We start from the raw sequence: 41,959 nt of genomic DNA on the forward strand, positions 1-41,959 counted from the left end.
CGGCGCTGAAAGCGGAGTGCTTCTATGTCGGCGCCCTCGGCTCGCGGAAGACGCATGCTGCCCGCGTCGAGCGCCTGGCGCAGGCCGGCCTGTCGCCTCAGCAGATCGGCAGGATCGCGGCGCCGATCGGCCTCGATATCGGCGCCGTCAGCCCGGCCGAAATCGCGGTCTCGATCCTGGCCGAGATCGTCGCCCGCCAGCGCAAGAGCGCCCCGTGAAGTTCGGCCGCGTGCCGACGGCCCAGGCCGCCGGGGTGATCTCCGCCCACACGATCCGCGCCGGGTCGCTGATCGTCAAGAAGGGTCACCGGATCGGGCCTGAGGAACTGCGCCTGCTCGATGAAGCGGGCCTTCCCGACCTCGTTGCGGCGAGGCTGGAGCCTGGCGATATCGGCGAGGACGAAGCTGCGGCGCGCCTCGCCGAACGTATTGCCGGCGCTGGCCTGCGCCGCGAGGCCCCCTTCACCGGCCGCTGCAATCTCGTCGCCGAGACCACCGGCCTCCTCATGGTCGACCGGCGTTGCGTCGATGCGATCAACGCCGTCGACGAGGCGATCACCCTCGCGACCCTTGCGCCGTTCCGGCCGGTGGCCGCGGGCGAGATGGTGGCGACGGTCAAGATCATTCCCTACGCCGTACCGGGCGAAGCTATTGCCCGCGCCTGCGCCTCGGCGCCCGAGCCGGCCATTCGAATCGCCCCCTATGCGCGGCAGCGCGTCGGCGTGATCTCGACCATGCTTCCGGGGCTCAAGCCCAGGACCATCGAGAAGACGTTGCGCAACCTGCAGCATCGGCTCGATCCGGCCGGCGCAGCGATCGTCTCCGAGCTTCGGGTCGCCCACGAATCGGATGCCGTTTCAACGGCCCTGGCGAGGCTCACCGGGACGGATGGCGCCGACCTCGTGGTGATCTTCGGCGCATCGGCCATTGCTGACCGGCGCGACGTCATCCCGGCCGGGATCGAGGCGGCTGGCGGCCATGTCGAGCATCTCGGCATGCCGGTGGACCCCGGCAACCTGCTCCTCGTCGGCTCCTTAAGAGACGTACCGGTGATCGGCGCTCCGGGCTGCGCCCGCTCGCCCAAGGAGAACGGATTCGACTGGGTGCTTCAGCGCGAACTCGCCGGCCTCGCCGTGCGGCGCGCCGACATCGTGGCCCTCGGGGTCGGCGGCCTCCTTACCGAGATCGTCTCCCGGCCCCAGCCCCGGGAAGGCGGGACGAGCGCCGACGACGATGACTGACAATGTCGGCATCGTCCTCCTCGCCGCAGGGCGCGGCAGCCGTTTCGGGGCCGAACCGAAGCTTCTCTCGCTCCTGGACGGCAAGCCGCTCGTGCGGCATGCCGCCGAAGCGGCGCTGGCGAGCGGCCTACAGCCCGTCGTCGTGGTTCTCGGCGCCCATGCGGGGCGCGTCCGAAAAGCCCTCGACGACCTCGGCGTGACCTTCATGCAGAATGCCGACCATGCCGCCGGCCTCTCCACCTCGCTGAAGGCCGGACTCGAGGCGCTGCCCTCGGCCTGCATCGGTGCCGTCGTGATGCTCGGGGACATGCCGCGCATCAGCGCCGACCATCTCGTCGCCCTCGCGGCGGCCTTCGTGGCGTCGGAACGCCGGGCTTCGGCCGTCGTGCCGATCCACGATGGCCAGCGCGGTAACCCGGTGCTCCTGAACCGCAACGCACTCGAGGAAGGCTTGGCGCGACTGACAGGCGATCGCGGCGCGGGGCCGTTGCTGGCAGGGCGCACGGACGTCATCGAAATCGCGATGGACGATGCCGTCCTTCAGGACGTGGACACGCCGGATGCTCTCGCCGCTCTCGACTTGGCCCATCAGGGCCCGAGGAGCGTCTAGGGTCTGAACTTGACAAGCTCGATCGTGGGAAGGGCTGGTGAGGGTGGCAACCGGGCATTGGCCGTTCGCCCGGAAGCGGACGCCCCGCCCCCAACCCACCTTCATCCTAGAAGCCAGTCTAAGCCTCGCCTGAAGCGCCCATGCTCATAGTCCGGATTACGTCGAGCGGCGGACGTACGCTATGATACGGCTGCGAGGGGTGGTGCGTGGCGCAGGTCGGGCGGCGTCTTGAAATCTCGAGCTGCACCGCGGGATGCTTGGACACCACGCGGGAAGCCGCTGCGGTCCCGATACGATCGTCTCCGACCCACGCCGCGGCTGTGCCGCATCGTGGTGGCTTGGGCATCAATCAGGTCGATGGCCGTGATGCCGAGCAGCAGGGCCAGAGCGATCACGACATTGTCGCGCTTCGGGTTGTTCGGGCGCAGGGCCGTCATCACGGTCGCGATGTCGAGGCCATCTCCAGCGACCCGGCTCCAGAGCCCGAGCTTTTTGTCGATCGACAGCGAGAGAATACCGCTGCCGATCTCACGGGCTCCGTAGGCACGCACCAAGGCCTCCTTGCCCTCCATCCCGAGTGCGCTGGTGATGCGCCTGGGCGCCAGGAGCTCAGTGAGACCGAGGCCGAGGCTGAACCAGCCGAGCCCTTTGGCGATGCTGTCCGGTATGCCGCGCGAACTCGGCCCGGAGCGAAGAACCTTCGGATCGCCCTCAGATCGCGCGATGTTCGAGAGGCCCGGAATGAGTGAGATGTTCGTCATGGTCCCTCCACACAGTGTCAGGGTTTGAGAACGACCTTGATGCAGCTGTCCTGCTTGTCCCGGAACGTCCGGTACATCTCGGGGCCCATGTCGAGCGGGGCCTCGTGCGTGATGACGAAGGAGGGGTCGATCTGCTCCTCCTCGATCCGGCGAAGGAGATCGCCGGTCCAGCGCTGAACGTGGGTCTGCCCCATCCGGAAGGTCAGGCCCTTGTTCATCGCCGCGCCCATCGGGATCTTGTCGGACAAACCGCCATAGACTCCTGGGATCGAGATCAGGCCGCCAGGCCGGCAGACGTAGATCATCTCACGCAGCACGTGCGGGCGATCGCTCTCGGCCATGAAGATCTGCTTGGCCCGGTCATAAACCGTATCCGGCATGGAGAGGCTGACATGGCTTTCCATGCCGATGCAGTCGATGCACTTCTCGGGACCCTCGCCCCCGGTCAGCTCGTTCAGCCGTTCGACCACATTCTCTTCCTCGAAATTGATGGTGATGGCGCCTGCTGCCTCGGCCATCTCCAGCCGCTCCGGCAGATGGTCGATGGCGACGACCTGCTCGGCACCAAGCAGGATGGCCGAGCGGATCGTCATCTGGCCGACCGGCCCGCAGCCCCAGACCGCCACGGTGTCGGTCGGCTGGATGTCGGCCTGGACCGCCGCCTGCCACCCGGTCGGGAAGATGTCCGAGAGGAAGAGCAGCTTCTCGTCGGGAATGCCGTCAGGCACCTTCTGGACGGTGGAATCGGCGAACGGAACGCGCAGATACTCGGCCTGACCGCCAGGGTATCCACCGGTGAGATGCGAGTACCCGAACAGGCCGGCGGTGCCGTGGCCGAAGACCTTGTCGGCGAGGTACTTCTTGCGGTTGCTCTTCTGGCAGACAGAAAAGTAGCCACGCTTGCACTGGTCGCACTCACCGCAGACGATCGTGAAGGGGACGACAACCCGGTCGCCCTTCTTGAGCTTGCCGTTGAGCCCGCGCCCTGTCTCGACGACCTCGCCCATGGTCTCATGACCCATGACGTCGCCGGGAAGCATGGCGGGGATCAGGTTGTGAAACAGGTGCAGGTCCGAGCCGCAGATCGCACAGCTTGTGACTTTGACAATGACGTCGCGCCCGTCTTCGATCTCCGGATCGGTAACGGTATCGCAGCGGATGTCTTCTTTCCCGTGCCAGACTAAAGCGCGCATCGATTTCTCCCACCATCTAAGTGCGGAGGCCAATCAATAAGCTTCAAATCTAATTTGCTTAGAAACTCCGCGACCTTAAAGGCTAAGCTTGCATCTAGGATGCTTCACGCTTCCACACGGGTGCGTCAAATAAGCAGAGGCATGCATCCTGAAGCCTCAACCTCATCATGGCCTGATTGTTTCTTATCAAATTGCTTCTTTTTCAGGCAATGAATACAGACCTAACGAGGACATCATTCTCATGGCGCCATTGCTAGAAAGTAACATGCTCAAATATATCGATTTTCATCCAGGTTAATTTAGCTATGCCGCAGACAACCACAGACGGGCTTAAAGCCACCCCTTCCAGCTACAGGTCTCTGGCTCATCAATAGCCCGAAAGCAGACCTCGCCAGGGTCTGCAGCAGTCCCCGAAAGGCCCGCTGACAAATTCAAAGCCTCGGACAGGAGCTGATCCCCCTGAAGCTCTCTCAATGGCACCCGCAGCCGCTGCCGCAGCTCCCCTCGGGCTTCGCTGCCGGTTTGGCGGCGGACCGGCGCAAAGGCTCGCGGCTGAGGCCGCGCTCGGAGAGTTCCTCCAGGTAGGTCCGCCAGCGCTTCCGGTATTCGCGGCCGAGATCGTAGAGGTAGCTCCAGCCGTAGAGGCCGGTATCGTGCAAGTCGTCGAAGGTGAGCTTCACGGCGTAGTTGCCGACCGGCTCGACCTTGATGATCGCTACGTCTTCCTTGCCGCCGATCACCTTGCGCTCGGATGGCGAATGGCCCTGGACCTCGGCCGAAGGGCTCGACACCCGAAGGTACTCGGCGGGCAACTCGAAGCGGCCGCCATCGTCGAAGGCCACCGTCAGGGTCCGCTTGTCGCCCGATAGCCGGATCTCGGTGGGCCAGCGCTCGTCGCTCATCGTCGATCCCCGCTCGTGGTGAAACCTTGCCCTGCGCGCGAGCGAACTTGCCCAGTGCGCGGCAAACCCTCATATGGATTGGAATGCCAGGTTCGTCACGCGATCCCGTCCTAGAATTCCTCCACGAGTCGAGTTCAGTCGCCCCCATGGTGGCCTTTCGTACCGACGTCCCGGCTCCGCTCGTCGATCCGTTCCAGCGCGCGATCACATATTTGCGCATCTCGGTGACGGATCGCTGCGATCTGCGCTGCGTCTATTGCATGTCCGACGACATGCAGTTCCTGCCGAAGGGGGACCTGCTCTCCCTCGAGGAACTCGACCGGCTCTGTGCCGTCTTCATCGCCCGCGGCGTGCGCAAGCTCCGGATCACCGGCGGTGAGCCGCTGGTGCGCCGCGACATCATGCACCTGTTCCGGCGTCTCTCGCGCCACCTCGACACCGGCGCCCTCGAAGAGCTAACGCTGACGACCAACGGGACGCAGCTCGGCCGCTTCGCCGGCGAACTCGCGGCGATGGGGGTGAAGCGCGTCAACGTCTCCCTCGATACCCTCGACCCCGCCAAGTTCCGGGCCGTGACGCGGCGCGGCGACCTCAAGATCGTGCTCGACGGCATCGAGACGGCGCGCCGCGCCGGCCTCAAGGTCAAGATCAACGCGGTGGCGCTGAAGGGCGTCAACGAGGACGAGCTCGCCGACATGATCGCTTGGGCTCATGGCGACGGCATGGACATGACCCTGATCGAGGTGATGCCGCTCGGCGAGATCGAGGGCGACCGCACCGACCAGTTCCTGCCGCTCTCGGTGGCCCGCGCCCGTCTCGAACAGCGCTATACCATGGTGCCGCTCCCCGACCGCACTGGCGGCCCGGCCCGCTACGTGCGGATCGCCGAAACCAGCGGCCGCCTCGGCTTCATCACGCCGCTGACCCACAATTTCTGCGAGAGCTGCAACCGCGTACGCCTCACCTGCACGGGCAAGCTCTACATGTGCCTGGGACAGGAGGATGCGGCGGATCTGCGCTCTGTCCTGCGCGCATCGCCCGATGACGCTCTCGTCACGCAAGCCGTGATCGACGCCATCGCCAGGAAGCCCAAGGGCCACGACTTCGTCATCGAGCGGGCGCGGCCCGCAGCGGTGCCGCGCCACATGAGCGTCACCGGCGGCTGAATCCCCCCTTCGACCGTTTGACGGTATGCGACTTCGATCCTAGACGGGATTGGATACACAGTTTGGGGGTTGGTCATGGCGAAGGTCGCGTTCCTGGGTCTCGGCGTCATGGGTGCCCCGATGGCCGGGCACCTCGCCAGGAAAGGCCACGAGGTCACGGTCTATAATCGCACCGGCTCGAAAGCGGAGGCTTGGGTGGCCCAGCATGGCGGCCGCTCGGCGCCGACGCCCTACGAGGCGGCGCAGGGCCAGGAGATCGTTTTCGCCTGCGTCGGCAACGACCTCGACCTGCGCGGCGTAACCCTTGGTGACGACGGTGCCTTCTCTGGCATGCAGAAGGGGGCGATCTTCGTCGACCACACCACGGCTTCGGCCGAGATCGCCCGTGCGCTGGCGGCCGTGGCGGAGAAATCCGGGATCGGCTTCATCGACGCCCCCGTTTCCGGCGGTCAAGCCGGCGCCGAGAACGGCGCGTTGACGGTCATGTGCGGCGGCGAGGAGGCGACCTATGGCGCCGTCGAGGCTGCGATCATGTCCTACGCCAAGGCATCGCGCTTGATGGGGGCGGTCGGATCGGGCCAGCTCACCAAGATGGTCAACCAGATCGCCATCGCGGGTGTCGTTCAAGGTCTCGCCGAGGCGATCCACTTCGCCAAGCACGCCGAGCTTGACGTCGAGGCGGTGCTCGAGGTCATCTCCAAGGGTGCCGCCGGTTCCTGGCAGATGGAGAATCGCGGCAAGACCATGAACGCCGACAAGTTCGATTTCGGCTTCGCTGTCGATTGGATGCGGAAAGACCTCGGCATCCTCCTCGCCGAAGCCCGCCGCAACGGCGCCCGGTTGCCGGTAGCCGCCCTCGTCGACCAGTTCTACGCCGAGGTGCAGGGGATGGGCGGAAGTCGTTGGGACACGTCGAGCCTCATCGCCCGGCTGCAGCGCTGAGGCGCGAGAGGGCGAGGTCCAGCGCCTCGTCCGGAGCTGCCCAGAGCCAATCCTCCCCCATCTGGTGGCGGAACCAGGTGAACTGGCGCTTGGCATAGCGTCGCGTATCGGCCTGACCGCGCCGGATCGCCTCGTCGAGGCCGATCTGTCCGTGGAGATGGGCGATCAGGCCGGGTACCCCATGCGCCCGCATGATCGGCAGGAGAGGATCGAGCCGGCGCTCCGCCAGCCTTGCGACCTCGTAGAGGGCACCCTTATCCATCATTGTGACGAAACGGGCATCGATGCGGGCTCGAAGCAGGTCGCGTTCTGGCGCGAGGAAGAGCTTCAGAAGTGGGCGGCCGGCGAGCGGGCCGGGCCGGCGGGAGCCGTGAAAAGCCGCGATCGGACGACCGGTGGCGGCGAAGACCTCGATGGCCCGCATCACCCTTGCGCGGTCACTCGGACGTAGAGCGGCGGCCCCTTCCGGGTCATGGAGGCTGAGTTCGGCGTGCAGCGCCTCAGTTGGCCGGCCCTCGGCCTCATATCGGACCTGCGACCGTACCGCGTCGGGAACAGGAGGCAGGTCGGACAAGCCCTCTTCCAGCGCCCGGAAATACAGCCCCGTGCCGCCGACGAAGATCGGTATTCCTTCCGTCCCACCCCACTTCTCTATCAAAGCCGAAGCGTCGCGGGCGAAATGCCCTGCCGAGTAGTTCACCGCCCCGTCGACATGCCCATAAAGCCTGTGCGGCGCCTGAGCCTCTTCACCAAGGCTCGGGCGCGCAGAAAGGCGATGGAGGTCGGCATAGACCTGCATCGAATCGGTATTGACGACGACACCGCCGAGCCGGCACGCCAGTGCCAGCGCCAGACCCGACTTGCCCGATGCAGTCGGCCCTGCGATGAGGATCGCCGCCGGCGCTCCCTCTGGGCGCGGCGGCGCGAGCCGTTCCTCGTCGAGCGGCGGCAAGATGGGCAGGCTCCTTGATGACCCTCGTCGCCACCCTGATAGCAAACGAGCGCGTCCCCGCCATCACGGATGCGGTGCTGGCGGAAGCACGGGCCGTGCTCGCGACCGATCACCAGCCGCGGATCCTGCACGGTGAGGTCGCGGCCGAGCTCCTGGTTCCGGGGGAAGACGCCGCCGCAGAAGCCTTCTCGAGGCGGCTCAGGGCCGCCTTCGCGGCGGAGCCGATCGACGTCGCAGTACTCCCCGCCGATCGCCACCGGCGCAAGCGGCTGTTCCTCGCCGACATGGATTCGACCATGATCGAGCAGGAATGCATTGACGAGCTCGCCGATACGATCGGGCTGCGCGAACAGGTTTCCGCCATCACCGAGCGCGCCATGCGCGGCGAGATTGCCTTCGAGCCGGCTTTGCGAGAACGCGTGGCGCTGCTGCGCGATCTGCCGGTCGGAATCGTCGACGACCTCGTCCGCGATCGGATCACCCTCACGCCAGGAGGGCGCACTCTTGTCGCAACCCTGAAGGCGAATGGCTGCCACACCTGCCTGATCTCAGGCGGGTTCACCCTATTCACGGGGCCGATCTCCACCATGATCGGCTTCGACGAGGCCCATGCTACCACGCTCGGAGTTCGCGACGGGCGCCTCACCGGAATGGTCGAAGAGCCGATCGTCGGCAGCGAAACGAAGCGGGCAACGCTGATCGCGCTACGCTCGCGGCTCGGCCTCGAAGCTGCCGAAACCCTGGCGGTTGGCGACGGCGCCAACGACCTCGGCATGCTGGGTGAGGCGGGGCTCGGCGTCGCCTTCCGCGCCAAGCCGAAGGTGGCTGCGGCAGCAAAGGTCCAGGTCGAGCACGGCGATCTCACCGCACTGCTTTATCTGCAGGGCTATTCGGCGAGCGAGTTCGTCCGATAACGCAGGGATACAGCTTTTGGTGATGAGAACTGGCTTCTCTGGCTAAGCTCGGACCGGCTCGCCCGCCCCGACTTTCCGGGCGCCGCTGGCGGACCCGGAACTACGCGACCAGGATGGTGGCTTCCGCCTACTCCAGGCTGATCGCCACGAAGCGCACGTCGCCAGTGGCGCTAGCGACGAGAAGCAGAACGGACTTCCGGCCTTCCTTCTTGATCTGGTCGACACGCTTAGTGACGTCAGCCGGCGTGCTAACCGCCTCCTGGCCGACCTCGACAACGACCTCGCCGGGCTTGATCTGCTTGTCGCTCGCCGTCGAGTTGGGATCGACCTTGGTGACGACGACGCCCTTCAGTGTATCCTTGATGCCGTAGCGGCGGCGCAATTCGTCGGTGATGCCCGACAGGCTCAGGCCCAGCGCCTGTCGCATCGCGCTTTCTGGCTCGGGCTGCCGGACATTCGCGAGCTGGGGCTTCTCGTTGTCCTCAAGCCGTCCAAGGGTGACAGATTTCGTCGATTCCTGACCCTTACGCACGACGATGACCTCCACCGTCTTGCCGACCGGCGTAGATGCTACGATCCGCGGCAAGTCGCTCGACGACTGAACCACCGTGCCGTTGAAGCGGGTGATAACGTCGCCGACTTCGAGGCCGGACGATTTCGCCGGGCCTTTCTCGTCGATGCCCGCGATCAACGCGCCCTTGGCGCCCCCCTTGAGGCCAAGCGCATCGGCCGTCACGTCGTCGACGTTCTGGATGCGCACACCGAGCCAGCCACGGCGGACCTCGCCGAAATCGCGCAACTGCTGGATCACCGGACCGGCCGTGCCAGTCGGTACCGCGAAGCCGATGCCGACTGAGCCGCCGGTGGGCGAGAGGATCGCTGTATTGATGCCGATGACCTCGCCGTTCATGTTGAACAGCGGGCCGCCGGAATTGCCCTTGTTGATGGCCGCGTCGGTCTGGAGATAATTGTCGTACGGGCCCGACTCGATGTTGCGGCCGCGGGCCGAAACGATGCCTGCCGAGACAGAGCCGCCAAGGCCGAACGGATTGCCGATGGCGATGACCCAGTCGCCCGGCCGCATCTTATCGGAATCTCCCAACGGGACCGCCTTGAGCGGCTTGTCGGCCTCAGGCTTCACCCGCAGCACGGCGAGATCGAGCTTCGGGTCCTTGCCGATGATCTCGGCCTTCAGCTTCGTGCCGTTGTGCAGGATGACCTGAATGTCGTTGGCGTCGCCGATGACGTGATTGTTGGTCACTACTATTCCGGAGGCGTCGATGATGAAGCCGGAGCCGAGGGAGTTCGACTTGCGCTGCTGCTGGCGGGGGCTCTCGTTCTCGCTGCGATCGCCGCCGCCGCGCTGACCGCGCCGGTTGAAGAAGTCCTCGAACAGATCCTCGAACGGGGTGCCGGGCGGCAATTGCGGCAGGGTCCGACTCGACGGGGCGCGCGGCTCCACGGTGGTGGAGGCCGAGATGTTGACCACTGCGTCGGTCACCTGCTCGGCGAGATCGGCCAAGGATTCCGGGCCCTTGGCAGAGGCGGGCGCGGCAAAGGCGACCGACGCGCCGACGACGAGACTGACAACGGCCGCTTGGGCGCGGCGCCGAAAGGCCGGGACAGGAAACGCCTTCGCGGCACGCGCAACGAAAATCATGATCGACCTCACGATGGAAACAACGCCTTTAGATCGTCCGAGCCATTGCCGCGATCAAGGGTGGGCGGGCGCCCACCCTCGGCGCTGCGTCATCGCGCCGTCGAGCCGGTGGCGCCCGGATCGCGGGCGGCTCGCGGCGCGCCGTTGGGGCTGCGCCCCTGCGGATCGCCGAAGTAGCGGAAGAAGTCCGAGTTCGGGCTGATCACGAGCCGGGTTTCGCCCGAACCCTTGAGGCCGGTCTCGTAAGCCTGCATCGACCGGTAGAAGCTAAAGAAGTCGGCGTCCTTGCCATAGGCTTCGGCGAGGATGCGGTTCCTGTCCGCCTCGCCCTGGCCTCGCAGCGTCTCCGAGGTCTGGTTCGCCTCGGAAAGGATGACCGTGACGTCTCGGTCCGCTTTCGCCTTGATCGTCGCCGACAACTGATTGCCGGTCGCGCGGATGTCGGTTGCCTCTCGATTCCGCTCCGTCTTCATACGCTCGTAGACGGCGTTCGAATTGGCGGCCGGCAGATCGACGCGAGTCATGCGCAGATCGACGATCTGCACGCCGAGATCCTTGGCCTGACGATTCACATCATCCTGGATCTCGTTCATCAGGGCGGCGCGGCCGGTTCGCACGATGGCATCCCGCGTCGAACGCGCGAGCACGTTGCGCAGGGCTGAATTCGTGAAGCTCGCCAACAGGGTGTTGGCGCGAGGGATGTTGTTGGCCGACTGGTAGAACTTCAGCGGGTCGAAGATGCGATACCGAGCGAAGGCGTCGACCTCGAGGTTCTGACGGTCCGCGGTGAGCAGGGTCTGGACCGGCAGGTCGAGGTCGAGAACCCGCTTATCGAAGAGAACGATGTTCTCCATGAAGGGGATCTTGAAATAGAGACCCGGCTTGTCGGTCCCGGTCTGGTTGAGCACGGCCCTCACTCGGCCGAACTGGAGGACGAGTGCCTGCTGCATCTGCCCGACTGTGAAGACAGAGGCATAGAGCGCGACGGCGATGGCGGCGGCGAGGATCGCCGAGCCGGTACGGATGACCTGACCGTTCATCGTGCCGCTCCCGCATTGGCCGAGCCTGGGGCTTGGCGACCGAAATCCGTAAGGGGCAGGACCGGCAACACACCCGCGGCGGCCGCTCCGGCAGTGCCGCTCGCACCGCCCTGATCGATGAGAACCTTGTTCACCGAGCCGAGCACGCGCTCCATGGTCTCGAGGAAGATCCGCTCGCGAATGATGACCGGGGCGACCTTGTAGGATTCATAGACCTGCTGGAACCGGGCCGCCTGACCGGTGGCTTCGGCGGTCGCCTGAGTCTTGAACGCCTCGGCGGCCTGCACGATCTGGGACGCCTTGCCTCGGGCCTGAGGCACCTCGCGGCTCGCATATGTGCGCGCTTCGTTCTGGACGCGCTCGGCATCCTGTTGGGCCGCGTTGACGTCGATGAAGGAGGGTCGAACTTCTGGCGGCGGATTCACCGCCACGAGCTGCACCACCTCGATACGGACGCCGGCGCCGTACTCGTCCAGCGCCTTCTGGGTGATTTCCTTGACCTCCTGAGCGACGCTCGACTGCTCGTTGGTCAGGATCGGCTGAATGTTGCGGCGTCCCACGACCTCGCGCATCGCGCTTTCAGCGATAGCCTTGATGGTGCCCTCGGGATTGGCGAGGTTGAACACGTAGTCGGAGGCTTTCAGCGGATTGACGCGCCACTGCACCTCGAAATCGAGGTCGACGATGTTCTCGTCGCCCGTGAGCATCAGGCTCTCCTCCTGCACGTCACGCCCGCGGCTCTGACTGCCGAGGTTGGGGCGGTAGCCGACCGCGACGCTGTTGACCTGGCCGACATTCGGCTTCTCGACGCCACCGATCGGGTACGGGAAGTTATAGTGCAGGCCGTCGCTGGTCGTATTCGTGTAGCGGCCAAAGATCGTCTCGATGCCGACCTGCTGCGGCTCCACCTTGTAGAAGCCGGTGAGCAGCCAGCCTGCGAGGACAAGGGCGCCTGCAACGAGAACGCCGCGGCCCCCGCCCATTCCGCCGCCCGGCATCACGCCGCGCAGTCGATCCTGTCCGCGCCGGAGCAGATCCTCAAGGTCGGGCGGGGTCTTGCCGCCGCCGCCACCACCGCCGCCCCAAGGCCCACCGCCATTGCCGCCGCCGCCACGCCCCCAGGGCCCTCCCCCGGTTCCGCCACCGCCGCCGCTCTGATTGCTCCAAGGCATTCTGGCCGATCTCTCCTACTCGAGCGGTCGCCTGTCTTCTCGACAGATCCGCCGATACGCATGGGGTTTTGGATGAGCCGCCAGCGGGCGGACACGCGTCCCAAGCACCTGCGTTCGGCGTCTTGGTCCTGTCAAGGCTCGGAAGTGGGCATCGTTAGCGGGAAAGGCAACCGCGACGGCGCCTCCTGCACAATGGGTCGCGGCTACGGATGAAGGAGTCAGGTCAACCGTATCAGGTCGACGAAATCGAACGGGTGGTCGTCATGCTCCGCCGCGGGGTGCCGTTCACGCATCGTTTCACGGAAGGCCGCCCTATCGAAAGGCGGAAATACGGTGTCGCCCTCCGGGCTGGCATCGACCTCGGTCAAATGGATCGCGTCGGCGTGGGGGAGCGCCAGTGCATAGATCTGCGCTCCCCCCGCGACCATCAGGTCATCGTCACCGGCGGCCGCAATCGCCTCGTCCCAATCGTGGACGACGGCGACGCCATCGGCCGTAAATGATGAATCGCGGGTCAGAACGAGGGTCCGCCTACCCGGCAGCGGCCGGCCAAGCGACTCGTAAGTCTTGCGCCCCATCAACAGGGGCTTTCCCATGGTCAGGCTCTTGAACCGGCGCAGGTCGCTGCGCAGGCGCCAGATCAGCTGGTTGTCGCGGCCGATGACGCCGTTGCGCGCGACCGCGACGATGACGACGATTTTGGACTGGGATGCAGACATCGCGAAATGCTCTCTTCAGATCGCGATCGGCGCGCGGATCGCGGGATGAGGATCGTAGCCTGCGATCGCGATGTCCTCGAAACGGTAGGCGAAGAGGTCGCGCACCTCCGGGTTCAGAGCGAGGCGCGGCAGTGCTCTCGGCTCGCGCGAGAGCTGGAGCCGGGTCTGCTCGACATGGTTGCGGTAGAGGTGGGCATCGCCCAGCGTATGGACGAATTCGCCGGGCAGTAGACCCGTCACCTGGGCCATCATCGCCGTCAGGAGCGCATAGCTCGCGATATTGAATGGCACGCCGAGGAAGACATCGGCCGAGCGCTGGTAGAGCTGGCAGGAGAGGCGCCCCTCCGCGACGTAGAACTGGAACAGGCAGTGGCATGGCGCGAGCGCCATCCTGTCGAGGTCGGCCGGGTTCCAGGCCGAGACCACGAGGCGCCGCGAATCCGGGTTGCGGCGGATTTCGTCGAGGACCCAGGCGATCTGATCGATGGAGCGCCCGTCGGGCGTCGCCCAGGAGCGCCATTGGCGGCCATAGACCGGCCCGAGATCGCCGCTCTCGTCCGCCCATTCGTCCCAGATCGTGACGCCGTGGTCCTGAAGGTAGCGCACGTTGGTGTCGCCCGAGAGGAACCACAGCAATTCATGGATGATCGAGCGCAGGTGGAGGTGCTTCGTCGTCACCAGGGGGAAGCCTGCGGCGAGGTCGAACCGCATCTGATGGCCGAAGACCGAGAGGGTGCCTGTGCCGGTGCGGTCGTCCTTGGAGACACCATGTTCGAGGATGCGCGCGAGGAGTTCGTGATAGGCGATCATCGGGGACCCTGGATCTTTGACCCAGGCGATACCGCGATCGGCGGGAACTGGCGAGCCGTCACCGGGCCTCCGGCCACAGGACATAAGCCACGACCGCCATGTTGCTCCAGGCGTGAAGGACGATGCAGGGCCAGAGGCGCCCGGTGCGCCAGCGCAGCCAGCCGAGGAGAAGCGCGAGGGGCAGCAGCGAGACCGGGCGCGCGATGCCGGCCTGCGAGACGTGGGCGAAGGCGAACAGGAATGCGGTGGCGATCACCGCGGCGGCAGGCGCCATGTAGGCCTTCGCCTTCGCGAAGATCTCGCCCCGCATGAGGAGTTCCTCGGCGAGGGGCGCCAGGATCGCCGCGTAGATGAGCCAGGCGACGATGGCGGGGACGGGCATGCCGGGAGCGAGCCGGACATGCCGGCCGAAGGGCGTGGTGAAAGCCTCTGCGACCCCGTTCACCCACAGGATATGGAGGAACGGCCATGGCAGGAGAATCGCGAGCAGATGACCCGCCCGCAGGCCGGGCGGGCGTACGCGCTCGATCGCCAGGGTCTCGCGCCACCTGACCCTGTCCCGCAGGATGACCGTGCCGATCACGAGGACAGCCAGAATCACCTGTCTGACGACGTCGACGGCGAGCTCGCGCATCGCCAGCGCGCGTGGAAACAATCGCGGACGCTGCCCCTCGGCAAGGAATGGGTCTATCCCGTCGATGAGGTCGCCGCCCACGCGGACCAGCATGAGCGCCAACAGGCTTGCCGCGGCAAGGTAGAGGAGCGCCAGCAGGGTGATCACGCCGAGGCCCAGGAGTCCACGCCAGAGTACGGCGAAGCGCGACAGAGATGCGGCGTCGCGCCGCGCTTCCGCCATGGGCAGCCCGGTCTGCTGCGCGTTTCCAGCAACAGGCGCGTCGTCCGGCACCAAGATCGCATGATCGGGCTTCAAAACCGACCGGACTCCCTCTATATTCCTCTAGCCGGCCGCAAGGTCGGCTATGGCGATAAACGGTCTTCGAAATAAACCTATCGGACCCGGGGGCGGTACCCGGCGCCTCCACCAAGACCCAGGGCCTTTGGACGCAACGTCCGCAGAAGGGTCATCTGCCTGGGTTTCGGCGGGGGCGAAATAGGATCGACGAGGGCGTAAAGGTTGAGCTTTCGCTCGGCATGGTTCCGCCGTTATCGGGCCTCTGCAATAGTTGCCAATGACAACTTTGCTCCGGTGGCGGTGGCCGCGTAAGCGGTCCCCAATACCAAACGAAGTCCTACCGGTTAGCATCGGATAGGCGGGGTTCGGAGGCACCTGGCAACAGAAGCCTCCACTTTAACGTTTATATGCGATCCGGTGCGCTCGACTGCGCGGAACGACCGGCAGGCACCGGGCAGGGCGACCGACGATGGCAGACGATCTGATCCGCTACGATCTCCTGGTTCAGGACGCGCTGCGCGGCGTCGTCCGCAAGGTTCTCACCGATGCCGCCCGCGAGGGCCTAGCCGGTGACCACCATTTCTACGTCTCGTTCCGCACCGAGGCTCCGGGCGTGCGGATGTCGCAGCGCCTGCGCGAAAAATATCCGCAGGACATGACGATCGTCCTGCAACACCAATTCTGGGACCTCGGCGTCACCGAGCACACGTTCGAGGTCGGCCTGTCGTTCTCCGGTGTGCCGGAGCGGCTTTTGGTACCTTTCGATGCGCTGACTGGGTTCTTCGATCCGTCCGTCCAGTTCGGGCTTAAGTTCGATCTCAATGACGGATCGGAGGAAGCCGGCGATGTGGATGGTCCGCAAGCGGCCGCACCGAATGGCGTGCCCCGTGGCGCGGCCTCAGAACCCGCCGAGCTGAAGCCGAAAACGGCCGGCCAGGGCAACAGCCTCACCCCATTCGCTGGAGCTCCAAAGCTCCTGCCCGCGGCGGCGCAGAACGCCGAGGACCAGAAGGGCACTCGTCCTGTGGTGAAGAAGCCTGAGGCGGCTGAAAACACGACGCCGTCGGAGAACAGTGCGGAAGTCGTCAGCCTCGACGCTTTCCGCAAGAAGAGCTGAACGGCGGCTTCAGCCCCGGTTCGTCACGCTCATCCGTAATCCGCTTTCCGGCCGCAGCGTCACGCGCTGGACCGGGATGATCGGGGCGTGACCCTCGGGTAGTCCGAACCGCACTGCCCTCACCAAATGTGCGAGCACAAGAGCCGCCTCCTGCAGCGAGAAGCTCTGGCCGATGCAGACCCGCGGTCCGGCTCCGAAAGGCAGGTAGGCGAATCGCGGGATCGCCGAACGATTCTCTCCCAGAAAACGATCCGGCACGAAGGCCCCTGGATCGTCCCATAGCGTTCGATGGCGGTGAAGGACGTAGGGCGCGACCATCACCAGCGAATTCCGCGGGATCTTGATTCGGCCTATCCGGTCCTCCGCGATGGCCTGGCGGCTCATAAACGGCACCGGTGGGAACAGGCGCATCGTCTCTTCCATCACCGCCTTCGTGAAAGGCAGGGCGTCGACGTCGAAGTCGCCCTCCCCCGCCCCATCGACCTCCTCCTCCAGCCGCCGCAAGCTGACGGGATCCTGAGAGAGGCAGTAGAGCGCCCAGGTCAGGGCATTGGCCGTTGTCTCATGGCCTGCCGCGATGAAGGTGACGATATTGGCCTTCACCTCCAGATCGGTGAGGCCCTTACCGGTCTCCGGGTCCTGGGCCTGCAATAGCAGGGTCAGGAGGTCGGCCGGCGCGCTGCCGGCCGCCATGAGGGCGCGCCGCCTCGCGATCAGTTCGTCGACCACCTCCTCGAAGAAGCGCGTCGCCGGACGTGCCCGGAGCCGTCCAATGCGTGGCACGAAGCTCGGCACGCCGAACACGTCGAGGGGGTCGATCGGCCCGACCGCCTCGAGGAAGCGGGTGATGGCGCGGCCGAGGGCATCGGGATCGCTGGAGAGGCCTTGTGTGAAGATCGTTCGCTCGAGGACGTCGAGAGTGACCCGTGTCATTTCCAAAGCGATATCGACCGTGGCGCCGTCGCGGCGGCACATACGGCGCGCGATGCGGGCGCCGGCCGCGTTCATCGCCGCCGCGAAACCCTGGACGTGGCGGGCGGAGAAGATCGGCGCCAAGGTGCGCCGCTGCAGGCGCCATTCCTCGCCCTCGGCGGTGAGGAGGCCGTTGCCGAGGCCTGGTGCAAGGACGCGGCGCTGCAGGTCGTCCTTGCGGTAGTTGGCGGCGTTGTCGACATAGAGATAGCGGATCAGCACCGGGTCGCTCACTACCGTCACGCGCCCGAGCGCACCCTCCCCCGCCACGACAGGTTGCGTGAAGTGCTCTTCGAGCCAGGTCGTGATCGGATTCGCCCGGACGGCTTTGAGGAACCTGAACAGGCCCGGCTGCTCGCGCAGAGGCGGTGGGACGACGGGACGGAACCGCGTTCCCACATCGCCGCCGAGGGTGATCGCTTCGGCCATTCAGACTCCCTGTCGACACGCGACGGATTGGCGTCGATGTTGCGGCGCGGCGCCCGGACGGCATCGCGCTTGCGCGTCACACTCGATAAGTAGGGTCGCACGACCCCCGACCTAAGAGGCCACGATGTCGCCGCAGGACACTTCCGCCACCCGCACCGAGTCGGACACCTTCGGCCCCATCGAGGTTCCGGCGCATCGCTACTGGGGTGCGCAGACCCAGCGCTCGATCCAGAACTTCAAGATCGGCACCGAGCATATGCCGGCGCCGCTCGTCCACGCCCTCGGAATCGTGAAACAGGCCGCGGCCCTGGTGAACCAGGATCTGGGCGGTCTCGACCCCAAAGTCGCGGGCGCCATCGCCGAATCGGCGGCGGAGGTCGTCGCCGGCGATCACGACGAAGAGTTCCCGCTGGTCGTCTGGCAGACCGGCTCCGGAACGCAATCCAACATGAACGCCAACGAGGTCATCGCGAGTCTCGCCAACGAGCGGCTCGGAGGCAAGCGCGGCGGCAAGTCGCCGGTCCATCCCAACGATCACGTCAATCGGGGCCAATCCTCCAACGATGTCTTCCCGACCGCCATGCACATCGCGGTCGCCCGTGAGATCCAGAACCGGCTGATGCCGGCCCTGACCCATCTCCACGGCGCCCTCGACGCGAAATCCAAGGCTTTCGCCGATATCGTCAAGATCGGCCGTACCCACCTTCAGGACGCGACGCCGGTCTCCCTCGGCCAGGAATTCTCCGGCTACACCGCCCAGGTCGCCCTCGGCAGCGCCCGCGTCGCCGCGACCCTGCCCGGCGTGCTGGCTTTGGCACAGGGCGGTACCGCGGTCGGCACCGGACTCAACGCCCATCCCGAATTCGCCGAGCGCTTCGCCGCCAAGGTGGCGGAGCTCACTGGCCTGCCGTTCACGTCGGCCGAGAACAAGTTCGAGGCGCTGGCGACCCACGATGCCCTCGTCTTCACGCAGGGATCGTTGAACGCGCTCGCCGCCGGCCTGTTCAAGATCGCCCAGGACATCCGCCTGCTCGCCTCCGGCCCGCGCTCGGGCCTCGGCGAACTCTCGCTGCCCGAGAACGAGCCCGGCTCCTCGATCATGCCCGGCAAGGTCAACCCGACCCAGGCCGAGGCGATGACGATGGTCTGCGCCCAGGTCATCGGTAACGGCACCACGGTGAGCTTCGCCGGCAGCCAGGGCCATTTCGAACTCAACGTGTTCAAGCCGGTGATCGCAAACGCGGTACTGCAATCGGTGCGGCTTCTCGCCGACGCCGCGGTGAGCTTCACCGACAATTGCGTCGTCGGAATCAAGGCCAACGAGGATCGGATCGCCGACCTCATGAGCCGCTCGCTGATGCTGGTGACGGCCCTCGCCCCCTCGATCGGCTACGACAAAGCCGCCGAGATCGCCAAGACCGCTCACAAGAACGGCACCACCCTGAAGGAAGAGGCGCTCCGGCTCGGCTACGTCACCGAGGAGGAGTTCGAACGGGTCGTGCGCCCCGAGACCATGTTGGCGCCGAGCGCGGAATAGCGATGGCCGAGATCATCAACCTGCGGGCCGCGCGCAAGGCCAAGGCGCGCGGCGAGAAGGAGGCCAAGGCGGAGGAGAACCGCATCCTCTTCGGCCGCCCGAAGAAGGCCAAGACCCTGGCCGAGAGGAAAAAGGCGATCGAGGTCTCGCGCCACGAGGGGCATAAGCTCGTCGGGCGGGACGAGGAGGGGTGAGCACCGGCATCGCCAAGCGCTCGGTCATGATCGCCGGCCACCGCACCAGCGTCTCGCTGGAGGCGCCGTTCTGGGAGGCCCTGCGCGAGATCGCGGAGACCCGGCAGCAATCGGTGCAGGCACTGATCGGCGAAATCGACGCCGAGCGCGGCGGGCAGAACCTGTCCTCCGCGATCCGGGTGTTCGTGTTGGCGTCCGTGAGGAGTCCGCCGAGATGAAGACGAGCTACGACTCACAGGTCGACGCACTCTACCTCGGCTTCTCCGATGACGTCATCGTCGAGAGCGAGGAGGTTCGCCCCGGCATCATCTTCGATCTCGATGAAGAAGGTCGTGTCGGCGGCATCGAGATCCTCGACGCCTCGCTCCACATGGCTCGCGGCGCCGACCTGAAAGCGCTGGCCGACGCGGCGTAGGCTATTCCGCCGCCGCCAGCACCTGTCGATCCGCCAGCCCCTCCAGCGCTACCGGCTTCGGCCCGCCGGTCGCCCAGTCCAGCAATTCCGCCGTGTGGACGATCGGGATCGTCGTTCCGGTGCCGATCTGAGTGGCGCAGCCGATATTGCCGGTGGCGATGAGGTCGGGCCGCATCCGCTCGATATTGGCAACCTTCCGGTCCCGCAGCCGTGCGGCGATCTCGGGCTGCAGGATGTTGTAGGTGCCGGCCGAGCCGCAGCAGATATGGCCCTCGGGCACGTCCTTCACGGTGAAACCGGCGCGCTTCAGGAGGTTCTTCGGCTCGGTGCGGATACCCTGGCCGTGCTGCATCGAGCAGGCCGAATGGTAGGCGACGACGAGGTCGGTATCGATGACGGGCGGCATCAGGCCGACGCTGGCCATGTATTCGGTCACATCCTTGGCGATGGCCGAGACCCGCGCCGCCTTCTCGGCATAAGCCGGGTCTTCCCGAAACATGAAGCCGTAATCCTTGATCGTCGTGCCGCAGCCCGAAGCAGTGATGACGATCGCGTCGAGACCCGCGCCGTCCATCTCGGCGATCCAGGCGTCGATGGTACGCTTGGCGGTGGCGTGGGATTCCTCGCTCTTACCCATGTGGTGGGTGAGCGCGCCGCAGCAGCCTTCACCCTTGGCCTGCACCACCTCGACGCCGTGCCGGGTCAAGAGGCGGATCGCCGCCTCGTTGAAATCCGGGCGCAGCACGCTCTGGGCGCAGCCCCGTAGCAGGGCGACGCGGCCGGCCCTGCCGGGACTCGCCTCGCCCTGCAGCATGGCGCTTGCCTCCCGCGCCCTGGTGTCGGCCGGGAAGGTGCCGGGGCGGTCGCTCGGGATGCGGTTGGGCAGCTGCGCCGGGGCGAGGTCTAGCATCGCGGCGAGCCGGTTTCCCACCCGCGGCAGCCGGGCGACGAGAGGCCGGAACGGGCCGCCGATCTTGGCGCCGAGAAGGGCGAGCCGGAACCGGTTCGGATAGGGCAGGATGAAGGCGAGCACGCTGCGCAGGAGGCGATCGCTCAAGGGGCGGCGGTACGTCTCTTCGATATGCGTGCGGGCATGGTCGACGAGGTGCATGTAATGCACCCCCGAGGGGCATGTCGTCATGCAGGACAGGCACGAGAGGCAACGGTCGACGTGGCGGACCACCTCCGCCGTCGCGGGCTTGCCGCCTTCGAGCATGTCCTTGATCAGGTAGATGCGGCCGCGCGGTGAATCGAGCTCGTCGCCGAGCAGCAGGTAGGTCGGGCAGGTGGCGGTACAGAAGCCGCAATGGACGCAGGTGCGCAGGATCTTCTCCGACGTCGCCATGGCGGGGTCGGCGAGCTGCGTCGCGGTGAAATTGGTTTGCACGGCGTTGCCTCGGTGCTCTTCTCTCGTTTCTTCTGAGAAACGTTCTTACACCAAAATCCGCGTCCGTCGGCGACGCGCGGGAGAGGGTTCGTGGCCAAACAGTTCGACAGCATCGAAGAAGCCCAACGGGCCTTCATTGCCCGCCAGCGGATCTTCTTCACCGCATCGGCTGCGCCGGGCACGCGGGTGAACCTGTCGCCACGCGGCACCGAGGCGTTCCGCGTCCTCGGACCGAACGCCGTCGCCTATCTCGACCGCACCGGCAGCAGCAACGAGACGGCGGCGCATCTCCTGGCCGACGGGCGCGTCGCGGTGATGTTCTGCGCCTTCGAAGGGGCGCCGAGAATCCTGAGGCTCTATGGGCGGGGGCAGATGCTCGCCCGCGGCAGCGCGCCCTATCGCTCCCTGCTGTCGGACGCCTTCGGCGGAACCGATCCGAGGGGGACGCGCCAGATCCTGAGGATGAGCGTCGATCTGGTCCAGACCTCGTGCGGCTACGGCGTGCCGCTGTTCGATTTCGTCGGCGAACGCGAGTCGCTCGATCGCTGGGCCGAGGCGAAGACCGACGAGGATCTCGAAGCCTACCAGCGCCTGAAGAACACCCGCAGCATGGACGGACTTCCGACGGGGCTGTTCGCGGACTGACCCGGACCTTCCTTGCCGAGCAAACCCCATAGGAGCGGTTCACACCCCCGCATACATGCGCCCGGGGTTGAACAAACCCGCCGGGTCGTGCGCCGCCTTGATCCCGGTGGTGATCCGCATCAGCGGCCCAGAGAGCGGTTCGAACACGTCCAAGACGGCCCGGACCGGGTCGGGTGCCCGGATCAGGGTCGCGTGCCCGCCTTGCGTCCGGACTGCGCCGCGCACGAGAGCCGCCCCGGCGTCGCCCTCTGCGGACGTGGAGAGCCAGATCAACCCGCCGCCCCAATCGTAGAACCACCGCGCCTCACGCTCTGCCGCAACGGCGGCTGCGAGGGCCGGCCCTCTGCCCGGCGCGGTGGAGATCCGCCAGATCGCGGCCTCGCGCGGTTCCGCCAGAAGCCCAGCATCGCGTATATCGGCCCAGAGCGCGAGGCCGGCCTCGTGTTCGATGACCTCGGGCGCGCCGTATCGCTTGAGCAGGCGGCGCAACTCGCCGAGTCGGTATTCGACCGAACCGGAGAAGCCCTCGACCCGCATCAGCGTGCGCGCCTCGGAGCCCCCGATTCCGGCTGGCAGATGTGCGGCGCCGGTGAGTTCGAACGGGGAGCCGAGTGCGGCGCTCAGGGCCTCTATGGCGCGGGCATCGTCGAGGCCTGAGAAGACCAGCGTCGCGGTCCGCTCCTGAACCGGGAGCACCTTGAACGTCACCTCGGTGAGGAGGCCCAAAGTGCCCCAGGAGCCGGCCATCAGCTTGACGAGGTCGAGGCCGGTGACGTTCTTCATCACCCGGCCGCCGGACTTGATCGCCTCGCCTCGCCCGTTGACGAAGCGCACGCCGATCAGGCTGTCCCGGGCCGCTCCCGCATTGATCCGCCGCGGGCCGCTATTGTTGATCGCCGCCACCGCGCCGAAGCTCGGCTCTCCGGACGAGCCCATCAGGCGCCGGTAATCCATCGGCTCGAAGGGCAGCATCTGGCCACGCTCGGCGAGCAGGGCCTGGACCTCGGCGAGCGGCGTGCCGGCGCGGGCCGCCACCACCATCTCGGCGGGCTCGTAGAGGGTGATGCCGGTGAGGCCCGCGGCCGAGAGGGTCGCCTCGTCCTGCGCCGGACGCCCGATCCCCGCCTTGGTGCCGCCTCCGACGAGGCGCAGGCGTTCCGACCGGGCCGCCGCCTCGCGCACGATCTCGGCTGCCGCACCCTCGTCGCGAGGTTGGTATGAACGCATCGTTTCCTGCCCTGACGGGGCGCGTTCGCGCTCCCGAACTTCGTTTTAAGGAGGTTCAGGCTGGAATGCATCCGGATTTCAAGGCGCTTGCCTCACCCCGCCGGGAGTACGCGGCGGGTCCGCCACCGTGCCAGGACGATCTCGCGCAGACCCGCGATGTCGAAGTACCAGACGAGGGCGGCATAGATGGCGCCGCCCGCCGGTATGCCGATGCCGAGGGCGAGCCAGGGCGCGGCATGCCGGAGTGGCGTCAGGCACAGCCCCATGACCAGGGTCGCTAACGCGGCGGCGGCGAGGTCACGCCAGGGCAGCACGAGACGCTCACGCCCCGCCAGGGCGCGGCTGCCGAGGACCAGCATGGCGGCCGCCATGCCTGCGCTCTGCGCCGCCGCCACGCCTTCGGCTCCCATGAGCGGCGGAAGCAGAACGAGGCCGAGAGCGTTGACGGCGAGCCCGACGAGCGCAGCACCGATAACCGGCATCGTTCGCCGACGGATCTGGAAGACGGGGTTGAGGGCGAAGTTGGTGAGTGCCAAGCAGAACAGGCCCGGAATCAGCAGCGCCGCGTAGGTCGCGAACGGTCCGCGAAAGGCTTCCGGGATGACGAGTTCCTGAAGCGCCGGGAGCACGGTCCAGAAGCCGGCGGCGCAGGGCAGCATCAGCGCCACCACGATGGCGGCGTTGCGTCCGATCTGCGCCTCCGCCGCGGCGCGGCCGTGGTGCTCCTCGGCCTGGACGGCGAGCTGGAACAGCAAAAGGTCGAGGGCGGTCCCGAGCGTCCCGAAACTGCGCGAGGCGACATCGGCCGCGAGGGAGAAATAGCCGGCCTCCGCGAAGCCGGCTTGGTCGGCGATCGACCAGCGGTTCAGGAACGGCAGGAACTGATAGATGCCGTTCGCCGCGATGAGCGGCAGGCCGTAGACGAGGAAGAGCCTTTGCGCCTCGGACAGGCGCGGGTGTTCCGCAGCTGTCGACGCATCACGGAGCGGAGCGCGCAGGATCGCCACCGCCAGGAGCTGGCTGACTCCGCCGGCCAGCAGCACGTAGATCGGCTCAGGGTAGAACCAGGCGACGCTCGTCATGGTGACGAAGGCCAGGAGGTTCTTGGCCGCGACGAGCTTCAGGTAGAGGCCGCCATCGAAGCGCGCCCGCGCCAGGGCGGCGTGATAATCGAACAGGCCGATGCCGATTGCGACGAGGGCCGTCCCCGCCATGATCGCGGCGCGGCTCTGCGGGTCGCGGCCGAGCCAGAAATCGAGCCCGCCGACGAGGATCGCCATGGCGAACAGGCCGATCGCGACGATGAAATAGGCCCGGTCGAGCCCGTGCCGGATCCAGGGCTCCTCGATGCGGACCCTGCCGGAATAGAACCGCGTCGCCGACAGGCGCAGCCACTCGAACAGCAGGGTGTTGAGTACCACCGCCCCGGCGGAGGCCAGGGCGAAGACCCCGAACTGCGCAGGCCCGAGGAGCTTCGCCACGATGAGGCCGACCACGAAGTTGAGGCCGGCATTCAGGATGAAGGCGACGATGACGGCCATGGGCTCGGGCTTTGCGGGTCGGTCGCCGGCTCGGGGGAGACAGCCTTGGTCTAGCCGAGGTGTCTGAGGAATCCCCTAAGCCCGCCTCCCTGGGTCAGAACCAGCCCCGCCGCCAGAAGAACAGGATCGGCACCAGGGCGCTGATCGCGATCAGGGTGAGGCCGTAGGGGTAGCCGTAGAGCCATTCGAGTTCGGGCATGTGCTTGAAGTTCATGCCGTACATCGAGGCGATCAAAGTCGGCGGCACGCCTACCACCGAGACGACGGTGAGGACCCGGAAGGTGTTGTTCTGCTCGATGTTGATGAGGCCGAGGGTGGCGTCGAGGAGGAACTGGACGTTCTCCGACAGCCGGATCTCGAACTCGTCGAGCGAGGCGATGTCGCGCCGGATTGTCTCGAAGCGCGGCCCCTGCTCGGCGCCGAGCACGACCTCGCACTCGCCCCCGACGAAGGGGAGGATGCGTTCGAGCCCAAGCAAGCTGGAGCGGATCTTGCCGAGTGCCTTACCGCGGCGGCCGATGCTGCGCAGGATCCGGCGAAGGGCGACGTCGCGGCGCCGCGGGCGATGGTCGCTCGATGCCTTGCCGCCGCTTTTCACGTCGAAGTCGAAGATGCGGGTCGACAGGGTGTCGAGGTCGGCGCCCATCTCCTCCAGGGCGTCGGCGAGACTGTCGACCAGCTCCTCGATCAGCAGCAGGAAGATCTCCGTGCTGTTGGCGCAGGCGCCGTCCTGCTCGGCGATGCGCTTCTTGACCTCCGCGAAGGCGCGCAGGTCGTGAAACCGGATCGTGACGAGGTGGTCCTTCGTCAGCACGAAGCCGAGGGGCTTGAGAAGCGAATCCACCTTGTCGAAGGTGATCATCGGGCTGCTGAGCGAGAGCCCGTTCTTCAGCCGCCTCAGCCGGCTCGAATTCTCGACCTCGCTGAGCGCTTTGTATGATGGCACGCGAATGCCGGTGGCGGTCTCGACCGCCTGAGCCTCTTCGGCGCTCGGATCTTCAAGATCGATCCAGACCGCCTTCGCCGGCAAGCACGCCGTCCCGGACGGTCCGGATTGCTCGACCGCACCGAGCGGCCCCTGGAGGCTCATCATGGCGGAGCGGGAATCCTCTTCAAGGTCTGGGGAAAAATTTCGCGGCCGCGACGGCTCAGGGCCGGGGCCTCGTCTTGACTCGGCGCGGCCATGCGCCTAACTCCCGGCCCGTCGCTGGCACTCACCGATCGAGAGTGCTAACGGCTCGGGTTGAGCGCCTTGAGGCCGCATCAACGCCATCCACGAATTTGAAGCAAGAGGGCAGCTCATGAAGTTCCGTCCGCTGCACGACCGTGTCGTCGTCCGCCGCATCGAAGGCGAAGAGAAGACCAAGGGCGGTATCATCATCCCGGATACCGCCAAGGAGAAGCCGCAAGAGGGCGAGATCGTCGCCGTCGGACCCGGCGCCCGCGACGAGTCCGGCAAGGTCAATGCGCTCGACGTCCGCGTCGGCGACCGGATCCTGTTCGGCAAGTGGTCCGGCACCGAGGTCAAGATCGACGGTCAGGACCTCCTGATCATGAAGGAAACCGACATCATGGGCGTCGTCGCCTAAGGTCGGCTCCACCCGGTTCTTCCCCTGCCCTTCGCAGGTGCCGCCGATCAAGGCACCTCGGGGCATCACCTCATGAGGATCTGACACATGGCATCGAAAGAAGTACGCTTCGGCTCCGACGCCCGCGAGAAGATGCTGCGCGGCGTCGACATCCTGGCCGACGCCGTCAAGGTGACGCTCGGCCCCAAGGGCCGCAACGTCGTCATCGAGAAGAGCTTCGGCGCTCCGCGCATCACCAAGGACGGCGTCACCGTCGCCAAGGAGATCGAGCTCGCCGACAAGTTCGAGAACATGGGCGCCCAGATGGTGCGCGAAGTGGCCTCGAAGACCAACGACATCGCGGGTGACGGCACCACCACCGCGACCGTCCTGGCTCAGGCGATCGTCCGCGAAGGCGCCAAGTACGTCGCCGCCGGCATGAACCCGATGGACCTCAAGCGCGGCATCGATCTGGCCACCTCCGCGGCGGTCAAGGACATCATCGCCCGCGCCAAGAAGGTCGCCTCGTCCGAAGAGGTCGCCCAGGTCGGGACGATCTCGTCGAACGGCGACAAGGAAATCGGCGAGATGATCGCCCATGCGATGCAGAAGGTCGGCAACGAGGGTGTCATCACCGTCGAGGAGGCCAAGACGGCCGAGACCGAGCTCGACGTCGTCGAGGGCATGCAGTTCGACCGCGGCTACCTCTCCCCGTACTTCATCACCAACGCGGAGAAGATGGTCGCCGAGCTCGAGGACCCCTACATCCTCATCCACGAGAAGAAGCTCTCCTCGCTGCAGGCGATGCTCCCGGTTCTCGAGGCCGTGGTGCAGACCGGCAAGCCCCTCGTCATCATCGCCGAGGACATCGAGGGCGAGGCGCTCGCCACCCTCGTGGTGAACAAGCTGCGCGGCGGCCTCAAGGTCGCGGCCGTGAAGGCTCCGGGCTTCGGCGATCGCCGCAAGGCGATGCTCGAGGACATCGCGATCCTCACCTCCGGCCAGATGATCGCCGAGGACCTCGGCATCAAGCTCGAGAACGTCACCCTGCCGATGCTCGGCCGCGCCAAGCGGGTCCGCATCGAGAAGGAGACCACCACGATCATCGACGGTTCGGGCGAGAAGTCCGACATCGAGGCCCGCGTCGGCCAGATCAAGGCGCAGATCGAGGAGACCACCTCGGACTACGACCGTGAGAAGCTCCAGGAGCGCCTCGCCAAGCTCGCTGGCGGCGTCGCGGTCATCCGCGTCGGCGGCGCGACCGAGGTCGAGGTCAAGGAGAAGAAGGACCGCGTCGACGACGCGCTCAACGCCACCCGCGCTGCGGTGGAAGAGGGCATCGTCCCCGGCGGCGGTACCGCCCTGCTCCGTGCCCGCGAGGCCGTCCGCGTCCTCAAGAGCGACAACCCGGACGTCCAGGCCGGCATCAAGATCGTGCTGAAGGCGCTTGAGGCTCCGATCCGCCAGATCGCCGCCAATTCCGGCGTCGAGGGTTCGATCGTGGTCGGCAAGATCACCGACAACACCGACTCGATCACCTACGGCTTCAACGCCCAGACCGAAGAGTACGTCGACATGATCCAGGCCGGTATCGTCGATCCGGCCAAGGTCGTGCGCACCGCCCTGCAGGACGCCGCCTCCGTGGCCGGTCTCCTCGTCACCACCGAGGCGATGATCGCCGACGCTCCCAAGAAGGAGAGCGGCGGCGGCGGGATGCCCGGCGGCGGCATGGGCGGCGGCATGGGCGGCATGGACTTCTAGGAAGTCCATACGCCCAAGACCATCACGGGACGACCAAGCCCGGCAAGCCGGGCTTGGATGGCGGCATGGACTTCTAGGAAGTCCATACGCCCAAGACCATCACGGGACGTCCAAGCCCGGCAAGCCGGGTTTGGACGGCGGCATGGACTTCAAGGTCCGGCCTTCCATCAAGCCGAAACGAGGGGTCGCTGAAAAGCGGCCCCTTTTTCGTTTGGGGGTGTTCGTTGGACTTCAGACCAGCGGCAAGCCGTTCCTCGCCTGCCCTCTCAAGACGGCGCGCCCGTTGCATTGAAGGCAACCTGCGCTGGCGCGGGACAATGACGCTTCTCGTCTTTGAAATCGCGACATGACTCGAAGGCCCCATCATTCGCGACGTCGGTCCATTCTCCGGGCAGTCCTCGCTGGCGCCGCATTGGTTGCCGCGATCGACTCGCTGATTGCGGAGTACGGACCCGGGTTTGCTGCGATACTCGACGTGTGCGAGGCGACCAGTCTGGAAGAGGCCGCGATCCGCGGCGGTCGTCTGGGCTGGCCGGTCGCGCCCGAGGACCGCGACTGGCGCGCCGGCTTCGAGCGCTACGAAGGTGGCACTGTTCGTGTCGTCGGCTGGCGCCGGGGCGCACGCGGGGAAGACGGACTGCTATCATACTGGGTGGCGTCCGGGCCCAACGCGCGCACGGCGTGCGCCTTCTCCACGGACCGTCCTCACCTCTTGGGAGCGTTGCGAGATCGCTTCGGCGCCCCCGATACGTTCGAGGAGCAGGGCGACATCGTGAACGCATACCGGCGCCGCGGCGGTCTCGAGGTGTCTTTCACCCGAATTGGAGCGAGCAGCAGCCTCAGCGTAGCGAGGCGCGGCTGAGTGACATGCGTCTGATAAGTGTGGCGAGCGGCCTCTGGCCTTTCGCCCGAATACGGACCTTCCAACTGCGACCAAACCTTGCCGTGCAAGGTAACCCCAATGTTCCCAGAAGCAGTCGTTCGCGACTCGTCCGCCTTGGCGGGCGCATCGGCATCGGTCTTCCTTCCGTCGCCTCGACGAAGTTGTGTGATGGCTCAGGAGTGCGCCCTCGTCGGCGCGCGAACAAGTCATCGCCCGAACCTGCGCCGGACTCTCATCGGCGCATCAGGCGAAAACTCGCCCGAACATGCTCCACGAACGTCGCCGGGTTTTCCATCGCTACGAAGTGCCCTCCCTTCTCCGCCTCGGCGAAGAAGCGGAGATCCGCGAAACGTTTTTCCGCCCAGCGGCGGGACAGGCGTACCTGCTCGCCGGGGAACATGCTGACGCCGGCGGGCAACGGTACCGGGGCGGCCGGCATGCCCCTTCTCATCTCCTGCGCGGCTTCCCAATAGAAGCGTGCGGAGCTCGGTCCGGCGTTGGGGAGCCAGTAGAGCATCACGTCGTCGATCAGGTGGTCGAGCGGGATCACCCGTTCAGGTTGGCCACCGCTGTCGGTCACATCCTGGAACAAGGCGTAGATCCAGGCCGCCAGGCCCACGGGCGAATCCGCGAGCGCGAAGGCGACCGATTGCGGCCGGGTGCTCTGCACTTTCATGTAGCCTGCATAGTCGCGCTGGTAGCGCTCCGCGCCGTCCAGCATTCTCCGCTCCTCCGGCGTCGCGTCCGCAACTTCCTCCTCGGTCGGTTGGAACAGCACCATGTTGAGGTGGATGCCGGCTAGGCCGGGTGCGCGCATATGCGCCAGCACGGTCGTGACGCCGGCCCCCCAGTCGCCACCCTGCGCCATCCAGCGGTTCGCGTAGCCGAGCCGCCTCATCAGTTCGGCCCAGGCGGACGCCGTACGTCCGACACCCCAGCCGGGTTCGCTCGGCTTTTCGGAGAAGCCGAACCCCGGGAGGGCCGGGATCACGAGATGGAACGCGTCGGAGGCGGCGCCGCCATGCGCGACCGGGTCGCTCAAGGGGCCGATCACGTCCCGAAACTCCAGCACCGATCCCGGCCATCCATGCGTCAGCAGAAGCGGCGTCGCGTCGGATTCCGGGGATCGGACGTGCAGGAAATGGATGCCGAGGCCGTCTATGACGGTGCGATGGCTGCCCCAACCGTTGAGCAGCGCCTCCGTCGGCCGCCAGTCGTAGGCGTTCCGCCAGCGCTCGACTAACGCGCCGATGCCATCGGTTCGAGGCCCCTGAGATCCATCCCTCACCGTGCCGGCATTCGGCCAGCGGGTATGGGCGAGGCGGGACGCCAAGGCGTCCAGCTCGGATTGCGGAATCTGAATCGGGAAAGGAGTGATTGCGTCGCTCATGGGAATTCCGGATTCCGCGGTTCAGACGATGGAGGCCAGGACGGCCTCGGCACGTGTCCAATCGGTCTTGCCGTAGCGATCGTTGTCGAGCGGCGAGAGCTTGCCGCGCCCGCTCGACATATCGCGGAGGTATTGCATTCCCTGCGAAGCCGGGAACGGGGCGTCGCTCTTGGGCGACAGCGTTCGTACGATGTGGATCAGGGCGCTCAACCGACCGATCCCACCCGCCCGCAACGGCTTCCATTCCCGGTGATCGAGGCGCGTCATCAGGGCGGAAAGGTCCCGGGGACTAACCTCGTCGCCCGCGATGCGTAAGAAGCGGGGTGCTACACGATCCAACGCCGCGTCGGCGGTATAGTCCGCGACATCGTCCTTGCTGGTGAAGTCGAAGACCTGGTCCAAGTCGCCCCAGTAGAGGACACGGCGGATCTTGCGCAGGACGATCGGCGCCTCCCCGGTCAGGAGATCGGCGAAGGCCCCGTTGAGGATTGAAGTGGTCCGGATCGGAGCGGCATCAACGCGCGCCATGAAGGCGCGGCGCAGGTCCATGTTCCGGTTGTCGCCTGGCCGTGTCAGGGTGAAGTCCAGGGAAAAGTCGGACGGGATGAACCGCGGTACCTCCGCGATCACCGCGGCGTCGAGCAAGCGTCCCTGCAGGTCGAGCATGGTCGGCTCCAGTCCATTGAGGGCCGAAACGACGCATTCCGCGCCTGAAAGCGCCCGTGCGAGCGCGGCCACGTCGGCGAAATCGACCGGCACGGGCGTCGCGCCGCCGGCACGCAGGACGTCCTGCGTCGCGGGGGGCGTGCCGTTGCGGATCAGCGTGCGGACGTGGACCCGACGCCGGGCCAGCGCCGCCAGAATGCGACCGCCGAGATCACCCGTCGCCCCCACCAGCGCGACCGTCCGCCCGGTTACGCCGATCACCGCCGGACCTCGCCGTCGTTGCCCATCGGGTGGCTGGCTGGGGTGGCACGCCCGAAATGCATCACAAGCCGTGCCGGATCTCGCTGGTTCATCATTTCTTGCAGGATTTTCAGGGGCATGTCCGGCATCACTCAATCCTGATCCATAAACTGAACAGAACCGTTCAGTTCCGTTGAATGAGGCTTTGGCCTATATGGACCGATGATGCAAGCACCTTCCGATCCGCCCTCTGTTGAGCCCAAGGTCCGTCGTGGACGCGGCGGCCGACCCTCCGCCGAGCAGTCCGGCGAGGTCGACCGCCGGATCCTTGATGCGGCCACGGGCTTGTTTCTCCGCCTGGGCTTCGACGCCACAAGCTGCGACCAGGTCGTGGCCCAGGCGGGTGCAGGAAAGGCGAGCCTCTACGCCCGTTACGCCAACAAGGAAGAGCTGTTCGCCGCAGTCGTCAAACGAATGGTGGACCGGACGTTGCTGCCGTCCAGCGATGTGCCTTGGCACCTGCCCCTTCATGACCGTCTGCACGCGGTCGGAATCAAGTTGCTGTCCCACGCGCTGAGCTTCGAAGCGGTCGCGCTGATGCGGGTGGTCGTGACGACTGCACACCGAATGCCGGAACTGGCTAGGCTGACCGATCGCATAGGGCGGGATGGCGGGGTGCGCTGCGTCGCCATGGCGATCGCCGGCGAAGACGCGATGCCTGAAGCGATCGACCGTGCCGCGATGGTGGCCAGCAAGTTCATCGATCTGGTTTTCGTTCCCCACCAGATGCGCGCATTGATCGGCGACGATCTAGCGAATCTCGAAGCGGAAGCGCCGCGCAGGATCGACGATGCGATCGACCTTCTCGCGAAAGCCGGATGGCTTGCGTCGTAACCGCCCGACGGATTTCCTTTTGCTCCGTCCTGGCTTTCGTCCGATCTATTCCGAGAAAGCCGACGATCCTCAGGAGGGCCGCAATCGCCACTCGCGAGCCCAACCCTGACCAGCGGCTATCAGCCAACCCAGTCGTCCGCCTGCCCCTCATCAAGTATCCAGAAGCGGACCTTCAGGCCGTCTGCGATCGGTCGGAAGCCGATCGTCCCAACTGCCAGATTTCACCTATCGAAACCGTCGCCAGTCGCAGCGCGCACAGGACGCACCCCTACCCGCCCTTCTTCGCCTTCTTTGGCTTCGGATCGTAGTCCTTGCCGTCCCAGTTCGCCGCGAAGGCGGCGCTGCCGAGGGCGCGGGTCGAGCGCAGCGTCTTCGTTGCGTTCGGTTTCGGTTCGGCGCCCGGCGCGGCGGGTCTGGCCACGGGGTTCGTGCCGGCGGCCAGGGACACGAGGTGCCGGCGCGGCCAGTCCGCGGCAGCGGTCTTGAGGTCGGGGTGATTCTTGTCGAGGCGGGAGACGAGGTTCTTCGCCTCCGCGTCGCTGAGGCCGTCGACGACGAGCGAGAAGCTCTCAGGTCCGAGGCTCCCGCGGATCAGGCGCAAGCCCGTCACCGACATCGATCTCGCTTTGAGCTGCTTGATGACGAGCGCCCTCCCCGCCTTCGCGATCTCGGCGCCGATATCGGGGAACGCTTCGGGGCGGGTGGCGATGGCATTGAGAATTGCGAGGCCGTCCACGTCAAGCGCCACGGAGAACTCCCTTCACTTCCTCGACGAGGGGAATGAGGATGCCAGAGACGTGGGGGCCGTACTTGCCGGAAAAGGTCGGCGTCGCCTCCCGGGGCATCAGCGCCTCCGATAGGGCCGCCGCCTGCGGGATCCGCGTGCGCAGGAGAACGAAGCCGGCATCCGCAGCCGACGCCTCCGCTTCGAGCCGCAGCATCGTGCTCTGATGCTGGCGGACCTGCTGCTGGTAGCGCGTCACCAGCACATGCGGCAGGCGCTTGGGTGCGATGGGGCCCCGCCGCTTGGGGCTGGACCGCCAGATCGTCTGGACGAAGGCGTCGAGGCCATAAGTCGAGAGATAATCCGGGATGGAGGTGACAAGGACGAGGTCGGCGGCGCGTACCGCGATCTCGGTCATCGGCGAGATGCCGGGCGCACAATCGAACAGAATGTAGTCGTAGGTCGCAGCGAGCGGCACGATGTCGTCGTGGAACATCCTCAGGAGTTGCTCCTCGATCGCGTGCATCGAGAATTTCTTGCCGGTGAGCTCGTAGATGAGTTCGCGCTCGACAAGGCGAAGATACGGTCCCGCCGGCAGCAACGACAAGGCGAGAGGCGCGCCCCGATGCGTCGTCAGGCTGACATTGCCGCGGATGCGCGGCGCCAGGATCGGCTTCTCGCCGCGTATGAGCTTGAGGGCAAGATAGGCCTCGAGCGTGCGCCCCTTGGCGATCATCTCGCCGAGGATCTCCTCGCCGGCGAGGCAGACCGAAACGCTCGCCTGCGGGTCGAGATCGGCCACGAGCACATGCGCTCCGTCGGCTGCGAGGGCCTCGGCAAGCATGACCACGGTCGTCGTCTTGCCGACGCCGCCCTTCATGTTGGCGACCGCGATGAGCTTGCCGGTCATGCGGCCGCCTTCTGCCGAAATTCGGCACATCAAGCGTCACCGGCTGCGTTCAACGTCGCCTTCAAACACCCATTCGCTTGCGATCGAGCCGCCGGCTGGCGCTCCAATCTTCTGATCGGGTGCTCGCCGCTCAAAGCCAAGGCCTCGCGATGGATGTTGCACGCGCGATCCTCCAGCAGGCCTGCCGAGATCCGTTTCCGAAGTGGGCTCGGATCGGCATGAAGGGTCATAGCGCGGCAAGAGCGATTCTTCGTTGTCCGCGCGAACCGCAGATGAGGCCGCCGGTTGCTGAATAGCTTAGCCTTATTGGGCGCTCCTGCCAGAGGGAAAACGAAGCGCGTGTGTGGAATCGTCGTCCCTGTCGCAGATGATCAGCCGTCACGTCGCGCGCAACGAATATAGGCCGAGGCTCCCTTCGCGCTCGCCCAGGTGAGGCGGTCGCCGTCGACGGTGAGCCGGACCTGCGACAGCCAGCGCCGGCCGCGATCGCTGCAATCGGCCGCCATGGTCCAAGTATTGCCCGCGCGGCGGCTGTCGCGAAAGCTGCAGATCGTCCGGCCCGCCTTGGCACCGGTGAGGGTAATCTTGGCCGGAATGTAGCCCTTTCGCCGCGAGGGTGCCTGACAGGCCGCCTGGGTCGGGCCCCATAAGCCTACGAATTCCGGGCGATTCACCTCTGGCACGGACGCGCCGCCCGTCGTGGACTGGGGAACCGCTTCGGGAAGCGGCGGAGCGGCAGCGCGAGACGCCGGCACGGCGTCGGTGGTCGTGGGTTCCGGGGAGATCGATGCGGCCGCCTCGGCGCGGGAAATGAGATCGGCCGGAGCCTGTGCGGGGATCGGCAGCATCATGAGGGCGCTCTGGGCGAGGCGCGCCTCGGCCTCGACCGTATCGCCATGCCGATAAGGCCGCTGCAAGCTGTCGTCCGAAAGGTAGACGGCTGTATATCCGAAGAAGATGCCCCAGCCGATCGCGAGCAGAACCGGGATGACGAGCCAGCGGAGAGAGCGACCGCCTGCATCATCGACGAGCGCAGGGTCGAACACTCCTTCGAATCCCTGCGCCATTGCCCCAGCCCCCTGTTCATAATTTATAAACCAGGATCTGGAACCCTGTGAAGCGACTTTGAGACCACACTCCAGACAAGTTCAAGCGGATCGCAGGTGGCGCGACGATTGAAACCACGCCGATTAAAGCAGCCCTCGCAGTTCAGCGGCCAAAAATTCCCTTGAGGAATTGTGCAGTGCGATTGCGCTTCTTCTTGCGCTCCAGCTCGGCAGCGTCCTTCACCCAGGCCACCTGGACGACGCGGCGCTCGCCCTCGAACGGCTCGTGGCCGTGCCAGGAATTGTCGGCTCGCAAGAAGGCGAACATGGTGCCCATGGTGGGCGGCACCTCGACGGCGAAGGGAGAGTAATTCTTGCCATCGTAGAGGACGCGAAGCCGCCCCGCGGCAGGCGCGTCCCAGGCGTCGTTCATATAAACGAGCAACGTCAGAACCTTGGACGGCCCGTCCGTATGGATCGAGCCGTACTTGAGCTGCGAGCGCTTCATGATCGTGGTGAGGCGCGGGCACGAGACGAGGTCCACGCCGAACTTTTCGCCCAGGATGGCCGAGAACGCGTCGCTCTCGAGTTCCTCGATCAGATCGCGAAATCGTCCCTTCAGGGCGACTTCGTCGACGGTGAGATAGCCGGGCTTGGCGATCGCCGGGAAATCCTGGCGGATCTCGTCCACGGCCTCAGGCTTAAGCACGTCGGTGCCCAGGCAGAAGCTGTAGGGCTCACGCGATACGGGCGCCGCACGCACCGCATCCAAGTTGAGGATCGAAGCACTGGCCATGGCGACTTTCTCTTTCCGTCGGAAATACGGCGTCGAAGAGAACGGCGCCGACAAGTTCGAGGTTCGGCCGTCTCCGGCCAGCTAGCCTTGCGGCATAGAGCCGGCGATTGCGGCGAGCCGGCGGCATTAAAGGTGATTGATCGACGGGATGGCCATTCGACGAACGGTTCCGATGCCGAACCGGAATGATCGGCCTTTCTGCCGAGCCATTCCACAGGCGAGCCCTTTCCGCAGGCGGCGGAAACTGCCATGCTTGGATCTGTCGATAACAGAAGCATCGCAAAAGTCCCCTGTGTTGAGCCGGATCGTCCTCGCGCTGATCGTCTGCGCTGCCGTCGTCGCGCCGGCATTCTCACAGCCCGTCCAGCCGATTCAGCGAATGGCTTGTGCCGACGCGATGGCCCTCGTGAGAAAGAGCGGCGCGATCCTGCTGAATGCCGGCGGGCCGGCGCTCGAGCGTTTCGTGAAGGACCGCAGCTTCTGCGAGAGCAGCGAGATCGCCGAGCTTCGCTTCCTGCAGACGCGCGACAACCCGGAATGCCCGGTCGGCTATCGCTGCCGCGAGCTCGGCATCAACGACTGGGATTGGCAGTAGCGATCCCGCCCTCGGTACCGTGGCTGAATTCAGCAAGGCCCGAACCCATCGATCACCTGCGTCAACACCGCAGTCCTTCGGCACTGGCGGGTGCCACGATCTCGCCATCTCTCATGGTCACTGCGGCGGAGGATGGCGGCATGCGATGGCGCTCTCCCAAAAGCCACCGACAAGAGCCACCGATAGGAGACGCGCATGGCCGTGTTGAGGACGGGCCTCGGCCTGCAGGGCGCCCTGACGGCGGTGTTCGCGCTCGTCCTGCTGCTCACCCCAGGCGCGCTCTCCCCGCCGCTCTACGTGACCCTGAGTGGCCTTGCCATGGCTGGCATCCTGTTCGCTTCCAGGCAGCTATCGTCGTTCCTCAAGATCTTCGTGGCGATGTACGGGATCGGCTACGTTGTGCTCGCAGGCGCGCAGCAGCTCGCGGGACTCGGGGTCCTTCCCGCGACAATCGCGGCCCTGCTGCCGCCCCCCTTCGCAGCCACCGGTGCCGTCGTCTTCGCAGCGATCGTGTTCGGGATCTCCCATCTCGAACCGATCCGCGCGATCACGCTGATTGCCGACCCCTTCTTCTCCACCCGCGACAAGCCGACCGACGAGATCGGACCGTTCCGGTTCTTCGGCAACACCGAGGGCAAGGTCGGGCAGCGGCTCGTCGCCCTCTCCATCTTCATCACCTTCGCCCAGGTCGCACTGCAGCTGCGTCTGAACTTCTGGTACCGCGATCTCTTCAATGCCTTGCAGGAGTACAATGCCGAGGCGTTTTGGTACCAGTTGATCTTCATCTTCGGTCCGCTGGCGACGATCTGGGTCGTCATCGGGATGTTCGACACTTTTGTCGACGCATCCCTCGAGATCCGCTGGCGGACCTGGCTGACGCGCAGCCTCTACGAGCGCTGGCTCGATGCCGGCGTCCATTACCGCATCCCCTTCACCGACGAGGTCGCCGACAACCCGGATCAGCGCATTCAGGCCGATGTCAGGCTCTTCATCCAGCAGACCATGGTGCTGTCGATCCGCCTTCTCTCCCAGGCGGCGACGCTGGTTTCGTTCATGGTGATCCTTTGGAGCCTGTCGCGGGACTTCGCCCTACCGTTTACCGATACGGTGGTCCCCGGCTTCCTCGTTTGGCTCGTCATCGGTTACGCGGTCGTCGGCACGTGGCTGACGCACCTCATCGGGCGTCCCCTGATCGGCCTCGACTTCAGGCAGGAGAAGGTCGAAGCGGATTTCCGCTTCTCCCTGGCGCGCTCGCGCATCTACTCGGAGCAGATCGCCCTGTTGCGCGGCGAGCGGGCGGAGTCCGTGCGCTTACGCAGCCTGTTCGGCGAAATCATCGGCAATTACGTCGACATCATCTACCGGCGGATCAAGCTCGGCAGCTTCACGCTGACCTATAGCCAGATCAGCGTGGTCTTCCCCTACATCCTCGCGGCGCCCGCCTACTTCACGAAGAAGATCACCCTCGGCCAATTCCAGCAGACGGCCGGAGCCTTCGCCAATGTCCAGTCCTCACTATCCTTCTTCATCTCGTCCTACACCACCATCGCGGCCTACCGAGCCAACACCAACCGCCTGACCTCGTTCAAGCGGGCGATGACCAAGGCCGAGGCGCTGAATGGTGCCGGCTACGGTCTCGTCCAGGGCAACGAGACAAAGGCGGACGTCACCGCCGCCGGCCTAGCTCTCGCTCTGCCCGACGGCCGCGAGATCGTCGCCGCCGAGCGTCTGGCTCTCGCCAAGGGCGCGGCGACGCTGGTGACTGGTCCTTCGGGCTCCGGCAAGTCGACCCTGTTCCGGGCGATCGCCGGGATCTGGCCTTTCGGCAAGGGCCGCATCGACGTGCCGCCTGGCCAATCGGCCCTGGTGCTGCCGCAGCGGCCCTACATTCCGCTCGGCACGCTACGCGGCGCGGTGGTCTATCCCAACACCACCGACCAGTTCTCCGACGAAGCGATCCGCGAGGCGCTCATCGCCACGCAGTTGCCGCAGCTCGCCGACCGGCTCGACGAGGTCGACGTGTGGGATCAGCGCCTCTCGGGCGGCGAGCAGCAGCGCCTCGCCATCGCCAGGGCGGTGCTGGCAAAGCCCGAATGGCTCTTCCTCGACGAATCGACGGCAGCCCTCGACGAGCCGAGCGAAGCGGCGATCTACCGGATGCTGCGCGAGCGCCTGCCGGGCACGACCATCGTGTCGATCGGGCACCGCTCGACGCTGCACGAGTTCCACGACCGCCGCCTCGACATGCAGGCTGCCAATGACGGCCGCTTCGTACCCAGGGATGTCCCGAAACCCGTCGCCGCCGAGTAGAGCCTCAGCGCAAGAAACTCAGCGCAAGAAACTCAGCGCCGCCGGCACCAGAATCGCGGTGAGGAAAGCGTTGAGGCCGAGGGCGATGCCCGCGAAGGTTCCGGCCACCGCACTGACCTGGAATGCGCGGGCCGTTCCGACTCCGTGGGCGGCAAGGCCTGCGGCGAACCCGCGGGCGCGGCGATCCTCTATGCCGAGACGGTTCATCAGCGGCGTGACGACGATGGCGCCCGTCATGCCCGTCAGCATCACGAGGACCGCTGCCAGCGTTGGGTCCCCGCCAAGGGTCTCGACGATGCCCATCGCCACGCCGGTCGTCACGGATTTCGGACTCAGCGCCACGACGACGTCCCGCGGGATGTCGAGCAGCAGCCCGAGGCCGAGGGCAGAGGCCACCGCCACCACCGACCCCACCAACAGCGCGGCCAGCATCGGCACCAGCGCCCGCATCACCGTCGCCCGGTACTCGTAGAGCGGGAACGCCAGGGCGACGGTGGCCGGTCCGAGCAGGAAGTGAACGAATTTCGCGCCGTCGAAATAGGTCGCATAGGGCGTGCTCGTCAGCCATAGGACTGTTGCCGTGATGATGATGGCGATCAGGACGGGATTGGCGATCGGGTGACGGTTCATCGCCAAGGCGAGGCGATCGGCGGTGAGATAGGCCAGCAGCGTCACGGTCAGCCACAGCAGCGGGGTGCGGGACAGATAGACCCAGACTGCGAACTCGCTGCTCATCGCGGATCTTTGCCGCGTTCGAGAACGCGTGCCACCGCCACGAAGGTGATCGCGGTCGCTGAGAGGGTCAGAATGGTCGAGATCGCTACGATGGCGGCGATGGCGAACCCATGCGCTGCAAGAATATCGAGCCGGCCGACGATGCCGGCGCCCGCCGGCACGAACAAGAGTGAGAGATGAGCGAGGAGTCCCTTGCCGGTCGCTTCCAGCGAGCCGTCGACCAGGGGCCGCGGCAGGACACGCTCGGCACCTCCCGGCGCGCGGTCGCGCAGGATCAGGAAGAGCAGGACCAGAGCCATCCCGATCAAGGGTCCGGGCACCGGCAACCCGAGCCCGTGCGCCAGGGCCTCGCCGAGGAGTTGAGCCACGAGAATGAGCGTGAGGGCGACGACCATCGTGGGACGAATCAGGCCGGGATCGGTGTGCTCGTGCGGGCCTGCGCGGTCTCGTCTTCGGTCAGCCCGAGGAGGATCCCGAGCCGTGAGACCAAGGCGTCCTCGAATTCGTGAACGGCGCCGTCGGCCGTCGCCAGGCTCCACGCCATCGCGAGGAGACGGTGCCGCTCATCATGGCTAGCGTCGTGCCCCAGCAGCTCAACGAGATCTGCCATGTCCCGGGTCTCGGCATCGAAAGCCGTCGCTCGTGCGATCAAAGCCTCCGCCTCGGCCCGCGTCTGAGCGTATGGACCTTCGACGAGCCGCGCGAGGCGCTCCGCTTCGGTCGGCGCGAGGGTGCCGTCCGCCCGCGCGACATGGACGAGGAGCGCGATCGCAGCGAGCGTTTCTTCCGGAGCATCGTTTCGGCCGTCGCCGGGGGCGATCCCGAATGCCTTGGCGGCATAGGACCTCAGGCGGTCGATCAGGGTCATCAGGGCCTCGCGGGAAACGGCCACGGCACCCTTCGGCTTGGGCATTCCCTCCGTCAAGCGAACCGGCCGGCCTACCGTGCCCCATGGCACACGGCGTTCCGCGGCGTGACGCGGCCGCATCGAGTTCGCTTCAACCTTGCCAAGCCTCTGCCAGCCCGATAAGACCCCCGCAACGCAAACGGATCATCATCCGCGTGACGCCGCTTTAGCTCAGCTGGTAGAGCACCTCATTCGTAATGAGGGGGTCGGGGGTTCGAATCCCTCAAGCGGCACCAATAATCCCAATCACTTAGATTCCGCGTTAGAGTGTGCTCACAGGTTCGCCAGAACCTCGACCCCTTCGCCTGAACCTTTTGCGGGTTCACAGACCTACGCCGCCTCTGCCTCCCGCACGGGAGGTCTGTAATGGTCTCTGGGATGTGAATGATCGGCTTCATAGCAGCGTGGGGCTCAACGAGCGCTTCTGTACGCTATGGCAGAAAGCAAAAAAGCCCCGCGCTGGGCGGGGCTTCTATCAGTTGATTGAATCAGATTAAGCGTCGTCATTCTCGTGTTCTGGGTCCTCGGCAAGGCGCTCAGCTGGATCGATCGTCTCCTGGGTGTGACTTCCCTCGATCTCCGGAGCTTCCTTTGTCCTGCCCCGATGATCGACCTTCATTCCATCCTTTACGGAACTGGCATCAAGGTCCGAGCTATGAATCGTCGTCCGAACGCTGTCAGCTTTGACATCTGAGGCGTCCACTTCGTGCGTCGTCGTCGTTGTGCGCATTGCATCAACGTGAGGCACCTTCTTCTCAGTCATCGTTTCCTCCCCGGTGTAAGTAGAGGTTATCAACGGTCAGGTTGAACGGTGGTTCGACGCCCGTTTGCGCGCTCAATTCCTGAACGGACATGATCCACCCATGGACGGAGCCTTCGGCGAGCCCGAGAGTGAGATCGGTGCCTGATGCCAAGTTCTTATGGCTTGACAGGATAGACCTCGTTCAGACCATCCTTGGTCACCACGGGCCGCGCCCAACCTTCCCCGAATGAAGAAACCATCCTCCCCGGCCGACGCCATGCCATCAGCCGCTGAACTCCTCGCTCTCGCGAAGATCGTCGAGACGAGGGATACCGGAATGACAGTGCCGAGGACCAAGGTGAAACTTTACGCCGAGGCCTTGCGGGCGCTGGCGCGGGAGTTGGGGAGGAAGAAGTGAGGTAACGGCTTCGGCCATTCACCCAGCATCAACAAACCTATGTTACCTTATCCTCGCTATGACGAGGGCGCTTCTCCCCTACTCCTTCGACACTGACCCAAACCTCCTTGAAGAGGCGATCGGCGCGTTGCGCATCTCGGGACAGATCGTCCAGAAGCTTGCGGAGCCGCCCGGCTGCTACAGTGTGAACGGCGGCGAGCCGAGTTCATCTGCGGCAGTGATTGCCCTGGCCTGGGATACCGGTCTCATGGGTGAGGACGGGGCCTAGAATTACGATGGCTGATCCAACCGTAGGCGAACTGTTCAAGGCGAAGGCGGTCCTAGAGGCGGATCTCGTCGCCGCAGTCGATGCCTTCATCGCCGACCCGTCGGACTTGGAACGCTAGACGTGAGGATACCTCTGACATAGCGCTGGCCTATCTCGCAGCGATGTCCGATCCGTTGCAGGCCAACTTCTCCGAGGTCAGGTTCCTCCGTGTAGCGACCGAAGCCCTCAGAGCCTCAGGCTATGCAGTGATCAAGGCTGCTCTCCGCCTACGAAAGAAACGACGATCCCACTTGGCGCATGGCAGGTGCGCTGCTAGAGCAAGGCATCCAGAAAAAGGGCCGCCCCGAAGAGCAGCCCAAGTCTAGGGAGGAAACGCCCATAAGGGCAGCAAGATCGCGACGCCATCGCGATCCCGCACCGCAATATGCGGCATTCGATATACCAGGGCAACCTGCTGCACCCTCAGCTCGGCCGCTTCAAGCGCGCCGGGCTCTTTAATTCTCGGTAGTGAGTGAACGGTATCGGACGAAAGGCGCCTCTTTCTGATAGGCGTTTGATCAAAGTTAAGATTTAGCCTGTCTTATTCACGAGGGCAGTGGATCTGTGGTGGCGAGCGTAGCGTAAGGCATTGATAGGGCTTAGGGATTG

Annotated in this window: 46 protein-coding genes, 1 tRNA gene and 1 other RNA gene (1 of these 48 running past the window's edge); 22 read left to right on the forward strand and 26 right to left on the reverse strand. The window is 65.8% G+C overall.

Features of this window, described 5'->3' with window-relative positions; genetic code table 11:
• The 3 genes in view from K2Y56_RS13080 to K2Y56_RS13090 are tightly spaced (each overlapping or abutting the next) and all read left to right on the forward strand, a layout consistent with a single transcriptional unit that may run on beyond the window.
• A protein-coding gene (locus tag K2Y56_RS13080; protein ID WP_292508049.1) for an XdhC family protein crosses the window boundary here: on the forward strand, positions 1-218 show its 3' end. Its footprint begins 472 nt before the window's first position; only the last 218 of its 690 coding nucleotides appear in the window; its start codon lies off the left edge, out of view; the stop codon is at positions 216-218.
• A complete protein-coding gene (locus K2Y56_RS13085; protein ID WP_292507903.1) occupies positions 215-1,240 on the forward strand; it encodes a molybdopterin-binding protein in 1,026 nt (341 codons plus the stop codon). The genes K2Y56_RS13080 and K2Y56_RS13085 overlap by 4 nt, the downstream gene beginning before the upstream one ends.
• Entirely contained in the window at positions 1,233-1,850 is a 618-nt protein-coding gene (locus K2Y56_RS13090; protein ID WP_292507906.1) for a nucleotidyltransferase family protein, read from the forward strand. The genes K2Y56_RS13085 and K2Y56_RS13090 overlap by 8 nt, the downstream gene beginning before the upstream one ends.
• Positions 1,851-2,029: 179 nt before the next feature.
• Here K2Y56_RS13090 and K2Y56_RS13095 read toward each other — a convergent pair whose 3' ends face one another.
• The 3 genes from K2Y56_RS13095 to K2Y56_RS13105 form a co-directional block, all read right to left on the reverse strand.
• Complete coding sequence (locus tag K2Y56_RS13095) at positions 2,030-2,611, reverse strand: hypothetical protein (protein ID WP_292507909.1); 582 nt, start codon at positions 2,609-2,611, stop codon at positions 2,030-2,032.
• Between the two features lie 17 nt (positions 2,612-2,628).
• Positions 2,629-3,804, reverse strand: coding sequence for a zinc-dependent alcohol dehydrogenase (locus K2Y56_RS13100; RefSeq protein ID WP_292507912.1), 1,176 nt, complete (start codon positions 3,802-3,804; stop codon positions 2,629-2,631).
• Positions 3,805-4,274: 470 nt separating this feature from the next.
• Positions 4,275-4,706: a DUF971 domain-containing protein gene (locus tag K2Y56_RS13105; protein WP_292507916.1), complete on the reverse strand. Its 432-nt coding sequence runs from the start codon at positions 4,704-4,706 to the stop codon at positions 4,275-4,277.
• A gap of 146 nt (positions 4,707-4,852) precedes the next feature.
• Here K2Y56_RS13105 and moaA point away from each other — a divergent pair, with 146 nt between their 5' ends.
• Positions 4,853-5,872, forward strand: a complete 1,020-nt coding sequence (gene moaA, locus K2Y56_RS13110; protein ID WP_292507919.1) for a GTP 3',8-cyclase MoaA — start codon at positions 4,853-4,855, stop codon at positions 5,870-5,872.
• Between the two features lie 75 nt (positions 5,873-5,947).
• The gene (locus tag K2Y56_RS13115) at positions 5,948-6,814 is read left to right on the forward strand and encodes an NAD(P)-dependent oxidoreductase (RefSeq protein WP_292507922.1); all 867 of its coding nucleotides are present in this window, start codon (positions 5,948-5,950) and stop codon (positions 6,812-6,814) included.
• Here the strand turns inward: K2Y56_RS13115 and miaA are convergent.
• A complete protein-coding gene (gene miaA / locus K2Y56_RS13120; RefSeq protein ID WP_292507925.1) occupies positions 6,792-7,766 on the reverse strand; it encodes a tRNA (adenosine(37)-N6)-dimethylallyltransferase MiaA in 975 nt (324 codons plus the stop codon). The two genes, K2Y56_RS13115 and miaA, sit on opposite strands and share 23 nt — an antisense overlap.
• Before the next feature lie 17 nt (positions 7,767-7,783).
• Between miaA and serB the strand changes: the two genes are divergently transcribed.
• Positions 7,784-8,680: a phosphoserine phosphatase SerB gene (gene serB / locus K2Y56_RS13125; protein WP_292507928.1), complete on the forward strand. Its 897-nt coding sequence runs from the start codon at positions 7,784-7,786 to the stop codon at positions 8,678-8,680.
• Between the two features lie 127 nt (positions 8,681-8,807).
• Here serB and K2Y56_RS13130 read toward each other — a convergent pair whose 3' ends face one another.
• The 6 genes from K2Y56_RS13130 to K2Y56_RS13155 all read right to left on the reverse strand — a co-directional run bounded on the left by K2Y56_RS13130 (position 8,808) and on the right by K2Y56_RS13155 (position 15,012).
• Entirely contained in the window at positions 8,808-10,340 is a 1,533-nt protein-coding gene (locus K2Y56_RS13130; protein ID WP_292507931.1) for a Do family serine endopeptidase, read from the reverse strand.
• 89 nt (positions 10,341-10,429) lie between these two features.
• On the reverse strand, positions 10,430-11,380 hold the full coding sequence (locus K2Y56_RS13135; RefSeq protein WP_292507933.1) for a protease modulator HflC: 951 nt from the start codon (positions 11,378-11,380) through the stop codon (positions 10,430-10,432).
• On the reverse strand, positions 11,377-12,552 hold the full coding sequence (hflK, locus tag K2Y56_RS13140) for an FtsH protease activity modulator HflK (RefSeq protein ID WP_292507936.1): 1,176 nt from the start codon (positions 12,550-12,552) through the stop codon (positions 11,377-11,379). The genes K2Y56_RS13135 and hflK overlap by 4 nt, the downstream gene beginning before the upstream one ends.
• Positions 12,553-12,770: 218 nt before the next feature.
• Positions 12,771-13,271 (reverse strand): dihydrofolate reductase, encoded by a 501-nt coding sequence (locus K2Y56_RS13145; protein WP_292507939.1) that lies wholly within the window; start codon positions 13,269-13,271, stop codon positions 12,771-12,773.
• A 15-nt stretch (positions 13,272-13,286) separates the two neighbouring features.
• Complete coding sequence (locus K2Y56_RS13150; protein WP_292507943.1) at positions 13,287-14,081, reverse strand: thymidylate synthase; 795 nt, start codon at positions 14,079-14,081, stop codon at positions 13,287-13,289.
• A gap of 58 nt (positions 14,082-14,139) precedes the next feature.
• A complete protein-coding gene (locus K2Y56_RS13155) occupies positions 14,140-15,012 on the reverse strand; it encodes a CPBP family intramembrane glutamic endopeptidase (protein ID WP_292507945.1) in 873 nt (290 codons plus the stop codon).
• Between K2Y56_RS13155 and ssrA the strand changes: the two genes are divergently transcribed.
• Both ssrA and K2Y56_RS13165 read left to right on the forward strand, forming a co-directional pair.
• Positions 15,004-15,390: a transfer-messenger RNA gene (gene ssrA / locus K2Y56_RS13160) on the forward strand. The genes K2Y56_RS13155 and ssrA overlap by 9 nt on opposite strands.
• Before the next feature lie 73 nt (positions 15,391-15,463).
• On the forward strand, positions 15,464-16,111 hold the full coding sequence (locus tag K2Y56_RS13165) for a ClpXP protease specificity-enhancing factor SspB (RefSeq protein WP_292507948.1): 648 nt from the start codon (positions 15,464-15,466) through the stop codon (positions 16,109-16,111).
• A gap of 9 nt (positions 16,112-16,120) precedes the next feature.
• On the opposite strand, the gene K2Y56_RS13170 is transcribed toward K2Y56_RS13165, so the two are convergent.
• Positions 16,121-17,512, reverse strand: a complete 1,392-nt coding sequence (locus tag K2Y56_RS13170; protein WP_292507951.1) for a cytochrome P450 — start codon at positions 17,510-17,512, stop codon at positions 16,121-16,123.
• A gap of 124 nt (positions 17,513-17,636) precedes the next feature.
• Here K2Y56_RS13170 and fumC point away from each other — a divergent pair, with 124 nt between their 5' ends.
• Genes fumC through K2Y56_RS13190 form a run of 4 tightly spaced genes read left to right on the forward strand, consistent with a single transcriptional unit; the run spans position 17,637 to position 19,658 of the window.
• On the forward strand, positions 17,637-19,049 hold the full coding sequence (gene fumC / locus K2Y56_RS13175) for a class II fumarate hydratase (RefSeq protein ID WP_292507955.1): 1,413 nt from the start codon (positions 17,637-17,639) through the stop codon (positions 19,047-19,049).
• Between the two features lie 2 nt (positions 19,050-19,051).
• A complete protein-coding gene (locus K2Y56_RS13180) occupies positions 19,052-19,243 on the forward strand; it encodes a DUF4169 family protein (RefSeq protein ID WP_292507957.1) in 192 nt (63 codons plus the stop codon).
• On the forward strand, positions 19,240-19,461 hold the full coding sequence (locus K2Y56_RS13185) for a ribbon-helix-helix domain-containing protein (RefSeq protein ID WP_292507960.1): 222 nt from the start codon (positions 19,240-19,242) through the stop codon (positions 19,459-19,461). The genes K2Y56_RS13180 and K2Y56_RS13185 overlap by 4 nt, the downstream gene beginning before the upstream one ends.
• Positions 19,458-19,658, forward strand: coding sequence for a DUF2283 domain-containing protein (locus K2Y56_RS13190; RefSeq protein ID WP_292507963.1), 201 nt, complete (start codon positions 19,458-19,460; stop codon positions 19,656-19,658). Before K2Y56_RS13185 ends, K2Y56_RS13190 begins: the two co-directional genes overlap by 4 nt.
• Position 19,659: 1 nt before the next feature.
• Here the strand turns inward: K2Y56_RS13190 and glcF are convergent, their stop codons facing one another.
• Complete coding sequence (glcF, locus tag K2Y56_RS13195; RefSeq protein ID WP_292507966.1) at positions 19,660-21,045, reverse strand: glycolate oxidase subunit GlcF; 1,386 nt, start codon at positions 21,043-21,045, stop codon at positions 19,660-19,662.
• A gap of 90 nt (positions 21,046-21,135) precedes the next feature.
• On the opposite strand from glcF, the gene K2Y56_RS13200 reads away from it, so the two are divergent.
• Positions 21,136-21,690 carry a pyridoxamine 5'-phosphate oxidase family protein gene (locus K2Y56_RS13200; protein WP_292507969.1) on the forward strand — a complete coding sequence of 185 codons (555 nt, stop codon included), beginning with the start codon at positions 21,136-21,138 and terminating at the stop codon, positions 21,688-21,690.
• A 39-nt stretch (positions 21,691-21,729) separates the two neighbouring features.
• On the opposite strand, the gene K2Y56_RS13205 is transcribed toward K2Y56_RS13200, so the two are convergent.
• The 3 genes from K2Y56_RS13205 to K2Y56_RS13215 all read right to left on the reverse strand — a co-directional run bounded on the left by K2Y56_RS13205 (position 21,730) and on the right by K2Y56_RS13215 (position 25,551).
• Positions 21,730-22,917 carry an FAD-binding protein gene (locus K2Y56_RS13205; protein WP_292507972.1) on the reverse strand — a complete coding sequence of 396 codons (1,188 nt, stop codon included), beginning with the start codon at positions 22,915-22,917 and terminating at the stop codon, positions 21,730-21,732.
• Between the two features lie 92 nt (positions 22,918-23,009).
• Positions 23,010-24,458 carry a polysaccharide biosynthesis C-terminal domain-containing protein gene (locus K2Y56_RS13210; protein ID WP_292507976.1) on the reverse strand — a complete coding sequence of 483 codons (1,449 nt, stop codon included), beginning with the start codon at positions 24,456-24,458 and terminating at the stop codon, positions 23,010-23,012.
• A 94-nt stretch (positions 24,459-24,552) separates the two neighbouring features.
• Positions 24,553-25,551: a magnesium transporter CorA family protein gene (locus tag K2Y56_RS13215; RefSeq protein WP_292507980.1), complete on the reverse strand. Its 999-nt coding sequence runs from the start codon at positions 25,549-25,551 to the stop codon at positions 24,553-24,555.
• Positions 25,552-25,759: 208 nt separating this feature from the next.
• Between K2Y56_RS13215 and groES the strand changes: the two genes are divergently transcribed.
• The 4 genes from groES to K2Y56_RS13235 all read left to right on the forward strand — a co-directional run bounded on the left by groES (position 25,760) and on the right by K2Y56_RS13235 (position 28,649).
• Positions 25,760-26,047, forward strand: coding sequence for a co-chaperone GroES (gene groES, locus K2Y56_RS13220; RefSeq protein ID WP_292507983.1), 288 nt, complete (start codon positions 25,760-25,762; stop codon positions 26,045-26,047).
• Between the two features lie 87 nt (positions 26,048-26,134).
• Entirely contained in the window at positions 26,135-27,787 is a 1,653-nt protein-coding gene (gene groL, locus K2Y56_RS13225; RefSeq protein WP_292507985.1) for a chaperonin GroEL, read from the forward strand.
• A gap of 142 nt (positions 27,788-27,929) precedes the next feature.
• Complete coding sequence (locus tag K2Y56_RS13230; RefSeq protein WP_292507988.1) at positions 27,930-28,079, forward strand: hypothetical protein; 150 nt, start codon at positions 27,930-27,932, stop codon at positions 28,077-28,079.
• A 120-nt stretch (positions 28,080-28,199) separates the two neighbouring features.
• Positions 28,200-28,649, forward strand: coding sequence for a hypothetical protein (locus tag K2Y56_RS13235; protein WP_292507991.1), 450 nt, complete (start codon positions 28,200-28,202; stop codon positions 28,647-28,649).
• A gap of 253 nt (positions 28,650-28,902) precedes the next feature.
• Here K2Y56_RS13235 and K2Y56_RS13240 read toward each other — a convergent pair whose 3' ends face one another.
• Genes K2Y56_RS13240 through K2Y56_RS13250 form a run of 3 tightly spaced genes read right to left on the reverse strand, consistent with a single transcriptional unit; the run spans position 28,903 to position 31,115 of the window.
• Complete coding sequence (locus K2Y56_RS13240) at positions 28,903-30,060, reverse strand: epoxide hydrolase family protein (protein ID WP_292507994.1); 1,158 nt, start codon at positions 30,058-30,060, stop codon at positions 28,903-28,905.
• Between the two features lie 21 nt (positions 30,061-30,081).
• Positions 30,082-30,987 carry an NmrA family NAD(P)-binding protein gene (locus tag K2Y56_RS13245; RefSeq protein WP_292507997.1) on the reverse strand — a complete coding sequence of 302 codons (906 nt, stop codon included), beginning with the start codon at positions 30,985-30,987 and terminating at the stop codon, positions 30,082-30,084.
• Positions 30,984-31,115 (reverse strand): hypothetical protein, encoded by a 132-nt coding sequence (locus K2Y56_RS13250; RefSeq protein ID WP_292508000.1) that lies wholly within the window; start codon positions 31,113-31,115, stop codon positions 30,984-30,986. The genes K2Y56_RS13245 and K2Y56_RS13250 overlap by 4 nt, the downstream gene beginning before the upstream one ends.
• Positions 31,116-31,188: 73 nt before the next feature.
• Here K2Y56_RS13250 and K2Y56_RS13255 point away from each other — a divergent pair, with 73 nt between their 5' ends.
• Positions 31,189-31,860 carry a TetR/AcrR family transcriptional regulator gene (locus K2Y56_RS13255; RefSeq protein WP_292508002.1) on the forward strand — a complete coding sequence of 224 codons (672 nt, stop codon included), beginning with the start codon at positions 31,189-31,191 and terminating at the stop codon, positions 31,858-31,860.
• 268 nt (positions 31,861-32,128) lie between these two features.
• Here the strand turns inward: K2Y56_RS13255 and K2Y56_RS13260 are convergent, their stop codons facing one another.
• The 4 genes from K2Y56_RS13260 to K2Y56_RS13275 all read right to left on the reverse strand — a co-directional run bounded on the left by K2Y56_RS13260 (position 32,129) and on the right by K2Y56_RS13275 (position 35,336).
• Positions 32,129-32,608, reverse strand: a complete 480-nt coding sequence (locus K2Y56_RS13260; protein WP_292508005.1) for a hypothetical protein — start codon at positions 32,606-32,608, stop codon at positions 32,129-32,131.
• A complete protein-coding gene (locus K2Y56_RS13265; RefSeq protein WP_292508008.1) occupies positions 32,598-33,494 on the reverse strand; it encodes an AAA family ATPase in 897 nt (298 codons plus the stop codon). Before K2Y56_RS13265 ends, K2Y56_RS13260 begins: the two co-directional genes overlap by 11 nt.
• Positions 33,495-33,865: 371 nt before the next feature.
• Entirely contained in the window at positions 33,866-34,540 is a 675-nt protein-coding gene (locus K2Y56_RS13270; RefSeq protein WP_292508010.1) for a peptidase inhibitor family I36 protein, read from the reverse strand.
• A 163-nt stretch (positions 34,541-34,703) separates the two neighbouring features.
• Complete coding sequence (locus K2Y56_RS13275) at positions 34,704-35,336, reverse strand: 2OG-Fe(II) oxygenase (RefSeq protein ID WP_292508013.1); 633 nt, start codon at positions 35,334-35,336, stop codon at positions 34,704-34,706.
• A 136-nt stretch (positions 35,337-35,472) separates the two neighbouring features.
• Here K2Y56_RS13275 and K2Y56_RS13280 point away from each other — a divergent pair, with 136 nt between their 5' ends.
• Positions 35,473-35,931, forward strand: coding sequence for a hypothetical protein (locus K2Y56_RS13280; RefSeq protein ID WP_292508016.1), 459 nt, complete (start codon positions 35,473-35,475; stop codon positions 35,929-35,931).
• 195 nt (positions 35,932-36,126) lie between these two features.
• Positions 36,127-38,241 carry an ABC transporter ATP-binding protein/permease gene (locus tag K2Y56_RS13285; RefSeq protein WP_292508020.1) on the forward strand — a complete coding sequence of 705 codons (2,115 nt, stop codon included), beginning with the start codon at positions 36,127-36,129 and terminating at the stop codon, positions 38,239-38,241.
• Between the two features lie 18 nt (positions 38,242-38,259).
• On the opposite strand, the gene K2Y56_RS13290 is transcribed toward K2Y56_RS13285, so the two are convergent.
• From K2Y56_RS13290 to K2Y56_RS13300, 3 genes are read right to left on the reverse strand one after another with little or no spacing between them, the layout of a single operon-like run.
• On the reverse strand, positions 38,260-38,976 hold the full coding sequence (locus K2Y56_RS13290; protein ID WP_292508023.1) for an LrgB family protein: 717 nt from the start codon (positions 38,974-38,976) through the stop codon (positions 38,260-38,262).
• Entirely contained in the window at positions 38,973-39,371 is a 399-nt protein-coding gene (locus K2Y56_RS13295; protein ID WP_292508026.1) for a CidA/LrgA family protein, read from the reverse strand. The genes K2Y56_RS13290 and K2Y56_RS13295 overlap by 4 nt, the downstream gene beginning before the upstream one ends.
• Before the next feature lie 11 nt (positions 39,372-39,382).
• Positions 39,383-39,844 (reverse strand): TerB family tellurite resistance protein, encoded by a 462-nt coding sequence (locus K2Y56_RS13300; RefSeq protein WP_292508052.1) that lies wholly within the window; start codon positions 39,842-39,844, stop codon positions 39,383-39,385.
• Between the two features lie 199 nt (positions 39,845-40,043).
• Between K2Y56_RS13300 and K2Y56_RS13305 the strand changes: the two genes are divergently transcribed.
• Positions 40,044-40,119: transfer RNA gene (locus tag K2Y56_RS13305), tRNA-Thr, on the forward strand.
• Positions 40,120-40,376: 257 nt separating this feature from the next.
• On the opposite strand, the gene K2Y56_RS13310 is transcribed toward K2Y56_RS13305, so the two are convergent.
• The gene (locus K2Y56_RS13310) at positions 40,377-40,646 is read right to left on the reverse strand and encodes a hypothetical protein (protein WP_292508029.1); all 270 of its coding nucleotides are present in this window, start codon (positions 40,644-40,646) and stop codon (positions 40,377-40,379) included.
• 256 nt (positions 40,647-40,902) lie between these two features.
• Here K2Y56_RS13310 and K2Y56_RS13315 point away from each other — a divergent pair, with 256 nt between their 5' ends.
• Positions 40,903-41,043 carry a hypothetical protein gene (locus K2Y56_RS13315; RefSeq protein ID WP_292508032.1) on the forward strand — a complete coding sequence of 47 codons (141 nt, stop codon included), beginning with the start codon at positions 40,903-40,905 and terminating at the stop codon, positions 41,041-41,043.
• The last annotated feature ends 916 nt before the right edge of the window (positions 41,044-41,959 follow it).

Origin of the sequence: Methylobacterium sp. (assembly GCF_019745455.1) — a bacterium.
Taxonomy (GTDB): domain Bacteria; phylum Pseudomonadota; class Alphaproteobacteria; order Rhizobiales; family Beijerinckiaceae; genus Methylobacterium.

Coding starts and splice junctions, on each gene's coding strand:
- K2Y56_RS13090 (WP_292507906.1), top strand. CDS start 1,233: ATGACTGACAATGTCGGCATCGTCCTCCTCGCCGCAGGGCGCGGCAGC.
- K2Y56_RS13095 (WP_292507909.1), bottom strand. CDS start 2,611: ATGACGAACATCTCACTCATTCCGGGCCTCTCGAACATCGCGCGATCT.
- K2Y56_RS13100 (WP_292507912.1), bottom strand. CDS start 3,804: ATGCGCGCTTTAGTCTGGCACGGGAAAGAAGACATCCGCTGCGATACC.
- K2Y56_RS13105 (WP_292507916.1), bottom strand. CDS start 4,706: ATGAGCGACGAGCGCTGGCCCACCGAGATCCGGCTATCGGGCGACAAG.
- moaA (WP_292507919.1), top strand. CDS start 4,853: ATGGTGGCCTTTCGTACCGACGTCCCGGCTCCGCTCGTCGATCCGTTC.
- K2Y56_RS13115 (WP_292507922.1), top strand. CDS start 5,948: ATGGCGAAGGTCGCGTTCCTGGGTCTCGGCGTCATGGGTGCCCCGATG.
- serB (WP_292507928.1), top strand. CDS start 7,784: ATGACCCTCGTCGCCACCCTGATAGCAAACGAGCGCGTCCCCGCCATC.
- K2Y56_RS13130 (WP_292507931.1), bottom strand. CDS start 10,340: ATGATTTTCGTTGCGCGTGCCGCGAAGGCGTTTCCTGTCCCGGCCTTT.
- K2Y56_RS13135 (WP_292507933.1), bottom strand. CDS start 11,380: ATGAACGGTCAGGTCATCCGTACCGGCTCGGCGATCCTCGCCGCCGCC.
- hflK (WP_292507936.1), bottom strand. CDS start 12,552: ATGCCTTGGAGCAATCAGAGCGGCGGCGGTGGCGGAACCGGGGGAGGG.
- K2Y56_RS13145 (WP_292507939.1), bottom strand. CDS start 13,271: ATGTCTGCATCCCAGTCCAAAATCGTCGTCATCGTCGCGGTCGCGCGC.
- K2Y56_RS13150 (WP_292507943.1), bottom strand. CDS start 14,081: ATGATCGCCTATCACGAACTCCTCGCGCGCATCCTCGAACATGGTGTC.
- K2Y56_RS13165 (WP_292507948.1), top strand. CDS start 15,464: ATGGCAGACGATCTGATCCGCTACGATCTCCTGGTTCAGGACGCGCTG.
- K2Y56_RS13170 (WP_292507951.1), bottom strand. CDS start 17,512: ATGGCCGAAGCGATCACCCTCGGCGGCGATGTGGGAACGCGGTTCCGT.
- fumC (WP_292507955.1), top strand. CDS start 17,637: ATGTCGCCGCAGGACACTTCCGCCACCCGCACCGAGTCGGACACCTTC.
- K2Y56_RS13180 (WP_292507957.1), top strand. CDS start 19,052: ATGGCCGAGATCATCAACCTGCGGGCCGCGCGCAAGGCCAAGGCGCGC.
- K2Y56_RS13190 (WP_292507963.1), top strand. CDS start 19,458: ATGAAGACGAGCTACGACTCACAGGTCGACGCACTCTACCTCGGCTTC.
- K2Y56_RS13205 (WP_292507972.1), bottom strand. CDS start 22,917: ATGCGTTCATACCAACCTCGCGACGAGGGTGCGGCAGCCGAGATCGTG.
- K2Y56_RS13210 (WP_292507976.1), bottom strand. CDS start 24,458: ATGGCCGTCATCGTCGCCTTCATCCTGAATGCCGGCCTCAACTTCGTG.
- K2Y56_RS13215 (WP_292507980.1), bottom strand. CDS start 25,551: ATGATGAGCCTCCAGGGGCCGCTCGGTGCGGTCGAGCAATCCGGACCG.
- groES (WP_292507983.1), top strand. CDS start 25,760: ATGAAGTTCCGTCCGCTGCACGACCGTGTCGTCGTCCGCCGCATCGAA.
- groL (WP_292507985.1), top strand. CDS start 26,135: ATGGCATCGAAAGAAGTACGCTTCGGCTCCGACGCCCGCGAGAAGATG.
- K2Y56_RS13230 (WP_292507988.1), top strand. CDS start 27,930: ATGGACTTCAAGGTCCGGCCTTCCATCAAGCCGAAACGAGGGGTCGCT.
- K2Y56_RS13240 (WP_292507994.1), bottom strand. CDS start 30,060: ATGAGCGACGCAATCACTCCTTTCCCGATTCAGATTCCGCAATCCGAG.
- K2Y56_RS13250 (WP_292508000.1), bottom strand. CDS start 31,115: ATGCCGGACATGCCCCTGAAAATCCTGCAAGAAATGATGAACCAGCGA.
- K2Y56_RS13255 (WP_292508002.1), top strand. CDS start 31,189: ATGATGCAAGCACCTTCCGATCCGCCCTCTGTTGAGCCCAAGGTCCGT.
- K2Y56_RS13265 (WP_292508008.1), bottom strand. CDS start 33,494: ATGACCGGCAAGCTCATCGCGGTCGCCAACATGAAGGGCGGCGTCGGC.
- K2Y56_RS13275 (WP_292508013.1), bottom strand. CDS start 35,336: ATGGCCAGTGCTTCGATCCTCAACTTGGATGCGGTGCGTGCGGCGCCC.
- K2Y56_RS13285 (WP_292508020.1), top strand. CDS start 36,127: ATGGCCGTGTTGAGGACGGGCCTCGGCCTGCAGGGCGCCCTGACGGCG.
- K2Y56_RS13290 (WP_292508023.1), bottom strand. CDS start 38,976: ATGAGCAGCGAGTTCGCAGTCTGGGTCTATCTGTCCCGCACCCCGCTG.
- K2Y56_RS13295 (WP_292508026.1), bottom strand. CDS start 39,371: ATGGTCGTCGCCCTCACGCTCATTCTCGTGGCTCAACTCCTCGGCGAG.
- K2Y56_RS13300 (WP_292508052.1), bottom strand. CDS start 39,844: ATGACCCTGATCGACCGCCTGAGGTCCTATGCCGCCAAGGCATTCGGG.
- K2Y56_RS13310 (WP_292508029.1), bottom strand. CDS start 40,646: ATGACTGAGAAGAAGGTGCCTCACGTTGATGCAATGCGCACAACGACG.
- K2Y56_RS13315 (WP_292508032.1), top strand. CDS start 40,903: ATGCCATCAGCCGCTGAACTCCTCGCTCTCGCGAAGATCGTCGAGACG.